Below are 56,178 nucleotides of genomic sequence, written 5' to 3'. Positions count from 1 at the left end.
TGGCGCCGGGGGTCTGGGGGCGTTCTCAACCCACCTTAAACCCCGGGGCGGGCTGCGCCAACTGCCGGGGGGCCCCCCCCCCTTCCGCGTCTCCGCGGTGTCCCGGTCTCTTCCGGATCTCGGCCGGGTCCTGATCCGGAAGAAACGGCCTACGTCGCTCCCGGGCGCTCAGCCCTCCGCCGGGACCGGCGAGGGGACCGGGGCCGGGCCGGGGTCCTTGCGGGGCGTCGGAGCCGTGTCCGTGTCCAGATCCGGTACGAGGCCGGACGCCGGGGCGGGGCCGGGCGGCGGCTCGATCGCGGTGATCGTCGCCGTACGGCGCTCCGGCAGCAGCTCCAGGACGGCGCGGCGGTGCGCCTCGCTGGTCGCGTCGTCGTACGGGTCCGGCGTCGCCGGGACCTGGAGGCGCAGCACCGGGCCGGTGCCGAGGCGGGCGTAGCCGCGGCCCGGCGGGACGTCCGGCACCGGCGTGGTGTGCGGTCCGGTGCCCAGCACCGCCGCGATCTGGTCGGGCGCGGCGGGCCCGAGCACGACCCGGGCACGGGTGTGGCTCCGTACCGTCTCGCCGAGCGCGTCCAGGCTGTCGAACTGCTCCGCGACCACGACCGTCACGGACGCGGCCCGGCCGTGCCGCAGCGGCACCTGGAGCAGGTCCTGGGGGTCGGGGCGGCCGTCGGCGGCGGCCAGGTGGCCGAGCACGCTCGGCCGGTCGAGCAGGATCCACAGCGGGCGGCGGGTGTCCTCGGGCGCGGGACGGCCCGACTGGCGGGCGCGGTTGGCGGCGATCAGCCGCCGCTCGGTCTCGTGCGCCGCCCACTCCAGGCTGGCCAGGGCACCCGAGAGCCCGCACTCGACGGCGAGCACCCCGTCGCGGCCGACCAGGCACGCGTACTCGCCGGTGCCGCCGCCCTCGACGATCAGCACGTCGCCGTGCGGCAGCGCCTGCAGGGCGACCGACCGCAGCAGGGAGCTCGTGCCGCTGCCCGGCTGGCCGACGGCCAGCAGGTGCGGCTCGGTGGAGCGGGGACCGGTGCGCCACACCACGGCCGGGGCGTCCTCGGTCCCGTCCGAGGCGCGGACCGGCACGGTCCGCTGCACGGCGTCGGCGTCGGTGAAGCCGAGCACGGTCTCGCCTGGCACGGTGACGAAGCGCTGGGCGGCGATGGTCGTGGGCAGCGCGGGCAGCACCCGCATGGTGAGCCGGTTGCCCTCCTCGTCCCAGTCGAAGTGGTACTCGCGGCCCCGGCCCGACTTGGCGTGCAGCAGCTGCTCGATCCGGGCCCGGGCGGCCGGCTCGCCGTCGGTGAAGTAGGGAGGGTAGGAGATCCGCAGCCGGGTGAGCCGGCCGTCCTCGTCGAAGGCGTGGTCCCCGAAGGCCGTGCTCCAGTCGCCGCCGTGGGCGAAGAGCGGGTCGGGGTCGTCGGGCAGCGAGAGGTACGGCACCAGTGCCTCGTAGAGGCCCTTCAGCCGGGCGATCTCCGCGTCGTCGGGCCCGGTCTTGACGACCGGGCGCTCACGCCCCTGCCAGGCGGCCGCCCCCATCAGCGCGACGAGCGCGAGGAGCGGGCCGTACGGCACGAGGGCGACGACCAGGACGCAGGCCGCGACCAGGAACAGCGTAGGACCGCGCCGCTCCTTGGGGGTCGCGGCCCACTTGGCGCGCGCGGTCGCGGCCAGCTTCCGCAGACCACGCGAGATGGTGATCAGCGGGTGGAGCACATCGGTGGCGCTGTCGGCGGCCGTGCGCGCGATCTCTCGGCTGCGAGCGATCTGTGCGCTGCCGCTGCTCAGAATGCGGGGAAGTGGTCGCCGGGCCACGTCGTACTCCTGAGGTGGTGGAAGGGGATGAAGGGCGTCAGAACTTGATCCCGCCCAAGAGGCTGGCGAGGCTCTGGCCGCCGGCGGTGATGCTGGGGGCGATGGCGGTGCCCGCGAGGTAGAAGCCGAAGAGCGCGCAGACGAGGGCGTGCGAGGCCTTGAGTCCGTCCTTCTTGAAGAACAGGAAGCAGATGATGCCGAGCAGGACCACGCCTGAGATGGACAGGATCATGAGGTGTTCTCCTGGTTGAGGGGACAGTCACCTTGAGTCCTTCCAGGTTCACAGCAAGTATCTATGTGATTAAAGGTGCATATGGGTGAATGGCTGGCGATTTCACTTGACCGGCGGACGCGGGTGTCTCTCCGGGTGGCGAAACGCGCCGGGTGCGGTAGTGCACCGGCCAGGGGACGGGCCGCGGTTGATCCTTGCCGCGGCGGAGCCCCCTCATGTCGTCCGACGGGCAGTACCCTGTCGATTCACTCGTACGGCCGCGCCTGCCGTGCGGGCCGAGCACGAAGGGTTGTGAACGATGAGCGAGAACGAGACCCCGGACCCCGAGGTCGTCGAGCTGGCCTCCAAGGTCTTCGACCTGGCCCGCGCCGGCGACGCGGTGACCCTGGCCGCCTACCTCGACGCGGGCGTCCCGGCGAACCTCACGAACGAGAAGGGTGACTCGCTCGTCATGCTCGCCGCCTACCACGGCCACGCCGAGGCCGTCACCGCGCTGCTCACCCGCGGCGCCGACGCCGACGCCGCCAACGACCGCGGCCAGACCCCGCTCGCCGGCGCCGTCTTCAAGGGCGAGGACGCGGTGGTCCGCGCCCTCCTCTCCGGCGGCGCGAATCCGGAAGCGGGGACTCCGTCCGCCGTGGATACCGCGCGGATGTTTGGGAAGACGGAACTCCTGGAGCTCTTCGGAGTTCGCTGACATCCCAGGTGAACGACGGCTGAACCCCAGGTGAGACAGCGCCGTAAATGTGGTCGCGGTGGCGAAATGGGTGGGTCATCATGACGTCGGGCCCGCAGGGGGCCACCGACGAGAGGCAGAGGAAGATGGTCACTGACAAGCGCAGGACGACGGGCGGCCCGACATGTTGCCGCGCGGCCTAGGCGAACAGCCTGACCCGGTTCATCCCGGATTCCCCCCGGTCGTGTCGACAGCTTGATGTGAGGCGTCTTCCATGTTCGATCCAGTCATAGCGCCGAGCGGCACCTTGCTCGGTCTGCTGCAGAGGGGCCGCGGCGACGGCACCCTCCACGCGCTCGCCGCGCCACGCGCCGAGGCCCTCGCGGCCCTCAACCACTGCGTGCTCGACGACCCCCGCCACGACTGGCGGGTCGAGAACCGCTCCCTCTACTACGCGCGGCTGTACCTGGACCTCCACGGAGGCCTCGAGGAGATCGAGGCGCACCTCTTCGCGGCCGAGGACCACCTCGACGACGAGGAGTCCAGGACCGGGCTCGCGCTCGCCGTCCTCGGCCACCTCGCCTCCTACGGACGCCGCGACGCCCTGCTGCTCCTGCGGCGCTACGCCGCCGGCGGCAGCAACTGGGCCTGGGCCCTCGACGAGCTCGCGCTGCGCGACGACGACGCGGGCCTGCGCGCCCTCGCCGAGCCCGTGCTCGCCCGCTTCCCGGCCACGCCCGAGGGCGAGGCCGAGCTCGCCGCCACCGTCCGTGACGCCTTCGAGCCGCGGCCCTGGCGACTGTGGGCCGACGATCCCCGCGAGTCCGTCGGCGCCCGCATCCGGGCCGCCCGCGAACAGGGATCCTTCGACCGCTGGCAGCGCCAGCTCCGCCCCACCGGGCCCCGGCCCGGCTGGAGCGTCCAGGCCGTCCTCGACTGGGCCCAGGAGGGCCACGAGCGCGGCGCCGAACTGCACGGGCCCGCCGCCCGCTGCCTGGTCGCCGTCGCCGGACCCGAGGACCGCGAGACGATCCTCACGGTCGCGAGCGGCGGCCCGGACGGCGCCCGCTGCGCCGCCCTGCACTACCTCGCCGAGGCAGGGGACCCCGCCGTCCTCGACCTCGTCGAACGCGCCGTGGGCGACGGCTCCCGCGTCGTCGCCGAGGCCGCCGTCACCGCGTACCGGCGCATGAGCGGCGAAGCCGCCGTCGACCGCGCCCGCGGCTGGATCCACCGCCCCGACGAGCTCGGCGCCGCCGCCGCCGGGATGCTCGCCTGCCGCGGCGGCTCCGAGGACTCCCCCCTCGTCCTCGGCGCCCTCCGCGAGACGGTGCGCTCCCAGGGCCCGGACGCCCCGGCCCTCTACTCCCTCGTGGACGGCGCCGGACGCCTCGGCATCGTCTGCGCGGCGCCCGTGCTGCGCCACGTCTACCGCGAGACCGCCTCCTCCCACCTCCGCGGCCGCACCGCCCGTGCCCTCGCCGCCACCGACTCCGGCTTCGCGACCGGCTTCGCCGTCGAGTGCCTGTGGGACTGCGAGGAGACCACCCGCGAGGTCGCCGCGCTCCATGCCGAGACCGGTGACGTGCGCGTCGCCGAACGCCTGCGCAGGCTGGCCGCCGATCCCGCCGAGGAGGCGGAGGTCCAGGACGCGGTGCGCAACCGGATAGGGCCGGACCTCGACCTCCAGGTCTGACCGCAGCGCCACGGGGGTGGCCCCCAACGGCCACCCCCGGCACCGCACGTACGTCCCGGGCCGCCGCGCGCCCGGGGAAAACGCTCATGGGACGTTTCCCGGCCGTCCAGATCCACTTTGACGGGTACACGCCGGATCCGACGACAACACGGGTATGCGTGTCGTCATCGTCACCGAGTCCTTCCCGCCCGACGTCAACGGTGTGGCCCACACGGCCCTGCAGACCGCCCGCCACCTCGTCCGCCGCGGCCACGACCCCCTCGTCGTCGCCCCCGCGGCCCCCGCATCCGCCCCGGGAACGGACGCCGACGCGCCGTGCCCCGTGATCCGGGTGCCCTCGCTCCCGCTGCCCGGCTATCCCCAGGTCCGCGTCGCCCTGCCCAGCCGCCGCGTCGCCGCCGCCATCGCCGCCCACCGGGCGGACCTCGTCCACCTCGCCAGCCCCTTCGTCCTCGGCGTACGCGGCATGACCGCCGCCACCCGCCTCGGCCTGCCGGCCGTCGCCGTCTACCAGACCGACCTCGCCGGATACGCCCGCACCTACATGGGCGCCGGCGAGTCCGCCGCCTGGCGCCGGCTGCGCGCCGTGCACGGCGCGGCCGACCGCACCCTCGCCCCGTCCACCGCCGCCGTCAGCGACCTGGAGGCGCACGGCATCGGGCGGGTACGGCTCTGGGGACGCGGGGTCGACACCGCACGGTTCCGGCCCGGGCTGCGCGACGAGGCGCTGCGCCGAAGACTCGCTCCCGGCGGGGAGGTCCTCGTCGGTTACGTGGGACGGCTCGCGCCCGAGAAGCGCGTCGACCTGCTCGGCGGGGTCTGCGGGCTGCGCGGCGTCCGGGTCGTGGTGGTCGGCGACGGCCCCAGCGAGCCCGGCCTGCGGACCGCCCTGCCCGGGGCCGTCTTCCTCGGCCGGCGCACCGGCGACGAACTGGCGCGGATCTTCGCCTCGCTCGACGTCTTCGCGCACACCGGGCCGTACGAGACCTTCTGCCAGACCGTCCAGGAGGCCATGGCCAGCGGCGTGCCCGTCGTCGCCCCCGCCGTCGGCGGCCCCCTCGACCTCGTCGCCCACCGCCGTACCGGACTGCTCGTGCCGCCGGACGATCCCGACGGGCTGCGGACGGCGGTGGCCGCGCTCGCCGCCGCGCCGGAGCTCCGTGCGGTGTACGGCGCGGCCGGCCGGGCCGCGGTCGGGCGCCGGACCTGGGAGGCGATCGGCGACGAGCTGATCGGCCACTACCGGGAGGTGCTGCGCGAGCGGACGGCGGTGGCGGCGTGAACGGCGCCGGCGCGGCGGGGAACACCCGGGCGGCGGGCCGGGCCGGCGCACCCGGAACGGCAGGAGGTACGGCACGGCACTCGGCAGGCGGCCCGCTGCGGATCGTCCGGCTCGCCAACTTCGTCACCCCGACCTCCGGAGGGCTGCGCACCGCCCTCGACCAGCTCGGCCGCGGCTACCGGGCCGCGGGCCACGAACCCGTCCTCGTCGTACCCGGCGACACGGCCGGCGACGCCGAGACCGAGCAGGGCCGGGTGATCACCCTGCCAGGGCCGGAGATCCCCGGCACCGGCGGCTACCGCGTCCTCTCCGACCGGCGCGGCCTGCGCCGGCTCCTCGAGGAACTCGCGCCCGACCGCCTGGAGGTCTCCGACCGGACCACCCTGCGCTGGACGGGGGAGTGGGCGCGCCGCGCCCGGGTGCCGTCCGTCATGGTCTCGCACGAGACCGCCGACGGGGTGCTCCGCACCTGGGGCGTCCCGCCCGCGCTCGCCGCACGGGCGGCGGACCGGCTCAACCGCCTTACCGCCTGGGCCTATTCGCGGATCGTGTGCACGACGGAGTGGGCGGAGCGGGAGTTCGTACGGATCGGGGCGCGGAACGTCGTCCGCGCCCCGCTCGGGGTGGACCTGGACCGCTGCCGGCCGGAGCGGCGCGGCACGGCGCCGCGGGACCGGTACGCGGGCGGCGAGCGGGTGCTGCTCGCGCTGTGCTCGCGCCTCTCGGTCGAGAAGTGCCCGCTCGTCGCGCTCGACGTGCTGGGCGTGCTGCGCGCCCAGGGCGTGCGGGCGGCCCTGGTGGTGGCGGGGGAGGGGCCGCTGCGGAGCACGATGGAACGCCGCGCGCGGGAGCTGCGGCTGCCGGTGCGGTTCCTCGGCCACGTCGCCGACCGCGAGGCCCTGGCCGACCTCCAGGCCGCCGCCGACGTGTGCCTGGCGCCGGGGCCGGCCGAGACGTTCGGCCTCGCGGCCCTCGAAGCCCTCGCCTGCGGCACCCCGGTCGTCTGCAGCGCGTCCTCCGCGCTGCCCGAGGTCGTCGCGGACGCCGGTGCCTGCGCGCCCGACGACCCGGCCGCCCTCGCCCGCGCCGTCCGCACGGTGCTCGCCCGCCCGGAGCCCCTCCGCCGCGCCACCGCCCGCGCCCGCGCCGAACTCTTCTCCTGGCCCCGCGCCACCGCCGCCTTCCTGGCGGCCCACGACGCACCACCGGCCCCCTTCCCCGGCGCCCCGCGACAGGAGCTCGTCCGATGACGACCGAGGCCGAAGCGTCGACCGGGCGGGCCGCCGACGGACGGCCGGCCCGGGCCGGCACCGACCGGCACCGGCGGCCTGGCACCTACCAGCCGAGCCCGCCCGGCACCCACGGGTCTGACGGGTCCGACCGGCCTGGCCCGCCTGCCCGGCCTGGCACCGGCTGGTCCGGCACCGACCGGCCCGGCACCGACCGGTCGGACTGGCCTGGCGCCGACCGAACTGGCCCGCCCGGCACCGGCGCCGCGCCGGCCGACCGGCCGGGCAGGACTGGCACCTACCAGTCCAGCCCGCCCGGCACCGACGGGTCTGACGGATCCGACCGTCCTGGCCCGCCTGACCGGCCTGGCATCGACCGGTCCAGCCCGCCCAGCACCGGCCGGTCCGGCACCGGTGTCGCGCCGGCCCCCGCTTCCGCCGTCACCCGCTTCGTCGTGCTCGGGGACTCCCTCAGCGAGGGGGTCGGTGACCGGGTCGGGGACGGCTGGCGGGGGTGGGCGGCGCTGCTGGCCGAGGGGGTTCCGGGCGGGCGGGAGGAGGTCGCGTTCACCAACCTCGCCGTCAGCGGGGCGCAGAGCCGTGACGTGGCCGAGGCGCAGCTGGCCCGGGCGCTGGCGCTGCGGCCGCAGCTCGCGTCCGTGGTCGTCGGCGTCAACGACACGCTGCGCCGCACCTTCGACATCGGGCTGCTCGCCCGCCGGCTCGACCGGGTGTGCGCCGAACTCGCCGCGAGCGGGGCCGTCCTGCTCACCGCCTGTCTGCCCGACCCCGGCCGGATGCTCGGGCTGCCCGCCCCGCTGGCCCGGCCGCTGGCCCGGCGGCAGCGGGCCGTGAACGCCGTGGTGCACGCCCTGTCCGAGCGCCACGACGCCGTGCACCTGCACCTCGACGCGCCCGCGTGGACCGAGGACCGCTCGCTGTGGAGCGCGGACCGGCTGCACCCCGGCGAGCGCGGCCACCGTGCCGTCGCCGCCGCCTTCCACCGGCTCCTCGCGGAACGCGGCCTCGCCCGCGGCACGGCGCCCTCCACCGAACCGGAGGAGCCGCCGCCCACCCGCGCGGACGCGCTGCGCTGGCTCGCGACCGCCGGCACCGCCTGGGTCGTACGCCGCTGCGGAGACCTGCTGCCGCAGCTGCTGCTGCTCGCCGCCACCGAGATCCGGCACGACGCCACCGGCTCCCGCGCCCTGCTCGACGCCCGCGCCGAAGCCGCCCTCTCCCGCGCCCTCGCGGCCACAATGAGGGCATGACCGGACGCTGGGAGTTCTGGATCGACCGCGGCGGCACCTTCACGGACGTTGTGGGCCGGCGCCCCGACGGGCGGCTCGTCACCCGCAAGCTGCTCTCGCACGACCCGGCCCGCCCCCATGACGCCGCCGTCGCCGGCATCCGGCTGCTCCTCGGCCTCGCACCCGGCGAACCGGTCCCCGCCGAGCGGGTCGCCGTGGTCAAGATGGGCACCACCGTCGCCACCAACGCCCTCCTGGAGCGGCGCGGCGAGCCCACGCTCCTGCTCGTCACCACCGGCTTCCGCGACGCCCTGCGCATCGCGTACCAGAACCGCCCCCGCATCTTCGACCGCCACATCGTGCTGCCCGAGGCGGTGTACGCGCGCGTGGCCGAGGTTCCCGAGCGGGTCGACGCCCACGGCGAGGTCGTCACGCCGCTCGACGAGGACGCCGTCGTCACCGCCCTGGCGGCCGCCCACCGCGACGGCCTGCGCTCCGCCGCCGTCGTCCTGCTCCACGGCTACCGCCGGCCCGACCACGAGCTCCGGGTCGCCGAGCTCGCCCGCGCCGCCGGCTTCACCCAGGTCAGCTGTTCCCACGAGGTCAGCCCGCTGATCAGGCTCGTCCCGCGCGGGGACACCACCGTCGTCGACGCCTACCTGTCGCCGATCCTGCGCCGGTACGTCGACGAGGTCGCCCGCGAACTCGCCGGGATCCGGCTGATGTTCATGCAGTCCAACGGCGGGCTGCGCGAGGCCGCGCACTTCCGCGGCAAGGACGCCGTCCTGTCGGGCCCGGCGGGCGGCGTCGTCGGGGCGGCCCGCACCTCGCGCGAGGCCGGCCACGACCGGGTCATCGGCTTCGACATGGGCGGCACCTCCACCGACGTCTCGCACTACGCGGGCGAGTTCGAGCGCGAGCTCGGCACCCAGGTCGCCGGCGTGCGGATGCGCGCCCCGATGATGAGCATCCACACGGTCGCCGCCGGCGGCGGCTCCGTGCTCCGTTACGACGGCCAGCGCTACCGCGTCGGCCCCGACTCCGCCGGCGCCGTTCCCGGCCCCGCCTGCTACCGCCGCGGCGGCCCGCTCACGGTGACCGACGCCAACGTGATGCTCGGCCGGATCCAGGCCGCGCACTTCCCGGCCGTGTTCGGCGAGCACGGCGACCAGCCGCTCGACGCCGGCGTCGTCCGGGATCGCTTCACCGCCCTCGCCGCCGAGATCGGCGGCGGCCGCACGCCCGAGCAGGTCGCGGCGGGATTCCTGGAGATCGCCCTCCTCAGCATGGCGAACGCCGTCAAGAAGATCTCCGTGCAGCGCGGCCACGACGTCACCCGCTACGCCCTCACCTGCTTCGGCGGCGCCGGCGGCCAGCACGCCTGCGCCGTCGCCGACGCGCTGGGCGTCGACACCGTCCTCGTACCGCCGCTCGCCGGAGTCCTCTCCGCGTACGGGATCGGGCTCGCCGACGCCACCGCCATGCGGGAGCGGTCCGTCGAGGCGGAACTCGACGCCGGGGACACCGCCGAGAGCGTCACCCGCCTGTGCGGCGAACTCGCCGCCCGCACCCGCCAGGAGCTGCGCGCCGACGGACTGCCCGACGACGCGATCACCACCCACGCGCGCGTGCTGCTGCGTTACGCGGGCACCGACGCGAGCCTCGCGGTACCGCTCGCCGAACCGGAAGAGATGAAAACCGCGTTCACGGCCCTTCACCAGAAGCGCTACGGCTTCACCACGGACGCCCCGCTCGTCGTCGAGGCCGTCTCCGTGGAGGCCGTCGGCACCGCGGGACCGCACGGGCCCGTCGCCGTCCCCCAGGGCACGCGGACGGGCCGACTCACGCCCCGGGCCACGGTGACGGCGTACAGCGGAGGAGCGCCCGCCCCGACACCGCTGCACCGCCGCGAGGACCTGCGCCCCGGCGACGGCGTCACCGGCCCCGCGATCCTCGCCGAGGCCGACGCCACCACCGTCGTCGAACCCGGCTGGCGGGCCACCGCCACGGACACCGGCCACCTCCTGCTGCGGCGCGTCACGCCCCGCCCCGCGCGCACGGCCGCCGGCACCGACGTCGACCCCGTCCTCCTGGAGGTCTTCAACAACCTCTTCATGGCGATCGCCGAGCAGATGGGCGTACGCCTGGAGAACACCGCACGCTCCGTCAACATCAAGGAGCGGCTGGACTTCTCCTGCGCCCTCTTCGACCCCGAGGGCAACCTCATCGCCAACGCGCCCCACATCCCGGTCCACCTCGGCTCCATGGGCGAGTCCATCAAGGAGGTGCTGCGCCGCAACGAGGGCGAGCTGCGCCCCGGTGACGTGTACGCCATCAACGACCCCTACCACGGCGGCACCCATCTGCCCGACGTCACCGTCGTCACCCCGGTGTTCGACGACGCCGGCGACCGGCTGCTGTTCCTCGTCGCCTCGCGCGGCCACCACGCCGAGATCGGCGGCATCACGCCCGGCTCCATGCCCGCCTTCAGCCGCACCGTCGACGAGGAGGGCGTCCTCTTCGACAACTGGCTGCTCGTCCGCGACGGACGGCTGCGCGAGGCCGAGACCCGCGCCCTGCTCACCGGCGCCCCCCACCCCTCGCGCGACCCCGACACCAACATCGCCGACCTGCGCGCCCAGATCGCCGCCAACGAGAAGGGCATCGAGGAACTGCGCAAGACCGTCGACCAGTTCGGCCTCGACGTCGTCCACGCCTACATGCGGCACGTGCGCGCCAACGCCGAGGAGTCCGTCCGCCGCATCGTCGCCGGCCTCCGCGACGGCTCCTGCCGCTACGAGACCGACGACGGCTCCGTCATCCAGGTGACCGTCACCGTCGACCGCGAACGGCGCTCCGCCGTCATCGACTTCACCGGCACCTCGGCGCAGCGCCCCGGCAACACCAACGCCCCCACGTCCGTGGTCATGGCCGCCGTCCTGTACGTGTTCCGCACCCTCGTCGACGACGACATCCCGCTCAACAGCGGCTGCCTGGAACCCCTCGACGTGCGCGTCCCGCCCGGCTCGATGCTCGCCCCCGTCCACCCCGCCGCGACCGTCGCCGGCAACGTGGAGACCTCCCAGGCCGTCACCGGCGCCCTGTACGCGGCCCTCGGCGTCCAGGCGGAGGGCTCCGGCACGATGAACAACCTCACCTTCGGCAACGACCGCGTGCAGTACTACGAGACCGTCGCCAGCGGCTCCGGCGCCGGCGAGGGCTTCGACGGCGCCGACGCCGTGCAGACCCACATGACCAACTCCCGGCTCACCGACCCCGAGGTCCTGGAGTGGCGCCACCCGGTGCGGATCGACGCCTTCACCGTCCGCGAGAACGGCGGCGGCCGCGGCCGCTGGCACGGCGGCGCGGGCGTCGAGCGCCGCATCCGCTTCCTCGAACCCATGACGGTGACCCTGCTCACCGGCCACCGCCGCGTCCCGCCGTACGGCATGGCGGGCGGCGAGCCGGGCGCGCTCGGCGCCAACACGGTCGAACGCGCCGACGGCACCGTCGACCACCTCGCGGGCGTGGACACCACGGACGTCGGCCCGGGCGACGTCCTCGTCGTCCGTACCCCGGGCGGCGGAGGCTACGGTCCGCCGCCCCTGTGAACCCGGTTGTCAGCGGTACGGGACGAAGCGCACGGGCGTCCCCGGCACCGCCTGCGCCGCCGTCGCCAGGTCCGGCTCGCGGACGACGGCGACGACCGGATAGCCCCCGGTCGTCGGATGGTCGGCGAGGAAGACCACCGGGCGGCCGTCCGGCGGCACCTGTACCGCGCCCAAGGGCATGCCCTCGCTCGGCAGTTCGCCGTCCACGGCCCGCTCCAGGGCGGGTCCCTCCGTGCGCAGCCCGATGCGGTTGCTCGCCGGCGACACCCGCCACGCGCGCGTGGCGAGGGATTCCAGGGCGCCGGGCGTGAACCAGCCGTCGCGCGGACCGAGCCGGACCCGCAGGACGAGTTCGCCCGGCGGGCCCGGCCACGGCGGAGCGTCGACCGACCCCCGTACGGCCGTTTCCGCCCCCAGCGGCAGCACCGCCCCGTCCGCCAGCGGCGCCGGACCGAGCCCGGACAGCAGGTCGGTGGAGCGGCTGCCGAGCACCGGGTCGACGGCGACGCCGCCGCCGAAGCCCACGTACGAGCGCAGCCCGCGCACGGCCGCGCCCACCTCAAGGAGCTGTCCGGCGCCGACCCGCACCGCCGTGCCCCAGGCGGCGGGCCGGCCGTCCACCCGCACCGGGCACGGAGCGCCGCCCACCGCCACCGTCACCGCGCAGCGCGGCCGCACCGCGCAGCCGGTGAGGGTGGTCTCCAGGACGGCGGCCCCCTCGTCGTTGCCGAGCAGCCGGTTGACGAGCCGTGCGGCACCCGGGTCGAGCGCCCCGGAGCGCGGTACGCCCAGATGGGCGTGGCCCGCCCGCCCCAGGTCCTGGACGGTGGTCAGCGCCCCGGCCCGCACCACGGCGAAGGCACGATCGGTCATCGGCCCGCCGCCGTGAACCGCACCCGGGTGCCGGGCGAGAGCAGGGCGGCGGGCTCGCGGGCCGTGTCCCACAGCACCGCGTCCGTGCTGCCGATCAGCTGCCAGCCGCCCGGCGAGGACCGCGGGTACACCCCCGTGTACGGGCCCGCCAGGGCGACCGAGCCGGCCGGCACGGCGGTGCGCGGGGTGGCCCGGCGCGGGACCTCGTACCGCGGGCCGAGACCCGTGAGATAGCCGAAGCCCGGGGCGAACCCGCAGAACGCCACCCGGAACTCGGTGGCCGAGTGGATCCGCACGGCCGCCTCCACCGACACGCCCCACAGGGCGGCGACCTCGGCCAGATCGGGCCCGTCGTAGCGCACCGGCAGCTCCACGGTCGCCGCCACGCGCGCGTGGAGCGCGGGAACGTCCCAGGAGCGCAGCTCCGCCGCCAGCCGGTCGGGGGCGGCCACCCCTTCGAGCAGCACGGTCCGCGCCGCCGGCACGATCTCCCGCACGGCGGGCAGCGCGCCGGTCTCCCGGCGGCGCAGCAGCTCGGCGTGGAAGGCCTCGGTCGCCTCCCCGCTCACCAGCTCGACGAGCAGCCCGCGCTCGCCGACCCGGAACACCTTGCGTGCCCTCATGCGAAGGCCTCCACCCGGATGCCGGCGGACTCCAGGCCGGAGCGCACCCGGCGGGCGAGGTCCACGGCGCCGGGCGTGTCGCCGTGCAGGCACAGCGAACGGGCCCGTACCGGCACCGACCGACCGCAGTGCGCGGTCACCACCCCGAACCGGGCCATGGACACCGACCGCTCCACCACCTCGGCCGGTTCGTGCAGGACGGCACCCTCCTGCCCCCGTGGCAGCAGGGTGCCGTCGGCCCGGTACGCCCGGTCGCCGAACGCCTCGCCGACCACGGGCAGTCCGGCCTTCTCCGCGGCCGCGTGCAGCCGCGAACCGGGCAGCCCGAGCACCGGAAGACCGGGCGAGGCGAGCAGCACCCCGGCCACGACCGCCGCCGCCTGCTCCTCGTCGTGCACGACCCGGTTGTAGAGCGCGCCGTGCGGCTTGACGTACGCCACGGCGGAACCGGCGGCGCGGGCGAAGACCTCCAGGGCGCCGATCTGGTACGCGACCTCCGCGGCCAGCTCGTCCGCCGGCACGTCCATGGCGCGGCGCCCGAAGCCCGCGAGGTCGCGGTAGGAGACCTGGGCCCCGATGCGTACCCCGCGCTCGGCCGCGAGCGCGCACACGCGCCGCATCGTCGCCGCGTCTCCCGCGTGGAAGCCGCAGGCCACGTTGGCGCTGGTGACCACGGACAGCAGCCGCTCGTCGTCGGTGAGCGTCCAGCGTCCGAAGCCCTCGCCGAGGTCGGCGTTGAGGTCGATCGAGACCCGGGTCATGAGGGGTTTCCTTTCCTTTTCCGCACTGAGGAGCGCGTTTCCGCTCCGGTCACGCCGCGACGCGGTACTCCGCGTCCCGCACGTCCGTCACGAGCATCCGGCCCGGCGCGTGACTGATCGCGAACGGCGGCCGGGAGGCGGTCACCGCCGCCTGCGGCGTGACTCCGCAGGCCCAGAACACCGGCACGTCACCGGGTTCCGCGGCCACCGGGTCGCCGAAGTCCGGCCGGTCGAGGTCCCGGATGCCGAGCGCCGCCGGGTCGCCCGCGTGCACCGGCGCCCCGTGCACCGCGGGCAGCAGCCCGCTGATCCGGCGCGCGACGGGGACCAGGTCGGCCGGGACGGGCCGCATCGACACCACCATCGGGCCGCGCAGCCGTCCGGCCGGCCGGCAGGCCCGGTCGGTGACGTACATCGACACGTTCCGGCCCTGCTCGACGTGACGTAGCGGCACGCCCGCCCCGGCCAGCGCTCCCTCGAAGGTGAAGCTGCAGCCGATCAGGAACGACACGAGGTCGCCGCGCCAGTACGAGGTGACCTCGGTCGGCTCGTCGACGAGCCGGCCGTGCTCCCACACCCGGTAGCGCGGGATGTCCGTGCGCAGGTCGGCGTCGGGCGCGAGCGCGGTCCGCCAGGAGCCCGGGTCGGTGACGTCGAGGACCGGGCAGGGCCGCGGATTGCGGGTGCAGAACAGGAGGACGTCGTACGCCCAGTCCGCGGGCACCGCGATCAGATTGGCCTGGGTGTGGCCGGGGGCCCAGCCGGCCGTGGGGCCGCTCGCCCCGGCACGGGCACGCGCGCGTGCCGTACGGGCGTCGGGGACGGCGGGGCCGTTCGCGGAGGCCGTGCTCATACGAGTTCCCTCCCGCGGGTCTCCGGCAGGCCGAGCAGGGCGACGACGGCGAGCCCGTAGCCGACGGCGCCGAACACCAGCGCCCCGCCGACGCCCCAGCTGTCGGCGAGGAAGCCGACCAGGGTGGGGAAGAGGGCGCCGACCGCGCGCCCGGTGTTGTAGGTGAGGCCCTGTCCGGTGCCGCGCACGGCCGTCGGGTACAGCTCCGCGAGGAAGGAGCCGAAACCGCTGAAGATGGCGGACATGCAGAAGCCGAGCGGGAAGCCGAGGACGAGCAGCAGGTCGTTCGCTCCCTCGGGGATCCGGGTGTAGGCGAGGACGGCCACGGCCGAGAGCACCGCGAACAGCGCGATGTTCTTCTTCCGGCCGAGCCGGTCGGTGAGGTGACCGCCGGTCAGGTAGCCGGTGAAGGCACCCGAGATGAGGAAGGTGAGATAGCCGCCGGTGCCGACGACCGTGAGGCCCCGCTCGGTCTTGAGGAAGGTCGGGACCCAGGTGGCGAGCGTGTAGTAGCCGCCCTGGACACCGGTCGACAGCAGGGTCGCGAAGAGGGTGGTGCGCAGCAGCGGCCCTCTGAGGACCGCGGTGAAGGAGCCGCGCTCCGCGCTCGCGCGGCGCACCTCGTCGGCCTTCGGGGCGTCCTGGACGTTGCGCCGCACGTACACGACGAGCAGCGCGGGCAGGGCGCCGGTCCAGAACATGACCCGCCAGGCGGTGTCGGCGTCGACGAACTGGAAGACCAGGGTGTAGACGATCACGGCGAGCGCCCAGCCGGCCGCCCACGCGCTCTGGACGCCGCCGAGGGTGCGGCCCCGGTGCCGGGCGGAGGCGTACTCGGCGACGAGGATGGCGCCGACCGCCCACTCGCCGCCGAAGCCGAGGCCCTGGAGGGCGCGGAAGACCATCAGGGTCTCGTAGTTCGGCGCGAAGCCGCACAGGACGGTGAAGAGCGCGTACGTGACGACCGTGATCATCAGCGCCCGGACCCGTCCGATGCGGTCGGCGAGGATGCCGGCGAGCGCGCCGCCCACGGCGGAGACCACCAGGGTGACGGTGGTGAGGAGCCCGGTCTGGCCCTTGTCGAGGCCGAAGTAGGCGGCGACGGCCACCATCGACAGCGGCAGCGTGAAGAAGTCGTACGAGTCGAGGGCGTAGCCGCCGAACGCCCCGCCGAAGGCGCGCCTGCCGCGCGGCCCGAGGGCGCGGAGCCAGGCGAAGGCGCCCGTGTCGTCGGGCCGTTCGCCCGGGGTCCGCCGCTGGGTCTGGGTCGTGCTCATCTGCACCTCGCAGGAGGAAGGAGGGGTGCGGGAGAGACGTGCTGAAGAGCGGTGCGGTGTCGTTCAATGTAGGGATCGTTCAACGATCCGACAAGAGTCGTGTCGTCACGTTCTTGTTTCCGGCCCGGGTCCTGCGCTTGACTCGACGCGATCGACGGAGGGAACGAGGCACGATGGACGCAATCGGCGAACTGGCGGACGACCGCGCCCTGCTGGGCCGCACGAGCACGGCGGAGCGGGTCGCCGACATCCTGCGCACCCGGATCGCCGAGGGCTTCTTCCCGCCCGGCACCCGCCTCTCCGAGGAGAGCATCGGCGGCGCGCTCGGGGTCTCCCGCAACACCCTCCGCGAGGCGTTCCGGCTGCTCACCCACGAGAGGCTGCTCGTCCACCGGCTCAACCGCGGGGTGTTCGTGCGGGTCCTCACCGTCGACGACGTCGACGACATCTACCGCACCCGCCGGCTGGTCGAATGCGCCGTCGTCCACGCCCTGGGCGAGCCGCCGTTCGCCGTCGACGGGCTCGCCGCGGCCGTCACCGAAGGCGAGCGGGCGGCCGGGCGCGGGGACTGGACGGGCGTGTCCACCGCCAACATCCACTTCCACCGCGAACTCGTCGCCCTGGCCGCCAGCGCCCGGACCGACGAGCTGATGCGCGGTGTCCTCGCCGAACTCCGCCTCGCCTTCCACGTCGTGTCCGACCCGCGCGGACTCCATGAGCCTTATCTCATAAGAAACCGGGAGATTCTGGACGCCCTGCGGGAGGGCCGGAGGGACGCCGCCGAGCTGCTCCTCGCCCGCTATCTCGACGACTCCCGCAGCCGGATCGTCGACGTGTACGCGAAGGCGGTCGACGACCCGGAGCCGTGACCCTCCCGTCGCCGGCCGGGCAGGCCGGAGGGCCCGCCGAGCCCCGGGCGCTTCCGCAGGCCGGGGCGCGGGCCGGCCGGGGCGCGAGGCCCGTCGTGCGCGCGGGCTCCCCGTCCGCGCAGGTGCGGGCGGGGTGCACGGGGGAGCGTGCGGGGCGGTCGTATAAGCGCCGTTTCGACCGTTGTCAGTGCGAGGACCTACTCTGTGCACCGTGACTTCGCCTGCCTCGACGGACCTCGCTCCGCCCCAGCTCAGCGCGGGGCCGCGGCCCGCGCAGGGCCCGGCCGCCGACGAAGGGCTCGCGCGGCGGCTCCGCGCGCTCGCGTGCACCGCCCCGCTGCACGACCTCGACGCGCGCAAGGCCAACCTGGCCGGCGAGTACTCGGTCTACGCGATGGCCGAGGTCGCCCTCGCCGCGATCGACCTGGTCACCCTCAACATGGACTTCGACACCGGCGCCGACAGCGAGCAGATAATCGCCCGGCTGCTGCCCCGCGTCGCCGCCCAGGCCCCCGAGCGCCCCGCCGCCGAGCACGAGCGGGTCGCCCGCTGGGTCCTGGAGAACCTGATCAACGTCGGCAGCGTCGACCGCGGCTTCCGCGCCGTCTACGGCACCTTCGGCACCGACGGCGTCTACACGCGTCGCGACTACGACTTCAAACTCATCGAAGAGGTCCCCGGCTACGGCGGCGGGATCTATCTGCGCACCACCGACGAGGCCGTCAACGTGCTGGTCGGCGCCCTCGACACCGACGTCACCAGCGCCCAGATCGCCGCCGAGGTGAAGCTCGAGGTCCTGATCAACCGCGGCCGCCTCGCCGACGCGCAGCTCGCCGCGGAGCAGGCCCGCTACCGGACCGTGCAGTACGCGGAGACCCTCCGCAAGACCCTGGAGGCCACCCGGCGCAACGTCCGCGCGGTCGACTGGCTCCAGACCGTCCCCGACATGATCGCCGAGGCGCTCGACCACGTGGCCGACCGCTACCGCCACGAGAACGCGATCCTCACGAACATCCGCAAGGCCCGCGACGAGGCCGAGGCCGCCACCGACGCGAAGACCGCCGAGCACAAGCGCCGGGCCGCGGAGCTCGTCGACATCGTGAAGGACTGCATCCGGCGCCACACCCAGCTGCAGTCCCGCCTCCTGGAGGCCGGCCCGCTCTTCCGTGCCGAGCAGGACCGCCAGGCCTTCGCCGCGCCCACCTCGTACACCGGCCTCGACCTGTACGGGCAGCTGGTCGCCCCGATCCTGCCGCTCCCCGTCGAGCAGGCCACCAAGGTCACCGACGCCTTCTTCGCCCGCGGCACCGGACTGCGCACCCCCGCCTCCGTCCGCGTCGGGGACCTCGTCGACCTGCTCCTCACGCCGCCCGTGGAACGCCAGCACCTCGGCGCCGAGATGCCCGAGCCCGACCTCATCGCCACCCCGGACGACAGCCGCTTCAGCGAGGAGCAGCTGGCCGCCGCCATGGAACTGCTCGACCTGGAGCACGACGCCCCGCGCCGGCTCTCCGGCCTCCTCGCCGAAGCCCGCCGCGGCGGCGACCCCGACCTCGCCTACCTCGTCGCGCTCCTCGCCGTCCACGCCGCCAGCCCGCCGGTCGGCACCGCCTACCGCCAGGGCGAGGAGCGGCTGCTCTTCGCCGTCGACGACGGCACCCCCCTCGACGACCCCGAGTTCGGCGGCGCCGACCTCATCGTCGGCACCGCCCTCCTGGACGCCCTGGGCATGGCCGCCGACCGCACGGAGGCCACGTGACAGCGCCCAGCACCCCGGCGACGGACCCCGCCGACGAGGCGGCCCCGCCGTCCGCCGTGCCGGAGGCACGGCACGCGGACGACGCCGGCCGGGCCCCCGGCCCCCGCGTCGCGCGGGTCACCGTGGGACGGCCCGCCACCGAGACGCCGGAGCCGACCGCCGACGGACCCCGCGTGGGAACCGTGGAGACCGGCACCCCCACGCCCGCGGAGCCGCGACGGCCGTTCGTACGCGCCGTGCCGCTGCCGCAGCGCGGGCAGCCGGCCCCGGAACCCCCGCCCGCCGCACCGGCCCCCGGCGTCACCCCCGTACGCCTGCCCCTGTCCCCGCCCGACACCGCCGCACCGACGCAGCAGCACCGCCCCGAGGAGCCCCAGCCGTGAGCGAACACCACGTCGAGCACACCGACGCGTGGAGCGAGCCGGAGGCCCCGCGGGCGGCGACGCCCACCGCCCTCACGCCCGCCGACGCGGCCGACGCCGCACGGCTCGTGTCCTTCGGGCTCCAGCCCAAGCTGCTGCCCGCCCGCGACGCCGAGTACGCGGAGCTGCTCCGCCGCTACCTGGAGGACCCCGGCTTCGCGCGGCTCGCCGACGCCGTCGCCACCGGCCTCGGCCTCGTCGTCCTCGAGGTCTCGACCCGCGCCGGCATGGCCGTGACCGCCGGCGAGGACTCGGTCTTCGCCGTCCGCATGGGCGACTACGCCCGCCGCGCCTCCACCGACTCCGCCGACCGCTTCCTGCACGGTCTCGCCCACCTCGCCGTCGCCGCCATGGCCTTCCCCCGCCCGGAGGACCTCGCCGACGACGGCTACATCGGCCGCCTCACCGTGAACGGCGTCGACGCCTTCGTCCGGCAGGCCTGCCGCCGCCTCGAGGAGCGCGCCGAGGAGCAGGGCGAGAACACCGACCCCGAGACCGACGCGCCCGGCCTCGAGGCCGCCTGGCGGATCTACGCCCGCCGCAGCGCCACCGGCGCCACCAAGGACGCCCGCCGCCTCGCCGGCTCCACCACCGGCATCGTCGGCAAGGCCGTCGCCTTCCTCACCGACTCCGGCTTCCTGCAGCGCACCGGTGACGAGTCCGGCGGCTCCTACCGCACCACCGCCCGCTACCAGCTCCAGGTCCGCGACATGGCCGGCAGCGCCGCCATGGCCGAGCTCCTGGAGCTGGGCGTCGTCCCCGTCAGCGACGGCTCCGCGACCCTCCTGCCGCCGCCCGAGGGCGACGACCTGGAGATCGCCGCCGACGCCGGCCTGCCGTTCCACGCCTGACCCGAGCCACCAGAGAGACGACGAGAGTCCGCCCCATGTACGAGCTGTCCCGGGTACGCCTCTACTCCATCGGCCCGGCCGGTGCCCGCTACGCCGACACCGTCCTGGACCTGCGCGGAGTCGGCGCGCCGGTGCCCCGCCCCGCGCCCACCCAGGCGGAGTTCTTCGAGGAGGAGCCCGTCGGCCCGCCGCGCCGTCCCGCCCCCGCCGGCGTGCTCTTCCTGGAGAACGGCGGCGGCAAGTCCGTCCTGCTCAAGCTGATCTTCTCGGTGATGCTCCCGGGCCACCGCAACACCCTCGGCGGCGCCAGCTCCGGTGTACTCCGCAAGTTCCTGCTCGCCGACGACTGCGGCCACGTGGCCCTGGAGTGGCAGCACACCCTGACCGGCGAGCTGGTCGTCGTCGGCAAGGTCAGCGAATGGCGCGGCCGCCAGGTCTCCAACGACCCGCGCAAGTTCGCCGAGGCCTGGTACTCCTTCCGCCCCGGCCCCGGACTCAGCCTCGACAACCTTCCGGTCGCCGAGGCGACCTCGGTCCGCCCGCCCGTCGAGGGCGCCTCCGGTGCCACCGGACGCCGCCGCACCATGAAGGGCTTCCGCGACGCGATCACCGAGGCCGGCAAGGCCTACCCGCACCTCGAGGTGTACTGGGAGGAGATCCACGACCGCTGGAACGAGCACCTGGGCGACCTCGGCCTCGACCCCGAACTCTTCCGCTACCAGCGGGAGATGAACGCCGACGAGGGCGAGGCCGCCGGCCTCTTCGCGGTCAAGAAGGACTCCGACTTCACCGACCTGCTGCTGCGCGCCGTCACCGACACCCGGGACACCGACGGCCTCGCCGACCTGGTCAGCGGCTTCGGCAACAAGCTCGGCCGGCGCGCCGAGCTCACCGCCGAGCGCGACTTCACCGCCGGTTCCGTCGACCTCCTGAACCGCATCGTCGAGGCCGCCGACACCCGCGCCCGCGCCCGCGACGTCCACGCCGGGGCCGAGCGCCGCACCCGCACCCTCGCCCGCCGGCTCTCCGCCCGCGCCGCGGCGGAACGCGGCCGCGCCGCCGAACTCGCCCAGCAGGTCACCTCCGCCGCCCACGCCGTCTCCGAGGCCGAGAGCGCCCGCGCCCGCAGCGCCCTGATCGCCTCCGAACTCGCCTTCCGGCACGCCTCGCTGGCCCTGGCCGCCGCCGAGAAGGGCGCCGCCGCCCAGCGCCGTGAGCTCACCGACGCCCGCACCCTCCACTCCGCGTGGCAGGCCGCCGAGTCCGTGCTCCGCCACCGCGCCGCGAGCGACCGCTCCGCGCGCGTCGCCGCCGCCATCCGCGAGGCCGAGCGGGACGCGGCCCCGGCCCTCGCCGCCCGCGCCAAGGCCGCCGCCGACCTCGTACGGGCGCTCGCCGCCGCCGCGGAGGAGGGCGAGCGGCACGCCGCCGAGGAGGAGGAGCGTTCCGCCGCCCTCCAGGAGGCGGGCGAGGCCGCCCACCGCGACGCCACGGCCGCCGCCACCGAGGCCCAGCGCGCCCGCAGCGAGGCCGGCCACCTGCGCCAGCGGCTCGCCGAGGTCGAGCAGGAGACCGCCGAGGCCGTCCGGGCCGGCTGGCTCGACGACACCGCGCCCGACGCCGACCCGGCCCGCGCCGCGCTCGCCGCCAGCGACGCCGAGAAGACCACCGTCGCCGCCTGGGACGCGGCCCGCGAGGCCGCCCGCACGGCCACCGAACGCGCCCGCGAGGCCGCCGCCGCCGAGTCCCGCGCCGAACTCGCCGCCGCCCGCGCCGCCGACGCGGCCGAGGCCGCCGAGAACGCCTACGAGGCGGAGCGCCGCGCCGCCGAGTCCCTCGCCTCCGACCCGCGCCTGGCCGAACTCCTCAGCCTGCCGGACGCGGGCCCGGCGGCCGGTTCCCCGCTGCCCGGCCAGCGCGGCGCGACGTCCGGCACCGGCGCCGCGGCCGGCCAGGCGAGCCACCCCGCCGACGCCCGGACCGCCGACGGCCCCGCGGACGGCGCCGACCACCAGGGCCCCCTCACCGTCACCGACTTCGACCGCTGCGCGGACGAACTGCGCGGACTGCTCGACCGGTCCATCGCCTCCGCCGAGCGCCAGCTCTTCGACCTGCGCACGGCCGCCGCCGACGACAACCGCATCCTCGGCGCCCTCGGCGACGGCGGCCTGCTGCCGCCCGGCCCCGACGTCCTGGCCACCGTCGAGTACCTCGGCGAGCACGGCATCCCGGCCCTGCCCGGCTGGCGCTACCTCGCGCAGGCCGTCGACCCCGCCGACCACGCCGCCGTCCTCGCCGCCCGCCCCGAGCTGGTCGACGGCGTCGTGATCACCGACCCCGTCTCGTACACCCGGGCCCGCGAGGTGCTCAGCGGCGCCGCCCTGCTGCCGCGTTCCACCGTCGCCGTCGGCACCGCCGCCGCGCTGCTCGCTCCCGTACCGGACCCCGGCGCCGGCCAGGACGGCGACGTCTTCCTCGTACCGCCGAACCCGGCCATGCACGACGAGCACGCCGCCGACGAGGAGCGCCAGGCGCTGCGCGCCCGCGCCGCCGCCCGCGACGAGGAGATCCGCACCCTCGCCGCCCGGCTGACCGGCGACCGTTCCCTCGCCGCCCGGATCGGCGCCTGGCGCGCCGACTGCCCGCCCGGCATGCTCACCGAGCTCTCGGCCGCCGCGGCCTCCGCCCGCACCGCCGCCGAGGCAGCCGAAGCCGCCCTCGCCGAGGCCCGTACGGTACGGGCCGAGGCCGACGAGGCCGCCGCCGACGCCACCCGGGTCCGCGACGAGCGCCAGGAGGCCGCCCAGCGCGCCCGCCGCGTCGCCGACGCCCTGGCCGGTCTCGCCTTCCGGCTGCGTGAGCGCTCCGCCTGGCAGGCGAAGCTGCGCGAACTCGCCGACGAGGCCACCGAGTGCGAGGCCCGCGCCCAGACCTGCCTGGAGCGCGCCCGCGCCGCCGACGAGGACCGCCGCGCCGCCCAGCGCGCCGCCGACGACGCCCACCGCACCGCCCGCGCACTGCGCGCCGAGCGCGCCGAGATCGCCGGCGCGCCCGAGAACCTGCCGGAGGAGGACGCCCACGCACCGCGCGCCGCGCTGCCCACCCTCCGCGAGGCCTACCGGGCCGCCTCCCAGGTGTACGAGAAGGTCGGCGTCGGCGCCGACCTGCGCGCCGAGCAGGCCCGCGCCGAGAGCGACGAGTCCGCCGCCCTCGCCGAACTGGACCGGCTCACCAACAAGGTCCGCACCCGCGCCGAGCAGCTCCTGGAGTCCACCGACGGCGCCGACGGCCCGTCCCGCCAGGCCGCCGCCGCCCGCGCGGAAGCCCTGGTGCAGAAGCTGGAGACGCGCGCCTCGGAGGCCAGCGAGAAGCTGGGCCGGCTCCGCGGCGAGGCCGAGCGCCTGGCCCCGGAGGACGGCGAGGCGCACACCGAGCTGCCCGAGGAACTGGTTCCCGCCGACGCCGAGCAGGCCCAGGCCCTGCTCCGCACCGCCACCTCCGAACTCGCCGCCCGCACCGACGCCCTGGAGGCCGCGCGCTCCGCGCACACCGGCCTGCTCCAGGCCCACCGGGCCGCCGAGGACGCCGCCGGCGGCTTCGACGAGACCGCCGCGCTCCTGCGCGACCTGCTCCGCGACCACACGGACGAGGAGCAGGAGGAGCCGGAGCCGTACCCGGGACCGCTGGCCGAGGCCCGTGCCTCGGCGTCCGAGGCACGGCGTTCGCTGCGCGGCTGCGCCGCCGACCTGTCGGCCGCCGACGCCTCCGTCCGCGAGGCCGGCGACATCCTCGTACGGCACGCCAACTCCACCCGCTACGAGCAGGTGCGCACCCCGGCCCGGCAGCAGATCCGCGAACTGCCCGCCGCCGCGCTGCCCGAGCACGCCGCCAAGTGGGCCGAGGCCTTCGCGCCGCGCCTTCGCGTGCTCACCGACGAGCTGGCGCAGCTGGAGCGCAACCGCGACTCGATCGTGGACCGGCTGCGCGGCCTGGTCGAGTCGGCGCTCGCCACGCTGCGCTCCGCGCAGCGGCTGTCCCGGCTTCCCGAGGGCCTGGGGGAGTGGTCGGGTCAGGAGTTCCTGCGCATCCGCTTCGAGGAGCCCGACCAGGCCACGCTCACCGAGCGGCTCGGCGAGGTCGTCGACGAGGCGACCCGCGCGGCCCTGAAGAAGAACTCCGACCTGCGCCGGGACGGCATGTCCCTGCTGCTCCGCGGTGTGCAGGCCGCCCTCGAACCGAAGGGCGTCGCCGTGGAGATCCTCAAGCCGGACGCGGTGCTGCGCGCCGAGCGGGTGCCGGTCGGTCAGATGGGCGACGTCTTCTCCGGCGGCCAGCTGCTCACCGCCGCCATCGCGCTCTACTGCACGATGGCCGCGCTGCGCTCCAACGACCGGGGCCGGGACAAGCACCGGCACGCGGGCACGCTGTTCCTCGACAACCCGATCGGCCGCGCCAACGCCACGTACCTGCTCGAGCTGCAGCGGGCGGTGTCGGACGCGCTCGGTGTCCAGCTGCTCTACACCACGGGCCTGTTCGACACCACGGCGCTCGCCGAGTTCCCGCTGGTCATCCGGCTGCGCAACGACGCCGACCTGCGGGCGGGCCTGAAGTACATCAGCGTGGAGGAGCACCTGCGGCCCGGTCTTCCGCAGCCGAGCGCGGAGGGCGAGACCATCCACGGCGAGATCACGGCGACCCGGGTGTTCCGCCGGACGCCGGTGGACGCCGCGCCGGCCGCCGTCGAGCAGTAGCGGCCCGCGGACCGCGATCCGCGGCGGCAGCCGGAAGGGCCCGGCCCCCCACAGGGGACCGGGCCCTTCCTTTCGGCCTCCGGCCGCGTTCCGCTGACGCCCGTTCAGGCCGCTTCCGACAGGGCCGTGTGCTCCTCCCGGTGCCGCTCGCGGCGCGGGCCGCGGGCCGCGCTGCTCGGCTCGGACACGACCCCGTTGCGCTGGCGCCACACCTGGCGGGTGATCCACACGTCGAGCACGCTCCAGGTCGCGACCACGGTGCTGGCGACCGCCGTGACGGTCATGGGGAACGCCAGCCACGACCCGGCGACCGAACAGAAGAAGGCGACCATCGCCTGAATCAGCGTCACCGACGTGATCAGCACGGCCCGCACCGCGGCCCTGCGCACCGGATCGGGCATCCGCCGCCGGCCCTTCTCGTCCTCCACCCACAACTGCCGCACCGGCCGCGCCTCGTGTCCCATCGCGCTGTCTCTCCCCACCACCGACGTCTTCAAGGTGGCTGCTGCCCGTCTTGCGTCGCTTTACGCGGACACAACCCTCCCCGGTACAGAATGACGTACGACAGCGGGAAAAGGTTTCGCCGGGGTGCCCTTCCCGCCGTTGCGGAACGAACAGTTCCAGCCATCTGTGCGGAGACGGCGAAACCCTGACGCTCGGGTGTCCTACGCCACACTCCGGGAACCCAACTCCCCGAATACCGGGACATCTCATGATCAACACTCACTCGACCGGCTGAAAATCGCCCGGACGCGTCTTCGAGATGGCTGTGATGCAGTAGTAGGCTCGCGCCGCCGTTTGTTGAAGCTGAAGGTTGACGCCGCGTGTTGACGCCGGGCGTGACGAAACGTGAAGACCTCCGTGGCCGCGGAGGCCGAGCTGGGGGAGGCCATGCGCTTTCGCGGGAAGTCCATCCGCAGGAAGATCGTGGCCTTGCTGCTCGTGCCGCTCGTCTCCCTCACCGGGCTGTGGGGCTTCGCCACCGTCCTCACCGGACGCGAGGCGCGCCAACTCCTCGACGTCAGCTACATCGTCGACAAGGTCGGCTACCCCGTCGAGGACACCGCCCGCGTCATCCAGAAGGAACGCCGCCAGTCCCTCATCTACCTCGCCGACCCCCGCGCCGCCGAGGCCCTCACCGACCTGCGCGTGCAACGCGAGGCCACCGACCGGCAGATCGCGCTGATCCGCCGCAACGCCGCCGACCCCGGCGTACGCGGTGAGATGAGCCCCGTCACCACCCAGCGCCTCAACTCCCTGCTCGCCGCCTACGACGGGCTCTCCTCGCTGCGCCGCTCCGTGGAGAACCGCAGCATCGGCCGCATGCAGGCCCTCGACTTCTACAACCGGCTCGTCGACCCCGCCTACAGCTTCCTCATGACGCTCCACGCCCTGGAGAACGTCGAGATGGACAAGCAGGGCCGCGCCCTCGTCGGTGTCACCCGCGCCCGCGAACTCCTCTCCCGCGAGGACGCCCTCGTCGTCTCCGCGCTCATCGCCGAACGCGTCACCGCCGAGGAGGCCCGCACCGTCACCGACCTCGTCGCGGGCCGCAAGCTGCTCTACGAGGCCAACCTGGAGATCCTGCCCGGCTCCGAGCGCGACCGCTTCGAGAAGTACTGGTCCGGCGCCGAGACCGCGCCGCTGCGCAAGGCGGAGGAGGCGTTCATCGCCCAGGGCGCCACCGAGCGCCCGCGCTCCGTCACCGCCGACCGCTGGCAGGAGCAGACCACCCCGGTCCTCGACGACCTCGCCCGCGACAACACCGCCGCCGGCGACCGCTACAAGGACCGCGTCCAGCCCGCCGCGTACAGCGTGCTCCTCAAGGCCGGCATCGCCGGCGTCCTCGGCTTCGTCGCCCTCCTCGTCTCGGTCGTCGTCTCGGTCCGCATCGGCCGCGAACTCGTCCGCGACCTGCGCCTGCTGCGCAAGGAGGCCCAGGAGGTCTCCGGCGTCCGGCTGCCCAGCGTCATGCGCCGCCTCGCCGCCGGCGAACACGTCGACGTCGAGACCGAGGTGCCGCACCTCCGTTACGACGACGACGAGGTCGGTCAGGTCGGCCAGGCCCTCAACACCCTCCAGCGCGCCGCCGTCGAGGCCGCCGTCAAGCAGGCGGACCTGCGCCGCGGCGTCTCCGAGGTGTTCGTCAACCTCGCCCGCCGCAACCAGGTCCTGCTGCACCGCCAGCTGACCCTCCTCGACACCATGGAACGCCGCACCGAGGACACCGAGGAACTCGCCGACCTCTTCCGGCTCGACCACCTCACCACCCGCATGCGCCGCCACGCCGAGGGCCTGGTGATCCTCTCCGGCGCCGCGCCCTCCCGCCAGTGGCGCAAGCCCGTCCAGCTCATGGACGTGGTCCGCGCCGCCGTCGCCGAGGTCGAGGACTACGAGCGCATCGAGGTCCGCCGGCTGCCCCGGCTCGGCGTCGGCGGCCCCGCCGTCGCCGACCTCACCCACCTCATCGCCGAACTCCTCGAGAACGCCACCGTGTTCTCTCCGCCGCACACTGCCGTGCAGGTGCTCGGCGAGCGCGTCGCCAACGGCTTCACCCTGGAGATCCACGACCGCGGCCTCGGCATGAACCCCGACGCCCTGCTCGACGCCAACCTCCGGCTCGCCGAGACGCCCGAGTTCGAGCTCTCCGACACCGACCGGCTCGGCCTGTTCGTGGTCAGCCGCCTCGCCCAGCGCCAGAACGTCCGCGTCTCGCTCCAGCCCTCCCCGTACGGCGGGACCACCGCGGTCGTGTTCATACCGGCCGCGCTGCTCACCGACGCCCCCGAGACCCAGGGCGCCGGCTTCCGCCTGGACCGCAAGGGCCCGGAGCGGCCGCACCTCGACCGCGCCGCGCTCGACCGGCGGGGCGGCACCGGACCGGACGGCCTGCCGTCCCGGCGCCCCGCCCTCACCAAGGTGCCCGACCCGGCCCTCGAACCCGCCGGACCGCTCCTCGACGGCCCCGTCGAACTGGAGGCCCCGCTGGGCTCCGAGAGCTTCGCCGGCCTTCTCGGCGCGGCCGACCTCCTCGACACCGAGAGCGAGCGCGGCGGCCTGTTCCGCGCCCGCGAGCACCGCCGCCGCGGCGAGCAGCACCAGCAGGCCCCGGACCACTCAGGCGGCCGGACCGGCGGCGACCGCGACGACGACACGCCCGCCCGACCCGTGGCGCTGCCCCGCCGGCGCCCGCCGACGCTCGTCGTCGACCACGGCCGGCGCCTCGACGAGGAGGGCCGCGCCCATCCCGCCGGCACGCCGTCCGACGGTGCCGCCCCCGGCGGCGCCATGACGGACGACACCATGGAACTGGCCCGGGTGCGCCCCGCGCCCACGCTCGTACCCGTACCCGAGGAGGGCGGCCCCGCGCCGTTCGCCGGGCTGCCCCGCCGCGTACGGCAGGCCAGCCTCGCCCCGCAGCTGCGGGGCACCGGAGACCGCGCCGACGACCAGCCGGCCGCCACGGCCGAACCGGCCCCCGCCGAGGGAACCGACTCCTTCGAGCGCGACGCCGAGGAGGTGCGCAGCCGCATGGCCTCGATGCAGCGCGGCTGGCAGCGCGGCCGCCGGCAGAACGCCGAAACGACAGCACCAGGAACGACACCCGAGGGGGACGGTCGATGACCGCACCGAACGCCGCAGCCCACAGCTCCGCCCACGGCAACGGGGAGCTGAACTGGCTCCTCGACGAACTGGTCCAGCGCGTCGGCTCCATCCGCAAGGCCCTGGTGCTCTCCAGCGACGGCCTGCCCACCGGCGCCTCGCAGGACCTCTCGCGCGAGGACGGCGAGCACCTGGCCGCCGTCGCCTCGGGCTTCCACAGCCTCGCCAAGGGCGTCGGCCGCCACTTCGAGGCGGGCAGGGTCCGGCAGACCGTGGTCGAGCTCGAGGACGCCTTCCTCTTCGTCACCGCCGCGGGCGACGGCAGCTGCCTCGCCGTGCTCGCCGACGCCGACTCGGACGTCGGCCAGGTCGCGTACGAGATGACCCTCATGGTCAAGCGCGTCGGCGCACATCTCGCCACGGCGCCCCGGTCCGGGCTGCCCACCGGAGGATGAGGAGAGGGGGGACGGCATGACCGAAGCAGACCAGTCCCGCGAGGAGCCGGCCGCCCGCTGGTTCGACGACGAGGCGGGCCCGGTGGTCCGCCCGTACGCGATGACCCGCGGCCGCACCAGCGCCGCGACCCGCCACCGGCTCGACCTGATCGCGCTGGTGGTGCCCGAGCCGGCCGCCGACGACCCGGGCCGCGACCAGACGCTGTCCCCCGAGCACGTGGAGATCGTCGAGCGCTGCGCCGAACAGCCGCAGTCGATCGCCGAACTCGCCGCGGGACTCGACCTCCCCGTCGGGGTGGTACGGGTCCTCGTCGGCGACCTCGTCGACGACGAGCTCGTGCACGTGACCCGCCCCGTTCCGCCGGCCGAGCTGCCGGACGTGAGCATCCTTCGCGAGGTGATCAATGGCCTTCGGGCGCTCTAGCTCCAGCCGCAGGCAGCCGCCGGTCGAGCCGGTGACGCTGAAGATCCTGGTCGCGGGCGGCTTCGGGGTGGGCAAGACCACCCTGGTGGCCGCGGTCAGCGAGATCCGGCCGCTGCGGACCGAGGAGATCCTCAGCGAGGCGGGCCGGCCGGTCGACGACCTGCACGGCGTCGAGACCAAGTCGACCACCACCGTCGCCATGGACTTCGGCCGCATCACGCTGCGCGAGGACCTGGTCCTGTACCTCTTCGGCACGCCCGGACAGGACCGCTTCTGGTTCCTGTGGGACGAGCTCGCGCAGGGTGCCCTGGGCGCGGTCGTCCTCGCCGACACCCGGCGCCTGGAGGACAGCTTCGCAGCCATCGACTACTTCGAGCGGCGCGGCATCCCGTTCACGGTCGCCGTCAACTGCTTCGAGGGCGCCCGCCGTTATCCGGCGGAGACGGTCCGGGGTGCGCTCGACCTCGATCCCGAGGTCGAGCTCGTGATGTGCGACGCCCGCGACCGCGAGTCGGTCAAGAACGTCCTCGTGGCGGTCGTCGAGCACGCCCTGGTCCTGGCAGGGCCGGACCCGGCCACCGTGCCGGGCTGAACGGCCGGCCCCTGACGGCTGACCTCGGGGCACCCCGCCGCCGGGTTCAGCGCACCGCCACCACCGCCGAACCATGGCCGAACAGGCCCTGGTTGGCGGTGATCCCGGCCCTCGCGCCCGGTACCTGACGGTCGCCGGCCGTGCCGCGCAGCTGCCAGGTCAGCTCGCAGACCTGGGCGATGGCCTGCGCCGGCACGGCCTCGCCGAAGGACGCCAGCCCGCCGCTCGCGTTGACCGGGATCCGGCCGCCGAGCGCCGTGGCGCCCTCCCGCAGCAGCTTGGCGCCCTCGCCCTCCGCGCACAGCCCGATGTCCTCGTACCACTCCAGCTCCAGGGCGGTGGACAGGTCGTACACCTCCGCCAGGGACAGCTCCTCGGGGCCCAGCCCCGCCTCCTCGTACGCGGCGCGGGCGATCGACGACCGGAAGGAGTGCGGGGCGGGCGAGACCGCCGCCGCCGAGTCGGTCGCGATGTCCGGCAGGTCGAGGACCGTCCGCGGGTACTCGGGCGTGACCGTCGACACCGCGCGGACCCGGACCGGGTCGGGGTGCCCGTGCCGCCGGGCGAAGTCCATGCCCGACAGGACCAGGGCCGCGCCCCCGTCGGAGGTCGCGCAGATGTCGAGCAGCCGCAGCGGATCGGCGACCACCGCCGACGCGGCCACCTCCGCCGCGCTCACCGGCGTGCGGTAGCGGGCCAGCGGGTTGAGCGCGCCGGCCGCCGCGTTCTTCACCTTCACCTGGGCGAAGTCCTCGGGCGTGTCCCCGTACAGCGCCATCCGGCGGCGCGCGTAGAGCCCGAAGTAGGCCGGGTTCGTCGCCCCGAGCACGCGGAAGCGCAGCCAGTCCGGGTCGTCGGGACGGTCGCCGCCCGCCGGGGCGAAGAAACCCTTCGGCGCCGCGTCCGCGCCCACCACCAGGACGACGTCCGCGAGCCCGGCGAGGATCTGCGCCCTGGCCGTGCCGATCGCCTGCGCCCCGGACGCGCAGGCCGCGTACACGCTCGCCACCCGCGCGCCCTGCCAGCCGAGCGCCCGCGCGAAGGTCGCTCCGGCCACGTAGCCGGGGTAGCCGCCGCGCACGGTGTCCGCGCCGACCACCGAGTCGACGTCCCGCCAGTCCAGCCCGGCGTCGGCGAGTGCGGCCCGGGCGGCCGCCGTCCCGTACGACACGAAGCTCCGGCCCCACTTGCCCCACGGGTGCATTCCGGCCCCGAGCACCGCGATGTCGTTCACGCGCCCGCCTCCCCGGTGCCGTCGGCCACCGGCCGCCAGTGCCAGGTGGTCCAGACGTGCTCGTCGTCCTCGTCGAGCACGCCCGGCACGAGCTCCACCTCCGCGCCGACGGCCAGATCGGCCGTCCGCACGCCCGGCGCCGCCTGCCCGAGGACCACCATGGCCTCGGCCGCCAGCTCCACCGCCACCAGCGTGTACGGCTCCCAGGGCGCGTCCGGGTCGGAGACGTACGGCGCGGGGGGCCGGTAGCGGCCGTCGGTGTACGACCAGACCCGGCCGCGCCGGGAGAGCGGTGTCTCGACGAGCTCGCCGCCGCCGGGACAGCCGGGGTTGCGGCACCAGTCGTCCTCGCGCGGGAAGAAGACCGAGGCGCAGGCCGTGCAGCGGGTCCCTAGGAGCCGGAACTCCCCGTCGGGGACCGTCCCGCCGGCTTCGTCGGTGCAGTCGGTGAACCAGCCGGCCACCACCGGCCTGCGCGTCCGTGCCATCCGCCACCCTCCCGTGATCTGACGGTGTGTCAGAAGCGTGCGTGGGAAGTCTGGCACGGGCGGACGGACGGGGGAAGACGTCAGTGCCCCGCCACCGACCTCCGTGCCACCGGGAAGTCGAAGAAGGTCGCGGGGAACGGCTCCGGCTTGAAGGTGAAGTGCCACCACTCCTCGGGCAGGTTGACGAAGCCCTGCTCCGCCAGCGCGCCCCGCAGCAGGTCGCGGTTGGCCCGCTGCGCCCCCTGGATCCGCGGATCGTCGGTGTGGGAGAGGGTGTCGAAGCAGTCGAAACCGGTGCCCATGTCCAGCGAGTTGTCCGGGAAGCGCTCCTCCTGCGGCCGGAAGCACTCCACCTGCGGCTCGCCCGGCACGTACGGCCGCGTGGGCGCCGCGGGCAGCCGCACCACCGTCACGTCCACCGTCGAACCGCGGCTGTGCCCTGACTTCTCCGCGATGTAACCGTCCGCGAACAGCCGGGACTTGTCGACCAGCGGATAGAACTCCCGCTTCATCCGCTCGTCGTCCAGGTCCTTCGCCCAGCGCACGAAGTGGTCCACCGCCCGCTGCGGCCGGTAGCAGTCGTACACCTTCAGCGTGTAGCCCCTGGCGAGCAGCCTCATCTGGGCCCGGTGCAGCGCCTCCGCGGCCGGCCGGGTCAGGATGCACACCGGCTGGCGGTAGCCGTCGATCCGCTCGCCCACGAAGTTGTGCTCCGTGGTGTAACGCATCTCCTGGAGGATCGTCGGGTCCACCCGGTCCAGCGCCACGAACTCCTTCGGAGCCTTGGGCTCCGGCGCGGCAGTGACCGCGTGTGCCGAGGGCACGGCGGCCGTGGCGGCGAGCAGTCCGGCGGCGGCCAGGGCTCCGAGGACACGGAGCGCGGAGGCGAGTCCTGTCAGTCGCTTCAGTCCTGTCATGTGCACCGTCTATCAGGTACGGCAGCGGCGGGAAAGGGCGATCGCGTACGGTCGGCCCGTGACCGACTCCGCACCGCACTCCCACTGCTCCTCCTGCGGCGCCCGCCACCCGGCCGACGCCGGCTGGCCCCGCACCTGCGCCACCTGCGGCTCCACCGCGTACCGCAACCCGCTGCCCGTCGCCGTGGCCCTGCTGCCGGTGACCGACGCCCGCGGCACCGCGCTCGTCGTGATCACCCGCACCATCCCGCCGCAGTCCGGGCAGGTCGCCCTGCCCGGCGGCTTCGTCGACTTCGGCGAGGACTGGCGGGCGGCCGTGGTGCGCGAACTGCGCGAGGAGACCGGCATCGAGGCCGCCGCCGAGGACGTACGGCTCGCCGACGCCCTCAGCTCCCCGGCCGGCCACCTCCTCGTCTTCGGCCTGCTCCCGGCCCGCCCCGCCGCCGACCTCCCGCCGCCGGCCGCGACGGACGAGACCAGCGGCCACCACCTGCTACACGCACCCGAGGAACTCGCCTTCCCCCTCCACACGGAGGCGGTACGACGCTTCTTCGCGGGCGACTACACCTGACCCCGCACCCGGACCGGCAGCTCCGCCTCCCGCACGCCCTCGTCGGTGACCCGCTCCACCACCACCCGGCCGTCCACCACGCGCGACTGGTAGCGCTCGACCTCCGCCGGCTCCCAGCCGTCCCCGGCGTCCCGCACCACCAGTCCGCCGCCGGTACGTCCCGCGGCCGGCGCCCAGACCTCCAGGGCCGGCTCCCCGTCGCCGTCCCCGCGCACCGGGATCACCGCGCCCGCGCGGGCCAGCACCGGAATCCGGGAGAGCGGCGCGTCGAGCAGCACCTGCCCCGGGCCCTCGTACGCCTCGCCGGTCGCCGTGTCGTACCAGCGACCGCGCGGCAGCCGCACCGCCCGCCGGTCCGTGCCCCGGGACAGCACCGGAGCGACCAGCAGCGAGTCGCCGAGCAGGAAGGAGTCCTCGCAGTCCCGCAGCGCCCGGTCCTCCGGCGTGCCCCACCACACCGGACGCACGTACGGCGCGCCCGTCATCCGGGCCAGCCGGGACAGCGTCACGAAGTACGGCCGCAGCCGCTCCCGCTCGGCCAGCGCCGCGCGCGCGTGCGCCAGGACCTCGGGACCGAACTCCCACGGCTCGCGCCGCCCCGCGTCGATCGCCGCGTGCGTACGGAACAGCGGCAGCCAGGCCCCCAGCTGGTACCAGCGCAGGAACAGCTCCGGCGTCGGGCTCCCGTCGAAACCGCCCACGTCAGGACCCGAGTACGGCACCCCGCACAGCCCGAGCCCCAGAACCAGCGCCAGGGAGGCCCGCAGCCCCGGCCAGCCCGTCGACACGTCGCCCGACCAGGTCCCGCCGTACCGCTGCATCCCCGCCCACCCGGACCGCGAGAACAGGAACGGCCGCTCCTCCGGCCGCAGCCGGCGCAGCCCTTCGTACCCGGCGCGTGCCATCGCGAGCCCGTACACGTTGTGCGCCTCGCGGTGGTCGCCGCCCCGCCCCTCCAGCGCGTGCCGGGCCGAGCGCGGCAGGGTCGGATCGCCGAACGGCACGAAGGACACGGGCTCGTTCATGTCGTGCCACACGCCGGAGAAGCCCTGCCGCAGCCGCTCCTCGTACAGACCGCCCCACCACTCCCGCGCCGCAGGGTCGGTGAAGTCCGGGTAGGCGCAGTCCCCCGGCCACACCACGCCGTGGACCTCCTCGCCCCGGTCGTCCCGCACGAACGCCCCCGTCGCCCGCCCGCCTTCGTACACCGGATTGCCCGGCTCCGCCTTCACCGCCGGGTCGACGATCGACACCAGGCGCACCCCGCGCCCGCGCAGCTCCGCCGCGAGCCCCGGCAGATCGGGGAACCGCTCCTTGTCCACGGTGAACACGCGGTGCCCGTCGTAGTGGTCGATGTCCAGGTGCAGCACCGACAGCGGAAGGCCCCGGTCCCGGTAGCCGTCCACCACCCGCCGCACCTCCCGCTCGCTGCCGAAGCCCCAGCGCGCGTGCTGCGGCCCGAGCGCCCACGACGGCGGCAGCGCCGGCGCGCCGGTCAGCGCCGCCCAGCCGTGCAGCACGCGCGCGGGGGTGCCGACCACCACCCAGCAGCGCAGCGGGCCGCCGTCCATGCGGACCTCGCTGGTGCCGGGCCGGTCATGGCCGGAACCCGCGCCCTCCTCGCCCTCGGCGAGGACCACCCGCCCGTCCCAGGAGTTGTCGTAGAAGGCCAGGTGGGTGCCCGCGTCCGCCACGACCAGCTGCACCGGCATGGTGATGTACAGCGGGTCGTCGCCGGGGGAGAAGGCGGCCGAGGGATCGGTGTTCCACAGCCGGTACGAGCCGTCGCGCAGCCGCGGCCCGGACGCCCGCCCGCCGAGCCCGAAGAACCGGGCGTCCGCCGGCACCTCACTGCGCTGCACCCAGCGCGCGGACCGGCCACGCTCACCCGCCCCGCCGCGCCCCCCGTTGCGATCGCCGTCCCGTGCGCCTGCCGCGCCGGGTGCCCCGTCCTGCGCGGCTTCCCCGTCACGGCCGCCCGCCCCGCCGCGTACGGCCGGCCGTTCCCGTACGGCTTCCCCGCCTCGTACGGCTTCCCCGCCTTGCGTGGCTTCTCCGCCCCGCACCGGCTCCCACCACCGTGGCGGCAGGTCGCGGCGCAGCATCATCCCGCCCGGTGTGCGCACCTCCACGGCGCCGTTCCGGGACACCGCGACCGTGACCCGCTCCGACACCACCCGCCAGCCGCCGTCGGTGTCCGGCTCCAGGACGGCACGGGGGTCGGGCTCGGGCGGCTCGCCGGCGAGCGCGTACGAGGGCAGCGGCTCGGCCCCCTCCCAGCCCCAGAACACGGTGCCGCCGGCCGACACCGAGATCCTGAGCTGCGAGCGGGCGAAGCGGATGACGCCGCCGCCCGGCGACGGCTCCGCCCCGGCCACCGGCCCCGGCACCCGGGCCCGCTCCGCACCTCTCGGCGGCAGCGCCCGCGCGTCGGCACGCCGCTGCCGCCACGCCGAGCGGACCGCCCGCAACCCCTGCACCGAACCCATCACCTTCATCGAGCGCACCAGCTCACGACCGTCCATGCGGCTCACCCTGCCATCCAGGGCAGGCCGTGCGCGGTCCGTTCAACTGCCGTTCACCCGTGGTGGGAGCACACATTCAGCTAGCGGACCATGGGCGGGGAACCCTGGTGCGAAAACGGATCACATGGCATCGTCCCTGTCAGCCGCGTCACGCGCACACCCCCGCACGTGCGCGCGACACACGCAGACCCGCGTACAGCCAGGGAGCCGACCCACATGACATCGCAGACCGAGCCGCTGTGGCAGCCTGACGAGGACCGCATCGCCGCGGCCGCCGTCACCCGCTTCCAGGCCTGGGCGGCCGAGCGCCACGGCGCCCCCGCCGACGGCGGCTACGAGGCCCTGCACCGCTGGTCCGTCGAGGACCTCGAGGGCTTCTGGGCGGCCGTCGCCGAATGGTTCGACCTCCGCTTCGCCACGCCCTACGAGCGCGTCCTGGGCGACCGCTCCATGCCCGGCGCCGAGTGGTTCCCGGGAGCCACGCTCAACTACGCCGAGCACGCGCTGCGCGCCGCCGAGGAGCGGCCCGACGCCACCGCGCTGCTCCACGTCGACGAGACGCACGAGCCTCGTCCGATCACCTGGGCCGAGCTGCGCCGGCAGGTCGGCTCGCTCGCTGCCGAGCTCCGCCGCCTCGGCGTGCGGCCCGGCGACCGCGTCAGCGGTTACCTGCCCAACATCCCCGAGGCCGTCGTCGCCCTCCTCGCCACCGCCGCCGTCGGCGGCGTGTGGACCTCCTGCGCCCCGGACTTCGGCGCCCGCAGCGTCCTCGACCGCTTCCAGCAGGTCGAGCCGGTCGTGCTTTTCACCGTCGACGGCTACCGCTACGGCGGCAAGGAGCACGACCGCCGCGACACCGTCGCCGAGCTGCGCGCCGAACTGCCCTCGCTGCGCGCCGTCGTGCACATCCCGCTGCTCGGCACCCCGGCTCCCGAGGGCGCCCTCGCCTGGGCGGAGCTGACCTCCGCCGACACCGAGCCGGTCTTCGAGCACGTGCCGTTCGACCACCCGCTGTGGGTGCTCTACTCCTCCGGCACCACCGGCCTGCCCAAGGCGATCGTGCAGTCCCAGGGCGGCATCCTGATCGAACACGTCAAGCAGCTGGGTCTGCATTGCGACCTCGGCCCGGACGACGTGTTCTTCTGGTACACCTCCACCGGCTGGATGATGTGGAACTTCCTCGTCTCCGGTCTGCTCACCGGCACCACCGTCGTCCTGTACGACGGCAGCCCCGGCTACCCCGACACCGGCGCCCAGTGGCGCGTCGCCGAGCGCACCGGCGCCACCCTGTACGGCACCTCCGCCGCGTACGTGATGGCGTGCGCCAAGGCCGACGTGCACCCCGGCCGTGACTTCGACCTCTCCCGCGTGAAGTGCGTGGCCACCACCGGCTCCCCGCTGCCGCCCGACGGCTTCCGCTGGCTGCACGACGAGGTCCGCGAGGACCTGTGGATCGCGTCCGTCAGCGGTGGCACCGACGTCTGCTCCTGTTTCGCCGGCGCCGTGCCCACGCTGCCGGTGCACATCGGCGAACTCCAGGCCGCCTGCCTCGGCACCGACCTGCAGTCCTGGGACCCGTCGGGCAAGCCGTTGGTCGGCGAGGTCGGCGAGCTGGTCGTCACCAATCCGATGCCGTCGATGCCGATCCGCTTCTGGAACGACCCGGACGGCAGCCGCTATCGCGACAGCTACTTCGAGATGTTCCCCGGCGTATGGCGGCACGGCGACTGGATCACGATCACCGACCACGGCTCCGTCGTCATCCACGGCCGCTCCGACTCCACCCTGAACCGCCAGGGCGTGCGTATGGGAAGCGCCGACATCTACGAGGCCGTCGAGCGCCTCCCGGAGATCCGCGAGTCGCTGGTCATCGGCCTGGAGGAGCCGGACGGCGGCTATTGGATGCCGCTGTTCGTCCACCTCGCCGAAGGCGCCGCCCTGGACGACGAGCTGATCGGCCGCATCAAGAACACGATCCGCGCCGAACTCTCCCCGCGGCACGTCCCCGACGACATCATCGAGGTCCCGGCCGTCCCGCACACCCTCACCGGCAAGCGCATCGAGGTCCCCGTCAAGCGTCTGCTCCAGGGCACGCCGATGGCCAAGGCCGTCAACCCGGGCTCGGTCGACAACCTCGACCTGCTGCGCTTCTACGAGGAGCTCGCGGCGAAGCGCCGCAAGGCCTGATCCCGGCCGCCCGGACCCTCGCGGCCAAGATCCGGAAGAGACGGCCTAGCCCCGCCCCCGTCCCCCGTCCTCCGGGCGGGCGGCGAGGCGCCGGACCAGGTCCACGGCCTCGTCCGTCCGACCCGCGCCGCACGTGCGCAGGATCTCGGCGAGCGCCGGGTGCCGGGCGTCGAGGAGCGCGGCCGCTTCCAGGATCTCCACGGCGCCGGCCCGCGCGTTGAGCAGGTCCCTCAGCCGCAGCGCGAAGCACAGATCACCGTCCCCCTCCGGCTCACCGGCGGGGGACGGTTGCGTGACGGCCGTGCCGAGTGAGGTCTGCCCGGGCGTCCGGTCGGCCCGGATCGCCGCGAGGGCGTCCGGCACGGCCGCGGGCGGCACGGTGCCGGCGCGCACGTCGTGGGCGAGGCGGAGTACGGCCGACAGGCGCGCCGCGGCGTCAGGGTTGGCGATGCGGGCGCGTTGCCCGCGCATCACCAGGCTGAGCATGGCGGGGGAGACGCCGAGGATCTCGGCGAGCCCGGACTGGGTCACTCCGAACAGGCCGCAGAGGTCCCGGCACAGCTCGCCGAGCGGAGCTCCGTACCACTGACGCTGGAGCTCCTCGTTGCGCTTCGTCGTGGCGTGGTCCATACCTGCACGTTAGGAGGGTGATTGACACTTGTCAAAGATAGTTTTCATGTGTCAATCTCCGGTCCGGAAGGCACGACCACACCTCATCCGACTGACGGGATGTCACCATGTCCTGGAACCGCACCACTTTGCTCGCCGCCGCCGTTCTGATCGCCGGCCTCGGGCTCACCGCCTGCGGCGGCAACGGATCGGACACCAAGGGCTCCGACAAGCCCGCCACCGCCTCGGCCGCCCCGAGCACCCCGGACTCCGGCGCCTCCTCGGACGCGCCCGGCACCTCCGGCGGCGTCAAGGCCCCCGAAGACCTGCCGGCCGGTCTGCCCCTGCCGGACGGCACGCTCACGACCGTGACCGGCGACAAGGGCGCGTACGTGCTCACGTACCGCTCGGACGACCCGAAGGCTCTCGTCGCCAACTACCGCACGGCTCTCGAGGGCGCGAGCTACACCGTGGTGGACGTCGCCGGCGTCTTCACCGCCACCTCGGACAAGACCTCGGTCAGCATCGCCACCTCGGGCAACGACGTGGTCCTCACCGTCGCCAGCCTCTGACGCCGCCGCGCGGCTGACCCCGTAGCGGGGTGACGCCGTAGGGGGGCGCGCCGGCTCGCCGCGGCGCGTGAGCAGCCGGATGCCCCCCGCCGGCCACGGCGCGCCGCCCGCCGTGGCCGGCCTGCCGATCGCCGGGCAGCTCGGCGCCGTGCGTCAGTCGCCGGCCGGTACGGGACGCTCCCGCGCCGTCGAGCCGGGCTCCCGCGGAGGAGCGGATGAGGCTGGGAGCGTGTCCCGCAGGCCGGGGCGCGGACGGTGGGACCGTCGGCCGAGGCGGAAGCCGGTCACGGCCAGGGCCGCGGCCAGTGCTCCGGACGTGAGGAGCTGGGGGCGGGTGGCGGGGGACAGGGCCATCAGCACCATCAGGGCGCCGATGGCGCCGATCACCGCCCGCGTGGTGGCCGGGAAGCCGCGGGTGCGGAGCACCAGACGGCCGGTGCGTTCCAGGGACCGGCGCAGCACCAGGTGGGAGCAGGCCAGCGCCAGCCACATGAACAGCATCGCCGCGCCCATCGCCTTGGCGAGGAGCGGGAGGGCCGCGCCCGGTGCCACGGCCTCCGGGACGACCGCGGCGAAGCCGACGGCCGAGGCGGCGGCCACCGCGCGGGCCGGCACCCGGCGCCGGGTCCGGCGGGCCAGCGCCCGGGGCGCCTCGCCGCGCTCGGCGAGGGAGTGCAGCATGCGCGAGGTGCCGTACAGGTTGGCGTTGAGGGCGGAGAGCAGGGCCACCAGGATCACCGCCTGGGTGATCACGTCCGCGTGCGGGATGCCGAGGCGGACGAGCGCGGCGACGTACGGGCTCTCGTCGGGGCGCGCCGCCCGCCAGGGCAGGAGCAGCACGAGGACGAGCACCGACCCCAGGTAGAACAGGGCGATCCGCCAGATCGCGGTACGGACCGCGGTGCGGATGCTGCGGCCCGGGTCGTGCGACTCGGCCGCCGCCATGCCGATGACCTCCATGCCGCCGAAGGCGAACACCACCCCCAGGAGCGCCGTCACGATGCCGGACAGGCCGTGCGGGGCGAATCCGCCGTCGCCGGCGAGGTGGGCCAGACCCGGTGAGCGGGAGCCGGGCAGCAGTCCGAGGAGGGCCGCGGCGCCCAGTGCGATGAAGGCGATGACCGCCAGGACCTTCAGTGAGGCGAACCAGAACTCGGCCTCGCCGAAGGTGCGCACGTCTGTCATGTTCACGATGGTGAAGACCGTCATCGCCGCGAGCGTGAAGGCCCACGAGGGCACCGCCGGCCACCACGCGTGCAGGATCGCCGCGCCCGCCAGGGCCTCCACCGCGATGGCGACCGCGGTGACCCACGTGTACAGCCACCCGGTCGTGAACCCGGCCCACGGCCCCAGCGCCCGGCGCGCGTAGACCGAGAAGGACCCCGACTCCGGCAGTGCGGCGGCCAGTTCGCCCAGCATGCGCATGATCGCGAGGGCGAGCGCGGCGGCCAGCAGGTACGAGACGAGCACCGCGGGGCCGGCCGCGGCGAGCCCGGCGCCGGTGCCGACGAACAGTCCGGCGCCTATCACCCCGCCGAGGGCGAGCATCGCCAAGTGGCGGGAGCGGAGCGCTGCTTGGGCGGTGCGGGAGGGCGGTGGCGTCACGGATTTCCCTAATGCAAGCGGTTTGTTGACGGGGTCTCGGTTGACCAGTGTGGCGCAATCTGTGTTAGAAAAGCTATCAGCGTTCACAAGTCGCGCTAGCGTTTAGGCAGCAACAAGATTCGCACTACCGTGCGAAGGGGGAGTCATGCCTGCACCGTCCATCACCCATGCCCGCGGCACGACCGCGGGCCGTGCGCCCGCGGACCTGCGGGACGTCATGCGCCGCTATCCCACCGGGGTGACCGTCCTCAGCAGCGGCAGCGAAGAGTCCGCCGTCGCCATGACCGTCAACGCGTTCACCTCGGTCTCGCTCGACCCGCCGCGCGTCCTGGTCTCCGTCATGAAGACCGCCCGCGCGCATCCCGTCATCGCCGCGAGCGGCAGGCTCGGGATCCACCTGCTCGCCGCCCACCAGGGCGACGTGGCCCGTCTGTTCGCCTCCCGCGAGAAGCCGTCCGGCCACACCCTGGGGGCCTTCCTCGACCGCTCGGCCGAGGGACACGACGTACTGCCCGGCGCCCTGGCCTCGCTCGCCTGCGAGGTCGAGGACACCTACCCCGGCGGGGACCACAGTCTCTTCCTGGCCCGGGTCCTGCACACCACGTGCTCCGAGGAGCCGCAGGACGCGCTGGTGTTCCACGAGGGGCGCTTCACCTCCGCCGCCGCGGACCGGAGTTGAGCCCGGACACGGGCCCGGACGCCGCCCCGGCGACGGGTCCCGGTACGCCGCCGCAGGCGGAAGCGGGCGCGACCGCGGGGGCCGGCAGGCCCGACGGCACGCCCACGGAGGCCATTTGGTTCGACGGCACGCCAAAGGGGGCCGGTGAGCCCGACGGTACGCCCACGGCCGCCGCCCTCGTCGCCGTCCGCGGCGCCATCGCCGTGGCCGCCGACACCGCGCCGGTCATCGCCCGTGCCACCCACGACCTGCTCGCCGCCCTGCTGGCCGCCAACCGCCTCGAACGGGCCGACCTGGTCAGCCTGGTGTTCACCCAGACCCCGGACCTCACCGCCACCAACCCCGCGCTCGCCCTGCACGAGGAGGGCTGGGACGTGCCCGCGCTCTGCGCGCAGGACGCCGCCTTCACCGGGGCGCCCGCCCGCACCCTGCGCGTGCTGGCCCACCTCCGCTGGGACCGGCCCGGCCGGCCCGTCCCGGCCTACCTCGCGGGCGCGGCCCGGACCCGGCCCGGTACCTGAGCCCATCCGGGCACCAGTTCCGAGCCGAGTCCCGCACGATTCCACGTCCCGGCCCGGGCCCGATCCCGAGTCGGCATCTGATCCGGGTCCGAACCCAGCATCCGGTCGGAACCCCAGCCCGAGTCAGGTACCTGATCCGAGTCCGGCACCCGATACGGATCCGAGCCACGGCGGGAACCCGACGACCACGCACGAACCCGACGCCCGCGCCCGAACCCAACGACCGCGCCGGAGTCCGGCACCCCATCCGGGTCCGAGCCGAGCCCGAGTCCGACCCTCCGGCACTCGACCCGGTCCGAGCCCGGGCCCGAGCCCGCGCACCCGACCCGGCCCGACCCCGAGTCCGAGCCCAAGCCCGGCACCCGGCCCGAGCCCGGTCCCGACCCCGGGCACCCGACCCGGTCCGATCCCCGGCCCGAACCCGGCGGCCCGAGCCCGGAGCCGCGCCCCTTCCCTCCCATCACCCTCCGTACGCCGTCGTCCGCGTACGCACCCTCCGAGGATTCGCCATGCCCGAAACCGCCACCCGCCCCGACCTCCCCGCGGCCCAGGACGGCGCCGCGGCCCCCGCCCCCGCGCCCGTCCTCGACACGGTCCTCGGCACCGTCGCCGCCGCGCTCGGCCCCGAGCACGTGATCCGTTCCGCCGGCGGTGCCGCCGGGCCGCTGCCCGCCGAGGCCAACGTCTCCGCCTTCGCCGCCCGCCCGCTGCACGCCGTGCTGCGCCCCGGCAGCACCGAGGACGTACGGCTCGTCGTCCGGGCCTTCGCCGCACACGGCGGCACCCGCGCCGGCCTGCCCGGCCTGCATGCCGTCTCCACCGGCCGCAACTGGGGCCTGGGTTCGAAGGAACCGGCCGCCGGACCCGTGGTCCGCCTCGAACTCGACCGCCTCGACGCCGTCCGCGCCCTCGACACCGACGCCGGGTACGCCGTCGTCGAGCCCGGCGTCACCCAGGCCGCCCTCGCCGCCCGGCTCGCCGGCACCGACCGCATGCTCAACGTCACCGCCTCCTCCGGCCACACCTCCCTCGTCGGCAACCTCGTCGACCGGGGCGTGGGCCTGCGCCGCCAGCGCACCGAGGACCTGCTCGGCCTGGAGGCCGTGCTGCCCGACGGCCGCGTGGTGCGCACCGGCTGGTGGCCCGGCACCACGGCGGGCCACGCCCCCAACCCGTACGGCCTGGGTCCCAGCACCCTGCACCTCTTCACGCAGTCCCCGCTGGCCGTGGTCACCGCCGCCGTGGTCCGGCTGCTGCCGCGCCCCGAGGCGCAGCGCGTGGTCCGGCTCTCCTTCGGCCGCGAGCGGCTGCCCGAGGCGGTGGACCTGATCCGCCGCTGGCGGGCCGGCAACGTGGTCTCCGGCGTCGTGAAGATCTACGACACCGCCTCCACCGCCACCTACGGCGGCGAGCGCGGCCACGGCTACCTCGCCCACCTGTGCGTGGACGCCACCGCCGGCACCCTCGACGCCCTGGCCGGCGCGCTCGTCGAAGAGGCCCGCGCCACCGGCCTGTTCGACCGGATCACGGCCGGCGAGGAGCCCGCCGCCGACGACACCGTCTCCAAGGTCGTCCAGGCCGCGTACGCGGGCTCGGTCGAGTTCAACGAGGACATGCTCGCCTCCGCCACCGGCACCCGCGCCGACCTCGTCGACACCGAGGGCAACGGCTGGCTGTTCTTCCTGCCGCTGATCCCCTTCACCGGAGCCGACACCTCCCGTGCCCTGGCCCTGCTCGACACCATCCACGCCGAGACCGGCATCCGGCCCGGAGCCACCGTCAACGCCCTCGACGCCGACGTCATCGACCTCGTCGTCTCCTTCCCCTTCGACCGCACCACCCAGGCCGAGGCCGCGCACCGCGCGCTCGACCTGGCGTACGCGCTCTTCGCCGACTCCGGCTGGGCGCCGTACCGGCTCGACGCCGCGCACGGCGGCTGGGGCCGCACCCATGCCCCGGACGCCGCCGACGCCGAGCTGGTCGGTGACATCGCCGACCTCGTCGACCCGCACCGCACGCTGGCCTCCGGCCGCTACCTCTGACCACCCCGCTCACCTCAAGGACCCAGTCATGACCGCGACCACCGAAGCCGTCCCCGCACACGTCCCCGACACCGCCGAGGCGATCCTCGCGCACGCCCGCACCCTGGTCCCGCTGCTGCGCGAGGCCGGCCCCCGCATCGAGGCCAACCGCACCCTGCCCGAGGACATCGTCGCCCTGCTGCGCGAGGGCGGCGTCTTCCGCGCCGCCATGCCCAAGACGTGGGGCGGCCCCGAGCTCACCTCCATGCAGCAGTGCGAGCTGATCGAGACCCTCGCCACCGGCGACGCCTCCACCGCCTGGTGCGCCATGATCGGCATGGACTCCGGCATCTACTCCGGCTACCTCGACGACGACGTCGCCCGCGAGATGTATCCCTCGCTCGACCTGGCCAACTCCGGCTGGATCTACCCGCAGGGCCGTGCCGTGCGCACCGAGGGCGGCTACCGCCTCACCGGCCGCTGGAAGTTCGGCTCCGGCTCCGCCCACTGCGACTGGCTCGGCGCCGGCTGTCTGATCGTGGACGAGGACGGCAACCCCGAGCCCGACCCGGTCTCCGGGGAGCCCACCCACTGGCGGGTGCTGATCTCGCGGCCCGACGCCTACACCTTCCACGACACCTGGCACACCACCGGCCTGGCCGGCTCCGGCAGCCAGGACTACTCCTGCGAGGACCTGTTCGTCCCCGAGGAGCGCTCCTTCAGCTTCTCCGACCCGCGCCGCACCGGCCCCCTGCACTCCAGCCCCGACGCGATCCTGCGCAAGATGTCCGGCATCCCGCTCGGCGTGGCCCGGGCCGCCCTGGACCACGTACGCGAGCTGGCCGCGCACCGCACCGACCGCGAGACCGGCACGCCCTGGACGCAGGACCACCGTGTGCAGAGCACCATCGCCCGGCTGGAGGGCGAACTGCTCGCCGCCCGCTCCGGGGTGTACGCCAGCCTCACCCGCCAGTGGGACGCGCTGGCCGGCGGCACCGAGCTGACCGACGACGCCCGCGTGGCCACCGCCATCGCCCGCCGGCACGCCTTCCGTACTGCCCGCGACATCGTCCAGACCCTCTTCGACCTGGTCGGCGGCTCCTCCGTCTACAAGCCCTCGCCGCTGGACCGCTGGCTGCGCGACGCCTGGACCATGAACCAGCACGCGGTCGCCCAGGACTCGATCCTCCAGCTCACCGGCAACGTGCTGCTCGGCGGGAAGTCGACCAGCCCCTTCTTCTAGACCGGCCCGTTCCCGTCCGCTCCAGAGAAAGGTTCTCCCGACCCATGGCACCCACGGCTCCCGCCGCTCCCACGGATCCCGCGGGCCGCATACGCGTCGTGCTGTTCTCGGAGGTCAACTCCAAGCTCGGCTCGCCGTTCCTGAGCATGCTCCACGGCCACCCGCAGGTCGACCTGGCCGCGGTGGTCACCTCACCGCAGGGCAAGCGCTGCTCGTACTTCACCGACGACCCCGAACAGGTCGACCTGGTCACCCAGGGCGCCGCGCTCGGCGTGCCGGTGCTGCGGCCCGCCTCGGTCAACCGGCCCGCCTTCGTCGAGGAACTGGAGGGCTACGGCGCGGACTACTTCCTCGTCGCCAACTTCCAGCAGATCCTGCGCGAGCGGCTGCTGTCGGTGCCCCGGGTCACGGCGGTCAACTTCCACCCCTCACCGCTGCCCGCCTTCGCCGGCCTCTCGCCCTTCTACTGGATGATCCGCGAGGGCGCGACCGAGTCCGCGGTCTCCGCCATCGAGATGGCGCCCGTCCTCGACAGCGGCGACCTGATCATGCAGCACCAGGTGCCGCTGACCGGCCGCGAGACCGCGATCGAGCTGCGCACCGCGCAGGAGCGGGCCAACGTCCTGATGCTGCTGGAGCTCATCCCGCAGCTCGTCGACCGCAGCTACCGCCCGATCCCCCAGGACCCGTCGCTGCGCTCGTACTTCGGCCGCCCCTCGGACGCCGACCTGCGCCTTGACTTCCGTTCGCCGGCCGCCGTCGTGGCCCGGCACGTCCGGGCCGGCTACCGCTCGCCCGGCGCCTGGACCGCCGACGAGGCCGGCCGCCGGGTGCGGATCCTGTCCGCCGAGCCGGCCCCCGCCGACGCGCCCGACCAGCCGCCGGTGCCCGGCCTGATCGTCCACGGCGCGGCCGGCCGGGTCTTCGCCGGCTGCGCCGACGGCTGGCTGGAGGTGCTCACCACCGAGTGCGACGGCCGGGAGGCCGCGGCCGGCGGCACCGGCCAGCTGCCCGACGGCACCCGCCTGCTCTCCCCGCACACCCCCGCCCCGGCCGGTCCGGTCCCCGTACCCGGCCCGGCTCCCGTACCCGTCCCCGCCCCCTGAGGTCCGTACCCCATGTCACTGAACGAACAGCTCCACGGCGAGCACCCGCCGACCCTCGGCAAGGTGCTCCACGTCCCCGCGGGCCAGGGCCCCTCGGTCTGGCTCAACGGCGACGTCTACACCGTCAAGGTCGACACCGCGCAGTCCGGCGGGACCATCACGCTGCTGGAGGCCTCCGTCCCGCCCGGCGGCGGCCCGCCCGCGCACGACCACCGCAACGAGGACGAGGCGTTCTACCTCCTCGAAGGCGAACTGGAGTTCTACGCCGACGGGCAGACCTACGACGTCCGGGCCGGCGACTTCGTCTTCGTCCCCAAGGGCACCGTGCACCGCTTCCGCAACAAGGGTCTGCACGCCGCCAAGCAGTTGCTGATCTTCACCCCGAGCGGCTTCGAGGAGTTCTTCCTCCAGGCGGGCACCGAGGCCCGCCCCGGCGAGCCGATCCCGGTCTTCGACCCGGCCGACAACCCCCGGGCCAAGGAGATCGCCGAGGCGCTCGGCTCGTACCAGATCGCCGAGGCGCCCCGGGCCCCGCTGCCCGGTCCGTCCCGCACGGACGGGGTCTGAGCCGTGCCCTTCGCCATCTACGTCCTGGGCCTGGGCATCTTCACCATGGTCACCAGCGAGTTCCTCGTGGCCGGGCTCATGCCCCAGCTCTCCGAGGACCTCGGCGCCGGCATCCCGCAGATCGGCTTCCTGGTCTCGGTCTACGCCGCCGCCATGGCCCTGGGCGGGCCCCTGCTGACCGCCGTCCTGCTGAGGCTGCGCCAGAAGACCGCCCTGGTCTGCCTGTACGTCGTCTTCCTCGCCGGCCAGGCGCTCGGCGCCCTCGCCACCGGCTACGCCGTGATGGTCGCCGCCCGACTGGTCACCGGAGCCGCCTCCGGCGCGTTCTTCGGCGTCGCGCTCGCCGTCTGCGTACGCGTCACGGGTCCCGAGGTGCGCGGCCGGGCCACCTCCATCGTGCTCGGCGGCCTGATGGTCGGCACCGTGCTCGGCCTGCCGCTGTCGCAGCTGGCCGGGGAGCACTACGGCTGGCGGTTCGCCTTCTGGGCGGTGGCCGCCCTGGCCGCGCTGGCCCTCGCCGTCACCTTCGGCGCGGTCCCGGCCCTGGCCAAGGAGGAGAGCGGCGCCGCCGGCGGCTCCGTACGGGCCGAGCTGGGCGCGTTCCGCAACGCCCGGCTGTGGGCCGCCTTCGCCACCAGCATGCTCATCATCGGCGCCACCTTCGCCGCCTTCTCCTACTTCGTGCCGATCCTCACCGACGTCACCGGTTTCGCCGCGGGCACCGTCCCGCTGCTGCTGGTGCTCTACGGCGCCGCCACCGTCGTCGGCAACGCCGTCGTGGGCCGGCTCGCCGACCGCCACACCCTGACGGTGCTCGGCACCGGCCTGGCGCTGAACACCGTGTTCCTGACCGTGTTCGCGCTCGGCGCGGGCAACGCGGTGACGGCCCTCGCGGCGATGACCGGCATCGGCCTGGTCGGCGTGACCATGAACCCGGCGATGGTGACCCGGGTGATGCGCACCGCCAACGACCGCCCGCTGGTCAACACCGTCCACACCTCCTTCATCACCCTCGGCGTGGTCGTCGGGTCCTGGGTCGGTGGCATCGGCGTCGCGCACTGGGGCCTGCGCGCCCCGCTGTGGACGGGCGCGGCCATGGCCGTCCTCGGGCTGCTGACGCTGCTGCCCGAAGTCCTGCGCCGGACCGCCCCGTCCGCGCCCGCCGCCGGGGACTCCCCGCTCCCGACCACCGAAAGGCCGACCCGTGTCTGACCTCACTCCGCCGTCCCCCGCGCAGGACCGGGTCGCCCTGGTGACCGGTGCCAGCCGCGGCATCGGCGCCGCGATCGCCCGCCGGCTGGCCGCCGACGGGATCCGGGTGGCCCTCACCTACACCCGGGGCGCCGCCGCCGACGAGGTGGTCGCCGCGATCGAGCGGGCGGGCGGCAAGGCCCTGGCGATCCGGGCCGACGCCGCCGGCCACGAGGGTCCGGCCGCCGCCGTGGAGGCCGCCGTCGGGCACTTCGGCCGCCTCGACATCCTGGTCAACAACGCCGGGTACATGGACCTCAGCGGTGCCGAACTGACCGACGTGACCCCCGAGGTGGTCGACCGCACCCTGCACGTCAACGTGCGCGGCGCGCTGCTCACCGCGCAGGCCGCGGCCCGGCACCTGCCCGAGGGCGGGCGGATCGTGAACATCGGCTCCTGCCTCGGCGAGCGGGTCCCGGGCGGCGGGATGACCCCGTACGCGGTCAGCAAGGCCGCGATCCTGGGCCTGACCCGGGGGCTGGCGCGGGACCTGGGCCCGCGCGGGATCACCGTCAACCAGGTCAGCCCCGGGCCGGTCGACACCGACATGAACCCGGCCGACGGCCCCTCGGCCGACTTCCAGCGGGCCGGCACCGCGCTCGGCCGCTACGGCGCGCCGGCCGACATCGCCGAGGCGGTCGCCTATCTGGTCTCGCCCGGCGCCGCGTTCGTCACCGGCGCCACCCTCGCGGTGGACGGCGGGGCCACGGCCTGACGTAGGCGCCCCTGCCGGGGCCGGGCCGTCGTGGGACGGCCCGGCCCCTTCCGCGCAGCCGGACGGAGACCGCTCAGGATTTGCGTGAAGCGTAAAGCAATATCGGATTACTACCCGATCGGCGCGACTCCGCCAGTAATTCGCAGGTAATTACTCGCCGAGACCCAGCATTTCGATGATCGCTTCGACTTCACGGCGATACACCTGGGCCGGGTCGACGATCTGCTGGCCGAGGTGGCCGAACACCTCCAGCATCACCGGTCCGTACATCCGCCCCCAGATCCGCAGGGTCAGGCCGAGCGCCTGCGGCGGCAGCTGCGGGAACTGCTCCCTGGCCGGCGCGACCAGGGACTCCTGGAAGTCGGCCCACTCCGCCTCGTCCTCGCGGAGCGCCGCCGGTACGTGGTCCCAGGCGCCGGCGACCACGGCCAGCAGCGCCATGCAACATCGCCGCGCCGCCTCCGTGACCTCTGCCGGCGGGCTGAAGCCCGGCAGGCCGTCGCCGTAGATCAACCGGAACGCCGCCGGGTTCGCGACCGACCAGGTCCGGAACGTGTCGCAGACCGCGCGCACCCGGCGGCCCGCCTCCTCGGGCGGGAGCGCGGCCAGGGCGGCCTCGTGGGAGTCGGCCAGCTCGTTGTAGGCGTCCGCCGCGAGGGTGGAGATCAGCTGGTCGCGGGTGTCGAAGTAGCCGTACAGCGCCGCCGCCGTCATACCCAGCTCGCGGGCGATCCCCCGCAGCGTGATGCCCGCAGGGCCCGACTCCGCCAGCGCCTTCAGGGCGGCTTCCTTGATCTCCGCGATCGTCTGCTGGCGGAGCCGCGCGCGACGGGTGGGCTTGGTTTCCATGCTGTTGTCCTCCAGGTCGGGGGCAGAACTATACGGCGTTCGGTTCGCAGCGTACTCCTGGTACAGTAAACGCCGTTAATAAACTGATTGCCGATCAGTGCGGGTTTTTTCCGCCCCCGTGCTTTCTGTCCCGCTTTTGCCCCCGACGCCCGTGCCCCTGCCCGCCACGGCCGCGCCGGGAAGCCGGAAATTACCCTTTCCGCACCACGCTCCCGAACGCCTGCCCCCGGCGGTACGGACGACGCCTAACCGCCGTACGTGGCCTGCCGGTCGCCGAGGACGTCGGCGAAGTCCCGGGCCAGCCGTGCGGCGTCCTCGGGGACGAGCGTCGCCGTCGTGATCCGTACGCCCGTGGGTGCGCCGATCCGGAACCGGGCCCCGGCCGCCACCCACCAGCCGTGCGTGCGCAGCCCGTTCACCACCGCCGACTCGTCGCGCACCGGCACCCACACGTTCAGCCCGCTCGCCCCGACGGAGCGGATGCCGTACGAGCCGAGGGCGTCGACCAGTGCCCGGCGCCGCTCCGCGTACGCGGCCTCGCCGGACGCCACGAGCCGGGCGACCGCCGGGTCGGACAGCAGCCCGACCAGCGTCTCCTGCAGGACGTGGCTGACCCAGCCGGACGTCATGAGCATCCGCCCGTCGTGCCGGGCGATCGTCACGGGATCACCGGCGACCCCGGCCCACCGCAGGTCGACGCCCAGCCGCTTGGAGACGGTGCGCACCTGCGCCCACCGGTCCAGGCCCGCCGCGGCCAGCGTGGGCGCGACAGGGCCCTCGACCTCCACGGTGTAGTCGTCCTCGACGACCAGCACCTCGGGAAACTCCCTGAGCAGCGCCACGAGTTCGTCGCGCCGCGCGGGGGAGAGGGAGGCGCCGGTGGGGTTCTGGGCGCGCGGAGTGCACACCACCGCCCGCACTCCGGCCCGCAGCGCCGCGCGCAGGGCGTCCGGGGCCATCCCGTGGGCATCGACGGCGACCGGCACCATGCGCAGGCCCAGAGCCGGCACGAGGTCCAGGAGGTGGTGGAAGCCCGGGTCCTCCACCGCCACCGCGTCACCGGGCCGCAGCTCCACGGACAGCAGCCGCGCGATGCAGTCGAGCGCGCCGTGCGCGAAGGTCACCCGCTCCCCGGGCACGCCGTCCCGCGCGAACCAGGCCCGGGTCAGCTCCTCGAGGGCGGCGAGCCGGGGCGCCGCGCGGTGCGAGCCGAACGCCGGACGCACCTCGGCCGGCGGCCGCAGGACCGGCAGGAACGCGGGGTCGGGATGCCCGCCCGCCAGGTCCACGAGCCCCGCGGGCACGCGCGGCGGTCTGCGCGAGGCCACGGAGGGGGCCTCGGCGACCACCGTGCCGCCCCGGCCGCGCGTGACCACCAGACCGCGCCCCCGCAGCTCCTTGTACGCGGTGGCGACGGTGCCCGGGCTGACGCCGAGCTCGTCGGCGAGCCGCCGTACCGGCGGCAGCGCGTCGCCCGGCGCGAGCTCGCCCTCGGAGATGCCGCGCTCGACGGACGCGGCAATCCCCTTGGCCGTCGTCCCACTGATCGAATATTGTGTTGCCACGTACCGAACTATGTATCAATACATAACTCGCGTCAAGGGGGAACCGAGTGAGCCGCCCGAACCCATGGCACCGCACCGCTCTCGACCGCATTCCCGGCGGCCGCGACGGCCGCCGCATGCTCCTGGTCAGCATCATCGACAAGACCGGCACCGGCCTCTGGGCCGGCTGCACCGCCCTCTACTTCACCTATGTCTCCGGCCTCGGCCTCGCCCAGGTCGGCCTCCTCATGACGGTCTCCGGCGGCGTCGGCATCGCCGGCGCACCCCTCGCCGGCCGCCTCGCCGACCGCTTCCCCCTCGTCCGCCTCATCGCCGGCGCCCAGCTCATGCGCGGCGCCGCCCTCCTCGCCCTCCTCACCACCGACGACTTCCTCCTCCTCACCCTCTACTCCGCCCTCGGCGCCCTCCCCGACCGAGCCGGCAGCGTCCTCATCAAGCTCTACGCCGCCCGCCTCGCCGGCACCGAACGCGTCCGCTACCAGGCCATCCAGCGCACCACCGTCAACATCGGCTGGTCCATCGGCGGCCTCGGCGCAGCCGCCGCCCTCGCCACCGGCAGCACCCGCGCCTACGGCCTGCTCCTCATCGGCAACGTCCTCACGTACGCGGTGATCGCCGCCCTCACCCTGCGCTGCGCCGAACCGCCCGCCCCCGCCCGCGTCGCCGCCACCTCCGCCGACGCCCCCAAGGCCCGGCCCGCCAACCCCTGGCGTGACCGCACCTTCCTCGGCTACACCGCCACCGACGCCGCGCTCTTCCTCGACGACACGATCCTCCAGGTCGCCGTGCCGCTCTGGATCGCCCACGCCACCACGGCCCCCGTCGGCCTCGCCCCGCTGCTCCTCGTCCTCAACACCGTCCTCGTCGTCCTCTTCCAGGTCCCGCTCGCCCGCTTCGCCGCCACCACCCGGGCCGCCCGCCGCCTCCTGGTCCCGCTCGCCGGACTCTTCGTCGTGGGCACCCTCGCCCTCGCCGCCTCCGCGGCCGGCGGACGCGCCGTCGCCATCAGCGCGCTCGTCGTCGCCGTCATCGCGCTCACCTTCGCCGAGATCGTCCACACCACCGCCTCCTGGGAACTCTCCGTCGCCCTCGCCCCCGCCGAGGCCCAGGGCGCCTACCTCGGCGTCCACGGACTCGCCCACTCCACCCAGCGCTTCGCCGGCCCGCTCCTCGTCACCGGCGTCATGGCCGCGGGCCCGCTCGCCTGGCCCCTGCTCGGCCTCGCCCTCGTCGGCGCCGCGGCCGCCCAGCACCGGGTGACCCGCGACCGGCTCGCCAGGCCCGAGCCCGAGCCGGAGACCGATCCGTCGTCACTGTCAGTGCCCACGGCTACGGTGAGTGACTAGTCAATGGCAGCACTCAGGGGGACACATGACCGACAACCGCACCAACCGCACCAACCACACCAACCGCAGCGACCGGCACACCCACGACCACGCTGGTCACCGCACCACCGACGCCGACCTGCGCCGCGCCCTCCGGCGCGAGACCGCCGGCACCCTCGCCCTCCTCGCCGACGAGGAGGACTTCACCGCCATGCGGCAGTACGAGACCTTCGCCTTCGACGACCACGCCCGCTACCTGGACCACGTCGAAGACCTCCTCCACACCCTCACTACCCACGGCGGCCACACCACCGTCGCCCTCTTCGACCCCGAGGACTACGCCGACTACTGCGCCGACACCGCCCTCGACCCCGACCACCCCACGAGCCGCGCCCGCTACACCGCCGAACGCGCCGCCACCGGACCCCGCGTCCAGTACACGGGACAGCCCCTCACCACCCTCGTCCCCACCCTCATCGACACCGCCGTCCGCCGCGCCACCTGGGAGTACGCCACGACACTTCTCACCGAGACCGGCCCGTGCGCCGACTGCGGCCAGGACATCGGCCGCGCCTCCTTCGACCGCGCCTCCCAGCTGCTGCTGCGCCTCCTCGACGCCGCAGGACCCGGCACCCACCACCTCGTGTGCAGCGTCCCCGTCGACGACGAGCAGCTCATCGCCACCCTCCACGTCACCCGCGACACCACAGGACCAGCACGCATCGACAGTGCCGAAGGCGCCGAGTTCGTCACCGTCCTCGCCGCCGGCATCGCCCTGCACAGCCCCGGCGGCCTCGTCCTGCGCACCACCGCACCCGGCGACCGCGACCGCCTCCACGGCTGGCGCCTCCACGCCGGACTGCTCCATCCCCTCACCGAGGCCGAGGTCTTCGACGCGTACTGCACCGACGCCCGCACCGGCGAACCCATCGCCCCCGAACCCCACGTCGACTACCGCCCCGGCTTCCCCCTCGCACCACCCCACGACGACACCCACCCCCACTGACGCCGAAGGGGCTCCCCACCACACGGCGGGAAGCCCCTTCGACACCTGTTCACGGCCGGCGGCCCGGGATCACTCCCCGGACAGCACCGCCTGCGCGGCCATCCGCGCGTCATGCGCCGTGTCCGCCGCACGCGCCGCGGCCGCGGCACGCTCGCACTGCGCCAGCGTGTACTTGGCCAGCGTCGCCCGCACATACGGAATCGACGCCGCACCCATCGACAGGGAGGTCACCCCCAGACCCGTCAGCACACACGCGAGCAGCGGATCCGACGCGGCCTCACCGCAGACACCACAGCTCTTGCCCTCGGCCTTGGCCGCCTCGGCGGACAGCGCCACCAGGTCGAGCAGCGCCGGCTGCCACGGATCCTGAAGCCGCGACACCGCACCCACCTGACGGTCGGCCGCGAAGGTGTACTGCGCCAGGTCGTTCGTCCCGAGCGACAGGAACTCGACCTCCTGCAGGATCGAACGCGCCCGGAGCGCGGCGGACGGAATCTCCACCATCGCGCCGAACTTCGCCCGCAGCCCCGCCTCACGGCACGCGTCGGCGAACGCCTTCGCGTCCGTGCGGTCGGCCACCATCGGCGCCATGACCTCCAGATACACCGGAAGCCCCTCGGCGGCCTTGGCCAGCGCGGTCAGCTGCGTCCGCAGCACCTCCGGGTGGTCGAGCAGCGTCCGCAGACCCCGCACGCCCAGCGCCGGGTTCGGCTCGTCCGCCGGCGTCAGGAAGTCCAGCGGCTTGTCCGCACCTGCGTCGAGCACCCGCACGACCACCCGGCCCTCGGGGAACGCCTCGAGCACCTTGCGGTACGCCTCGACCTGCTTCTCCTCGGACGGCGCCTTGGCGCTGTCGTCCAGGAACAGGAACTCCGTACGGAACAGACCCACGCCCTCGGCACCGGCCTCGACCGCCGCCGGAACGTCCGCGGGCCCGCCCACGTTCGCCAGCAGCGGCACCTTGTGCCCGTCCGAGGTCGCACCGGGACCGCTGGAAGCGGCGAGGGCGGCCTTGCGCTGCTCGGCGGCCCGCGTCAGCTCCGCCTTCTTCTCCTCGCTCGGATCCACGAAGATCTCGCCCGTGGAACCGTCCACCGCGATGACCGTGCCCTCCGCCAGCTCGCCCGCGCCCGGCAGCGCGACCACGGCCGGCACACCCAGCGCACGCGCGAGGATCGCGCTGTGGCTGGTCGGCCCGCCCTCCTCGGTCACGAAACCGAGCACCAGCGCCGGGTCGAGCAGAGCCGTGTCGGCGGGCGCCAGGTCCCGCGCGATCAGTACGTACGGCTCGTCACTGTCCGGCACACCCGGCATCGGCACACCGAGCAGGCGCGCCACGATCCGGTTCCGCACGTCGTCCAGGTCGGCCACCCGGCCGGCCATGTACTCACCGGCACCCGCGAGCAGCTCCCGGTAATGCGAGAACGCGTCGTAGATACCGCGCTCGGCGGTGCTGCCCACCGCGATCCGGCGGTCGACGTCGGCGATCAGCTCCGGGTCCTGCGCGATCATCGCCTGGGCCTCGAGCACCGCCTGGGCCTCTCCACCGGCCAGATTGCCGCGCGCAATCAGGTCGGCGGCCACAGCCTCCACAGCCTGACGGGCGCGCCCCTGTTCGCGCTCCGCCTCATCGGCGGGAATCTGCTTCGCCGGCGGCTCCAGAACCGCCGTGCCCATGTGCCGGACCTCGCCGATCGCCACTCCGTGGCTGACGCCGACGCCTCGCAGCGTTGTCTCCATCTCACCCGTCTCCGATAGAGCGGCGGCCGGGCCGCCGCGTTGAATGTCGTATGCGCGCTCGTCGGAAGGACGAGCCGGCGGTCAGCTCCAGGAGAAGAGCGTGTCGCCGGCCTTCACGTCCCCGTCCTCACGGACATCGGAGAGGGAGTCGGCCGTGGCCTCCAGAGCCACGACCGGACAGATGGCGGACTTGCCGGCGGCCTCGACGTCGGCCGGGTTCCAGCGCACGACGGCCTGTCCGCGCGTCACGGTGTCACCCTTGTTCACGAGGAGCTCGAAGCCCTGCCCGTTGAGCTGGACGGTGTCGATACCCAGGTGGGTCAGCACACCGTGACCGTCGCTGTCCACGACGACGAAAGCGTGCGGGTGAAGAGAGACGACGACGCCGTCGACGGGCGAGACGGCCTCGGAGGGCTCACGCACGGGGTCGATGGCGGTACCGGGACCGACCATCGCACCGGAGAAGACGGGGTCGGGTACTGCGGCGAGACCGATGGCGCGTCCAGCGAGTGGCGACGTCACGGTTGTCATGGGAAGCCTCCCAGGGGCGGAGATGGTGTGGCGCCGTCACTGCCTGTCCTGGACGGCGTACTGTTCAGAAGCCTATGTCATAGGTAGTCCGGGTTCCGCACGAGACGTACCAGTTGGCGGACCTAGGGACTACCGGAAACGATTTGCCTCAGGTGACGTAGGGATGTACTGTCGTACTCCTGCCTGACCCCAACGCGGCTTTGAGTCGTGGGTCGGCAGCACCTATCAAGCCAGATCCTAACCCCAGTGGTCTACACCTCTGCGTGCTCGCAGAGGGGGTGGTCAGAGGGAGGGAAAAAGCCTGGTAGTGTTTGACCCCGCCGAAGGGCCCCGAAGGTGAATGCCTGGAAAAGGGACCGGAAAGCACCGAGGAAATCGGATCGGAAAGATCTGATAGAGTCGGAAACGCAAGAACGAAGGAAGCGCCCGGAGGAAAGCCCGCGA

The 56,178-nt window shown here is 74.6% G+C and carries 46 protein-coding genes; 28 read left to right on the top strand and 18 right to left on the bottom strand.

Annotated features, from left to right (window positions below):
* Positions 1-168: 168 nt before the first annotated feature.
* The gene (locus tag ACFVGS_RS30855) at positions 169-1,818 is read right to left on the bottom strand and encodes a hypothetical protein (RefSeq protein WP_384420390.1); all 1,650 of its coding nucleotides are present in this window, start codon (positions 1,816-1,818) and stop codon (positions 169-171) included.
* Between the two features lie 37 nt (positions 1,819-1,855).
* Complete coding sequence (locus tag ACFVGS_RS30850; RefSeq protein WP_128976945.1) at positions 1,856-2,050, bottom strand: hypothetical protein; 195 nt, start codon at positions 2,048-2,050, stop codon at positions 1,856-1,858.
* A 298-nt stretch (positions 2,051-2,348) separates the two neighbouring features.
* Between ACFVGS_RS30850 and ACFVGS_RS30845 the strand changes: the two genes are divergently transcribed.
* The 6 genes from ACFVGS_RS30845 (at position 2,349) to ACFVGS_RS30820 (ending at position 11,794) form a co-directional block, all read left to right on the top strand.
* A complete protein-coding gene (locus tag ACFVGS_RS30845) occupies positions 2,349-2,747 on the top strand; it encodes an ankyrin repeat domain-containing protein (protein WP_384420387.1) in 399 nt (132 codons plus the stop codon).
* Positions 2,748-3,000: 253 nt separating this feature from the next.
* Positions 3,001-4,422 (top strand): HEAT repeat domain-containing protein, encoded by a 1,422-nt coding sequence (locus tag ACFVGS_RS30840; RefSeq protein ID WP_385695069.1) that lies wholly within the window; start codon positions 3,001-3,003, stop codon positions 4,420-4,422.
* Positions 4,423-4,576: 154 nt separating this feature from the next.
* Positions 4,577-5,704 (top strand): glycosyltransferase family 4 protein, encoded by a 1,128-nt coding sequence (locus tag ACFVGS_RS30835; protein ID WP_385695066.1) that lies wholly within the window; start codon positions 4,577-4,579, stop codon positions 5,702-5,704.
* A 95-nt stretch (positions 5,705-5,799) separates the two neighbouring features.
* Positions 5,800-6,954 carry a glycosyltransferase gene (locus ACFVGS_RS30830; RefSeq protein ID WP_385695077.1) on the top strand — a complete coding sequence of 385 codons (1,155 nt, stop codon included), beginning with the start codon at positions 5,800-5,802 and terminating at the stop codon, positions 6,952-6,954.
* Complete coding sequence (locus tag ACFVGS_RS30825; protein WP_385695063.1) at positions 6,951-8,204, top strand: GDSL-type esterase/lipase family protein; 1,254 nt, start codon at positions 6,951-6,953, stop codon at positions 8,202-8,204. Before ACFVGS_RS30830 ends, ACFVGS_RS30825 begins: the two co-directional genes overlap by 4 nt.
* On the top strand, positions 8,201-11,794 hold the full coding sequence (locus ACFVGS_RS30820) for a hydantoinase B/oxoprolinase family protein (RefSeq protein ID WP_385695060.1): 3,594 nt from the start codon (positions 8,201-8,203) through the stop codon (positions 11,792-11,794). The genes ACFVGS_RS30825 and ACFVGS_RS30820 overlap by 4 nt, the downstream gene beginning before the upstream one ends.
* 9 nt (positions 11,795-11,803) lie before the next feature.
* On the opposite strand, the gene ACFVGS_RS30815 is transcribed toward ACFVGS_RS30820, so the two are convergent.
* Genes ACFVGS_RS30815 through ACFVGS_RS30795 form a run of 5 tightly spaced genes read right to left on the bottom strand, consistent with a single transcriptional unit; the run spans position 11,804 to position 16,181 of the window.
* Positions 11,804-12,667, bottom strand: a complete 864-nt coding sequence (locus tag ACFVGS_RS30815; RefSeq protein ID WP_385695057.1) for a biotin-dependent carboxyltransferase family protein — start codon at positions 12,665-12,667, stop codon at positions 11,804-11,806.
* Entirely contained in the window at positions 12,664-13,290 is a 627-nt protein-coding gene (locus ACFVGS_RS30810; protein WP_384420366.1) for an allophanate hydrolase subunit 1, read from the bottom strand. Before ACFVGS_RS30810 ends, ACFVGS_RS30815 begins: the two co-directional genes overlap by 4 nt.
* Positions 13,287-14,051 carry a LamB/YcsF family protein gene (locus ACFVGS_RS30805; RefSeq protein WP_384420364.1) on the bottom strand — a complete coding sequence of 255 codons (765 nt, stop codon included), beginning with the start codon at positions 14,049-14,051 and terminating at the stop codon, positions 13,287-13,289. The genes ACFVGS_RS30810 and ACFVGS_RS30805 overlap by 4 nt, the downstream gene beginning before the upstream one ends.
* Positions 14,052-14,100: 49 nt before the next feature.
* Positions 14,101-14,904 carry a putative hydro-lyase gene (locus tag ACFVGS_RS30800; protein WP_385695053.1) on the bottom strand — a complete coding sequence of 268 codons (804 nt, stop codon included), beginning with the start codon at positions 14,902-14,904 and terminating at the stop codon, positions 14,101-14,103.
* Positions 14,901-16,181 carry an MFS transporter gene (locus tag ACFVGS_RS30795; protein ID WP_385695050.1) on the bottom strand — a complete coding sequence of 427 codons (1,281 nt, stop codon included), beginning with the start codon at positions 16,179-16,181 and terminating at the stop codon, positions 14,901-14,903. Before ACFVGS_RS30795 ends, ACFVGS_RS30800 begins: the two co-directional genes overlap by 4 nt.
* Positions 16,182-16,354: 173 nt before the next feature.
* Here ACFVGS_RS30795 and ACFVGS_RS30790 point away from each other — a divergent pair, with 173 nt between their 5' ends.
* The 5 genes from ACFVGS_RS30790 to ACFVGS_RS30770 all read left to right on the top strand — a co-directional run bounded on the left by ACFVGS_RS30790 (position 16,355) and on the right by ACFVGS_RS30770 (position 24,833).
* On the top strand, positions 16,355-17,050 hold the full coding sequence (locus ACFVGS_RS30790; protein WP_385695049.1) for a GntR family transcriptional regulator: 696 nt from the start codon (positions 16,355-16,357) through the stop codon (positions 17,048-17,050).
* 211 nt (positions 17,051-17,261) lie between these two features.
* Positions 17,262-18,809, top strand: coding sequence for a hypothetical protein (locus ACFVGS_RS30785; RefSeq protein WP_384420353.1), 1,548 nt, complete (start codon positions 17,262-17,264; stop codon positions 18,807-18,809).
* Positions 18,806-19,192: a hypothetical protein gene (locus ACFVGS_RS30780; RefSeq protein WP_384420350.1), complete on the top strand. Its 387-nt coding sequence runs from the start codon at positions 18,806-18,808 to the stop codon at positions 19,190-19,192. Before ACFVGS_RS30785 ends, ACFVGS_RS30780 begins: the two co-directional genes overlap by 4 nt.
* The gene (locus tag ACFVGS_RS30775; RefSeq protein ID WP_384420347.1) at positions 19,189-20,082 is read left to right on the top strand and encodes a hypothetical protein; all 894 of its coding nucleotides are present in this window, start codon (positions 19,189-19,191) and stop codon (positions 20,080-20,082) included. The genes ACFVGS_RS30780 and ACFVGS_RS30775 overlap by 4 nt, the downstream gene beginning before the upstream one ends.
* Positions 20,083-20,117: 35 nt before the next feature.
* Positions 20,118-24,833 carry a hypothetical protein gene (locus tag ACFVGS_RS30770; protein WP_385695045.1) on the top strand — a complete coding sequence of 1,572 codons (4,716 nt, stop codon included), beginning with the start codon at positions 20,118-20,120 and terminating at the stop codon, positions 24,831-24,833.
* A 104-nt stretch (positions 24,834-24,937) separates the two neighbouring features.
* On the opposite strand, the gene ACFVGS_RS30765 is transcribed toward ACFVGS_RS30770, so the two are convergent.
* Positions 24,938-25,297: a hypothetical protein gene (locus tag ACFVGS_RS30765; protein ID WP_384420342.1), complete on the bottom strand. Its 360-nt coding sequence runs from the start codon at positions 25,295-25,297 to the stop codon at positions 24,938-24,940.
* Between the two features lie 427 nt (positions 25,298-25,724).
* On the opposite strand from ACFVGS_RS30765, the gene ACFVGS_RS30760 reads away from it, so the two are divergent.
* Genes ACFVGS_RS30760 through ACFVGS_RS30745 form a run of 4 tightly spaced genes read left to right on the top strand, consistent with a single transcriptional unit; the run spans position 25,725 to position 29,907 of the window.
* Entirely contained in the window at positions 25,725-28,457 is a 2,733-nt protein-coding gene (locus ACFVGS_RS30760) for a nitrate- and nitrite sensing domain-containing protein (RefSeq protein WP_384420394.1), read from the top strand.
* On the top strand, positions 28,454-28,891 hold the full coding sequence (locus tag ACFVGS_RS30755; RefSeq protein ID WP_384420339.1) for a roadblock/LC7 domain-containing protein: 438 nt from the start codon (positions 28,454-28,456) through the stop codon (positions 28,889-28,891). Before ACFVGS_RS30760 ends, ACFVGS_RS30755 begins: the two co-directional genes overlap by 4 nt.
* Positions 28,892-28,907: 16 nt before the next feature.
* Positions 28,908-29,315, top strand: a complete 408-nt coding sequence (locus tag ACFVGS_RS30750; RefSeq protein WP_384420336.1) for a DUF742 domain-containing protein — start codon at positions 28,908-28,910, stop codon at positions 29,313-29,315.
* Positions 29,296-29,907, top strand: a complete 612-nt coding sequence (locus tag ACFVGS_RS30745) for an ATP/GTP-binding protein (protein ID WP_385695042.1) — start codon at positions 29,296-29,298, stop codon at positions 29,905-29,907. The genes ACFVGS_RS30750 and ACFVGS_RS30745 overlap by 20 nt, the downstream gene beginning before the upstream one ends.
* A gap of 46 nt (positions 29,908-29,953) precedes the next feature.
* Here ACFVGS_RS30745 and ACFVGS_RS30740 read toward each other — a convergent pair whose 3' ends face one another.
* From ACFVGS_RS30740 to ACFVGS_RS30730, 3 genes are all read right to left on the bottom strand, one after another.
* The gene (locus ACFVGS_RS30740; RefSeq protein WP_385695039.1) at positions 29,954-31,141 is read right to left on the bottom strand and encodes a lipid-transfer protein; all 1,188 of its coding nucleotides are present in this window, start codon (positions 31,139-31,141) and stop codon (positions 29,954-29,956) included.
* Positions 31,138-31,629, bottom strand: coding sequence for a Zn-ribbon domain-containing OB-fold protein (locus tag ACFVGS_RS30735; RefSeq protein WP_385695036.1), 492 nt, complete (start codon positions 31,627-31,629; stop codon positions 31,138-31,140). The genes ACFVGS_RS30740 and ACFVGS_RS30735 overlap by 4 nt, the downstream gene beginning before the upstream one ends.
* An 80-nt stretch (positions 31,630-31,709) precedes the next feature.
* Entirely contained in the window at positions 31,710-32,546 is an 837-nt protein-coding gene (locus ACFVGS_RS30730; protein WP_385695034.1) for a M15 family metallopeptidase, read from the bottom strand.
* Between ACFVGS_RS30730 and ACFVGS_RS30725 the strand changes: the two genes are divergently transcribed.
* Positions 32,545-33,117, top strand: a complete 573-nt coding sequence (locus ACFVGS_RS30725) for an NUDIX domain-containing protein (protein WP_385695032.1) — start codon at positions 32,545-32,547, stop codon at positions 33,115-33,117. The genes ACFVGS_RS30730 and ACFVGS_RS30725 overlap by 2 nt on opposite strands.
* On the opposite strand, the gene ACFVGS_RS30720 is transcribed toward ACFVGS_RS30725, so the two are convergent.
* Positions 33,108-35,642 (bottom strand): glycoside hydrolase family 31 protein, encoded by a 2,535-nt coding sequence (locus ACFVGS_RS30720; RefSeq protein ID WP_385695029.1) that lies wholly within the window; start codon positions 35,640-35,642, stop codon positions 33,108-33,110. The two genes, ACFVGS_RS30725 and ACFVGS_RS30720, sit on opposite strands and share 10 nt — an antisense overlap.
* 216 nt (positions 35,643-35,858) lie before the next feature.
* Here ACFVGS_RS30720 and ACFVGS_RS30715 point away from each other — a divergent pair, with 216 nt between their 5' ends.
* Entirely contained in the window at positions 35,859-37,829 is a 1,971-nt protein-coding gene (locus ACFVGS_RS30715) for an acetoacetate--CoA ligase (RefSeq protein ID WP_385695027.1), read from the top strand.
* A gap of 45 nt (positions 37,830-37,874) precedes the next feature.
* Here the strand turns inward: ACFVGS_RS30715 and ACFVGS_RS30710 are convergent, their stop codons facing one another.
* Positions 37,875-38,459, bottom strand: a complete 585-nt coding sequence (locus ACFVGS_RS30710) for a DNA-binding protein (RefSeq protein ID WP_385695024.1) — start codon at positions 38,457-38,459, stop codon at positions 37,875-37,877.
* Between the two features lie 107 nt (positions 38,460-38,566).
* On the opposite strand from ACFVGS_RS30710, the gene ACFVGS_RS30705 reads away from it, so the two are divergent.
* Complete coding sequence (locus ACFVGS_RS30705; protein ID WP_385695021.1) at positions 38,567-39,010, top strand: hypothetical protein; 444 nt, start codon at positions 38,567-38,569, stop codon at positions 39,008-39,010.
* A gap of 153 nt (positions 39,011-39,163) precedes the next feature.
* Here ACFVGS_RS30705 and ACFVGS_RS30700 read toward each other — a convergent pair whose 3' ends face one another.
* The gene (locus ACFVGS_RS30700; RefSeq protein ID WP_384420310.1) at positions 39,164-40,615 is read right to left on the bottom strand and encodes an amino acid permease; all 1,452 of its coding nucleotides are present in this window, start codon (positions 40,613-40,615) and stop codon (positions 39,164-39,166) included.
* A gap of 145 nt (positions 40,616-40,760) precedes the next feature.
* On the opposite strand from ACFVGS_RS30700, the gene ACFVGS_RS30695 reads away from it, so the two are divergent.
* The 8 genes from ACFVGS_RS30695 to ACFVGS_RS30660 all read left to right on the top strand — a co-directional run bounded on the left by ACFVGS_RS30695 (position 40,761) and on the right by ACFVGS_RS30660 (position 48,718).
* Positions 40,761-41,294: a flavin reductase family protein gene (locus ACFVGS_RS30695; RefSeq protein ID WP_385695017.1), complete on the top strand. Its 534-nt coding sequence runs from the start codon at positions 40,761-40,763 to the stop codon at positions 41,292-41,294.
* Positions 41,291-41,815 carry a chorismate mutase gene (locus tag ACFVGS_RS30690; RefSeq protein WP_385695014.1) on the top strand — a complete coding sequence of 175 codons (525 nt, stop codon included), beginning with the start codon at positions 41,291-41,293 and terminating at the stop codon, positions 41,813-41,815. The genes ACFVGS_RS30695 and ACFVGS_RS30690 overlap by 4 nt, the downstream gene beginning before the upstream one ends.
* A 509-nt stretch (positions 41,816-42,324) precedes the next feature.
* A complete protein-coding gene (locus tag ACFVGS_RS30685; RefSeq protein WP_385695012.1) occupies positions 42,325-43,857 on the top strand; it encodes an FAD-binding oxidoreductase in 1,533 nt (510 codons plus the stop codon).
* Between the two features lie 28 nt (positions 43,858-43,885).
* Positions 43,886-45,079 carry an acyl-CoA dehydrogenase family protein gene (locus tag ACFVGS_RS30680; protein WP_385695009.1) on the top strand — a complete coding sequence of 398 codons (1,194 nt, stop codon included), beginning with the start codon at positions 43,886-43,888 and terminating at the stop codon, positions 45,077-45,079.
* Positions 45,080-45,123: 44 nt separating this feature from the next.
* Complete coding sequence (locus ACFVGS_RS30675; protein ID WP_384420296.1) at positions 45,124-46,185, top strand: methionyl-tRNA formyltransferase; 1,062 nt, start codon at positions 45,124-45,126, stop codon at positions 46,183-46,185.
* A 12-nt stretch (positions 46,186-46,197) separates the two neighbouring features.
* A complete protein-coding gene (locus tag ACFVGS_RS30670) occupies positions 46,198-46,752 on the top strand; it encodes a quercetin 2,3-dioxygenase (protein ID WP_385695006.1) in 555 nt (184 codons plus the stop codon).
* Between the two features lie 3 nt (positions 46,753-46,755).
* The gene (locus ACFVGS_RS30665) at positions 46,756-47,964 is read left to right on the top strand and encodes an MFS transporter (RefSeq protein WP_384420290.1); all 1,209 of its coding nucleotides are present in this window, start codon (positions 46,756-46,758) and stop codon (positions 47,962-47,964) included.
* The gene (locus ACFVGS_RS30660; protein WP_385695003.1) at positions 47,957-48,718 is read left to right on the top strand and encodes an SDR family NAD(P)-dependent oxidoreductase; all 762 of its coding nucleotides are present in this window, start codon (positions 47,957-47,959) and stop codon (positions 48,716-48,718) included. The genes ACFVGS_RS30665 and ACFVGS_RS30660 overlap by 8 nt, the downstream gene beginning before the upstream one ends.
* 150 nt (positions 48,719-48,868) lie before the next feature.
* Here ACFVGS_RS30660 and ACFVGS_RS30655 read toward each other — a convergent pair whose 3' ends face one another.
* Together ACFVGS_RS30655 and ACFVGS_RS30650 are read right to left on the bottom strand one after the other, a co-directional pair.
* Positions 48,869-49,567: a TetR/AcrR family transcriptional regulator gene (locus ACFVGS_RS30655; protein WP_385695001.1), complete on the bottom strand. Its 699-nt coding sequence runs from the start codon at positions 49,565-49,567 to the stop codon at positions 48,869-48,871.
* Between the two features lie 245 nt (positions 49,568-49,812).
* Positions 49,813-51,132: an aminotransferase class I/II-fold pyridoxal phosphate-dependent enzyme gene (locus tag ACFVGS_RS30650; protein WP_385694998.1), complete on the bottom strand. Its 1,320-nt coding sequence runs from the start codon at positions 51,130-51,132 to the stop codon at positions 49,813-49,815.
* 47 nt (positions 51,133-51,179) lie between these two features.
* On the opposite strand from ACFVGS_RS30650, the gene ACFVGS_RS30645 reads away from it, so the two are divergent.
* Positions 51,180-52,478: an MFS transporter gene (locus ACFVGS_RS30645; protein ID WP_384420278.1), complete on the top strand. Its 1,299-nt coding sequence runs from the start codon at positions 51,180-51,182 to the stop codon at positions 52,476-52,478.
* Positions 52,479-52,503: 25 nt separating this feature from the next.
* Positions 52,504-53,463, top strand: coding sequence for a hypothetical protein (locus tag ACFVGS_RS30640; RefSeq protein ID WP_385694995.1), 960 nt, complete (start codon positions 52,504-52,506; stop codon positions 53,461-53,463).
* A 69-nt stretch (positions 53,464-53,532) separates the two neighbouring features.
* Here ACFVGS_RS30640 and ptsP read toward each other — a convergent pair whose 3' ends face one another.
* Positions 53,533-55,203: a phosphoenolpyruvate--protein phosphotransferase gene (ptsP, locus tag ACFVGS_RS30635; RefSeq protein WP_384420272.1), complete on the bottom strand. Its 1,671-nt coding sequence runs from the start codon at positions 55,201-55,203 to the stop codon at positions 53,533-53,535.
* A gap of 81 nt (positions 55,204-55,284) precedes the next feature.
* Entirely contained in the window at positions 55,285-55,734 is a 450-nt protein-coding gene (locus tag ACFVGS_RS30630; protein ID WP_384420269.1) for a PTS glucose transporter subunit IIA, read from the bottom strand.
* Positions 55,735-56,178: the final 444 nt, after the last annotated feature.

Origin of the sequence: Streptomyces sp. NPDC127114 (assembly GCF_042677525.1) — a bacterium.
Lineage (GTDB): Bacteria > Actinomycetota > Actinomycetes > Streptomycetales > Streptomycetaceae > Streptomyces.
This window is presented reverse-complemented; position numbering and strand designations above follow the sequence as displayed.

What these genes read in the sequence shown, in the direction of transcription:
- ACFVGS_RS30850 (WP_128976945.1), bottom strand. Translation starts at nt 2,050, where the DNA reads ATGATCCTGTCCATCTCAGGCGTGGTCCTGCTCGGCATCATCTGCTTC.
- ACFVGS_RS30845 (WP_384420387.1), top strand. Translation starts at nt 2,349, where the DNA reads ATGAGCGAGAACGAGACCCCGGACCCCGAGGTCGTCGAGCTGGCCTCC.
- ACFVGS_RS30840 (WP_385695069.1), top strand. Translation starts at nt 3,001, where the DNA reads ATGTTCGATCCAGTCATAGCGCCGAGCGGCACCTTGCTCGGTCTGCTG.
- ACFVGS_RS30835 (WP_385695066.1), top strand. Translation starts at nt 4,577, where the DNA reads ATGCGTGTCGTCATCGTCACCGAGTCCTTCCCGCCCGACGTCAACGGT.
- ACFVGS_RS30825 (WP_385695063.1), top strand. Translation starts at nt 6,951, where the DNA reads ATGACGACCGAGGCCGAAGCGTCGACCGGGCGGGCCGCCGACGGACGG.
- ACFVGS_RS30820 (WP_385695060.1), top strand. Translation starts at nt 8,201, where the DNA reads ATGACCGGACGCTGGGAGTTCTGGATCGACCGCGGCGGCACCTTCACG.
- ACFVGS_RS30815 (WP_385695057.1), bottom strand. Translation starts at nt 12,667, where the DNA reads ATGACCGATCGTGCCTTCGCCGTGGTGCGGGCCGGGGCGCTGACCACC.
- ACFVGS_RS30810 (WP_384420366.1), bottom strand. Translation starts at nt 13,290, where the DNA reads ATGAGGGCACGCAAGGTGTTCCGGGTCGGCGAGCGCGGGCTGCTCGTC.
- ACFVGS_RS30805 (WP_384420364.1), bottom strand. Translation starts at nt 14,051, where the DNA reads ATGACCCGGGTCTCGATCGACCTCAACGCCGACCTCGGCGAGGGCTTC.
- ACFVGS_RS30800 (WP_385695053.1), bottom strand. Translation starts at nt 14,904, where the DNA reads ATGAGCACGGCCTCCGCGAACGGCCCCGCCGTCCCCGACGCCCGTACG.
- ACFVGS_RS30795 (WP_385695050.1), bottom strand. Translation starts at nt 16,181, where the DNA reads ATGAGCACGACCCAGACCCAGCGGCGGACCCCGGGCGAACGGCCCGAC.
- ACFVGS_RS30790 (WP_385695049.1), top strand. Translation starts at nt 16,355, where the DNA reads ATGGACGCAATCGGCGAACTGGCGGACGACCGCGCCCTGCTGGGCCGC.
- ACFVGS_RS30770 (WP_385695045.1), top strand. Translation starts at nt 20,118, where the DNA reads ATGTACGAGCTGTCCCGGGTACGCCTCTACTCCATCGGCCCGGCCGGT.
- ACFVGS_RS30765 (WP_384420342.1), bottom strand. Translation starts at nt 25,297, where the DNA reads ATGGGACACGAGGCGCGGCCGGTGCGGCAGTTGTGGGTGGAGGACGAG.
- ACFVGS_RS30760 (WP_384420394.1), top strand. Translation starts at nt 25,725, where the DNA reads ATGCGCTTTCGCGGGAAGTCCATCCGCAGGAAGATCGTGGCCTTGCTG.
- ACFVGS_RS30755 (WP_384420339.1), top strand. Translation starts at nt 28,454, where the DNA reads ATGACCGCACCGAACGCCGCAGCCCACAGCTCCGCCCACGGCAACGGG.
- ACFVGS_RS30750 (WP_384420336.1), top strand. Translation starts at nt 28,908, where the DNA reads ATGACCGAAGCAGACCAGTCCCGCGAGGAGCCGGCCGCCCGCTGGTTC.
- ACFVGS_RS30745 (WP_385695042.1), top strand. Translation starts at nt 29,296, where the DNA reads ATGGCCTTCGGGCGCTCTAGCTCCAGCCGCAGGCAGCCGCCGGTCGAG.
- ACFVGS_RS30735 (WP_385695036.1), bottom strand. Translation starts at nt 31,629, where the DNA reads ATGGCACGGACGCGCAGGCCGGTGGTGGCCGGCTGGTTCACCGACTGC.
- ACFVGS_RS30725 (WP_385695032.1), top strand. Translation starts at nt 32,545, where the DNA reads ATGTGCACCGTCTATCAGGTACGGCAGCGGCGGGAAAGGGCGATCGCG.
- ACFVGS_RS30730 (WP_385695034.1), bottom strand. Translation starts at nt 32,546, where the DNA reads ATGACAGGACTGAAGCGACTGACAGGACTCGCCTCCGCGCTCCGTGTC.
- ACFVGS_RS30720 (WP_385695029.1), bottom strand. Translation starts at nt 35,642, where the DNA reads ATGGACGGTCGTGAGCTGGTGCGCTCGATGAAGGTGATGGGTTCGGTG.
- ACFVGS_RS30715 (WP_385695027.1), top strand. Translation starts at nt 35,859, where the DNA reads ATGACATCGCAGACCGAGCCGCTGTGGCAGCCTGACGAGGACCGCATC.
- ACFVGS_RS30710 (WP_385695024.1), bottom strand. Translation starts at nt 38,459, where the DNA reads ATGGACCACGCCACGACGAAGCGCAACGAGGAGCTCCAGCGTCAGTGG.
- ACFVGS_RS30705 (WP_385695021.1), top strand. Translation starts at nt 38,567, where the DNA reads ATGTCCTGGAACCGCACCACTTTGCTCGCCGCCGCCGTTCTGATCGCC.
- ACFVGS_RS30695 (WP_385695017.1), top strand. Translation starts at nt 40,761, where the DNA reads ATGCCTGCACCGTCCATCACCCATGCCCGCGGCACGACCGCGGGCCGT.
- ACFVGS_RS30685 (WP_385695012.1), top strand. Translation starts at nt 42,325, where the DNA reads ATGCCCGAAACCGCCACCCGCCCCGACCTCCCCGCGGCCCAGGACGGC.
- ACFVGS_RS30680 (WP_385695009.1), top strand. Translation starts at nt 43,886, where the DNA reads ATGACCGCGACCACCGAAGCCGTCCCCGCACACGTCCCCGACACCGCC.
- ACFVGS_RS30675 (WP_384420296.1), top strand. Translation starts at nt 45,124, where the DNA reads ATGGCACCCACGGCTCCCGCCGCTCCCACGGATCCCGCGGGCCGCATA.
- ACFVGS_RS30670 (WP_385695006.1), top strand. Translation starts at nt 46,198, where the DNA reads ATGTCACTGAACGAACAGCTCCACGGCGAGCACCCGCCGACCCTCGGC.
- ACFVGS_RS30655 (WP_385695001.1), bottom strand. Translation starts at nt 49,567, where the DNA reads ATGGAAACCAAGCCCACCCGTCGCGCGCGGCTCCGCCAGCAGACGATC.
- ACFVGS_RS30640 (WP_385694995.1), top strand. Translation starts at nt 52,504, where the DNA reads ATGACCGACAACCGCACCAACCGCACCAACCACACCAACCGCAGCGAC.
- ptsP (WP_384420272.1), bottom strand. Translation starts at nt 55,203, where the DNA reads ATGGAGACAACGCTGCGAGGCGTCGGCGTCAGCCACGGAGTGGCGATC.
- ACFVGS_RS30630 (WP_384420269.1), bottom strand. Translation starts at nt 55,734, where the DNA reads ATGACAACCGTGACGTCGCCACTCGCTGGACGCGCCATCGGTCTCGCC.